The organism is Bradyrhizobium erythrophlei, assembly GCF_900142985.1.
Taxonomy (GTDB): domain Bacteria; phylum Pseudomonadota; class Alphaproteobacteria; order Rhizobiales; family Xanthobacteraceae; genus Bradyrhizobium; species Bradyrhizobium erythrophlei_B.
In genome coordinates, this window is sequence record NZ_LT670849.1 from 6,797,223 (window position 1) to 6,852,241 (window position 55,019).

The 55,019-nt window shown below is 60.9% G+C and carries 58 protein-coding genes and 2 pseudogenes (2 of these 60 cut by a window edge); 24 read left to right on the forward strand and 36 right to left on the reverse strand.

Annotated elements, in window-relative coordinates:
- Window positions 1–1,073 carry the 5' portion of an extracellular solute-binding protein gene (locus BUA38_RS32670; protein ID WP_083587861.1) on the reverse strand. It extends 709 nt beyond the left edge of the window, so only the first 1,073 of its 1,782 coding nucleotides appear in the window; it begins with the start codon at window positions 1,071–1,073; the stop codon falls past the left edge of the window.
- A gap of 296 nt (window positions 1,074–1,369) precedes the next feature.
- Here BUA38_RS32670 and BUA38_RS32675 point away from each other — a divergent pair, with 296 nt between their 5' ends.
- Entirely contained in the window at window positions 1,370–2,191 is an 822-nt protein-coding gene (locus tag BUA38_RS32675) for an invasion associated locus B family protein (RefSeq protein WP_072824584.1), read from the forward strand.
- Between the two features lie 70 nt (window positions 2,192–2,261).
- On the opposite strand, the gene hspQ is transcribed toward BUA38_RS32675, so the two are convergent.
- On the reverse strand, window positions 2,262–2,594 hold the full coding sequence (gene hspQ, locus BUA38_RS32680; protein WP_072824586.1) for a heat shock protein HspQ: 333 nt from the start codon (window positions 2,592–2,594) through the stop codon (window positions 2,262–2,264).
- 142 nt (window positions 2,595–2,736) lie between these two features.
- On the opposite strand from hspQ, the gene BUA38_RS32685 reads away from it, so the two are divergent.
- Window positions 2,737–3,690 carry an AEC family transporter gene (locus BUA38_RS32685; RefSeq protein WP_072824588.1) on the forward strand — a complete coding sequence of 318 codons (954 nt, stop codon included), beginning with the start codon at window positions 2,737–2,739 and terminating at the stop codon, window positions 3,688–3,690.
- Here the strand turns inward: BUA38_RS32685 and BUA38_RS32690 are convergent.
- Entirely contained in the window at window positions 3,659–4,894 is a 1,236-nt protein-coding gene (locus BUA38_RS32690; protein WP_072824590.1) for a UbiH/UbiF family hydroxylase, read from the reverse strand. The genes BUA38_RS32685 and BUA38_RS32690 overlap by 32 nt on opposite strands.
- Before the next feature lie 107 nt (window positions 4,895–5,001).
- Here BUA38_RS32690 and pcsA point away from each other — a divergent pair, with 107 nt between their 5' ends.
- The 3 genes from pcsA to BUA38_RS32705 all read left to right on the forward strand — a co-directional run bounded on the left by pcsA (window position 5,002) and on the right by BUA38_RS32705 (window position 7,508).
- Window positions 5,002–5,736, forward strand: a complete 735-nt coding sequence (gene pcsA / locus BUA38_RS32695) for a phosphatidylcholine synthase (protein ID WP_072824591.1) — start codon at window positions 5,002–5,004, stop codon at window positions 5,734–5,736.
- Window positions 5,733–6,449 carry a TerC family protein gene (locus BUA38_RS32700; RefSeq protein WP_072824593.1) on the forward strand — a complete coding sequence of 239 codons (717 nt, stop codon included), beginning with the start codon at window positions 5,733–5,735 and terminating at the stop codon, window positions 6,447–6,449. The genes pcsA and BUA38_RS32700 overlap by 4 nt, the downstream gene beginning before the upstream one ends.
- Before the next feature lie 84 nt (window positions 6,450–6,533).
- Window positions 6,534–7,508: a quinone oxidoreductase family protein gene (locus tag BUA38_RS32705; protein WP_072824596.1), complete on the forward strand. Its 975-nt coding sequence runs from the start codon at window positions 6,534–6,536 to the stop codon at window positions 7,506–7,508.
- 12 nt (window positions 7,509–7,520) lie between these two features.
- Here BUA38_RS32705 and BUA38_RS32710 read toward each other — a convergent pair.
- A pseudogene (locus tag BUA38_RS32710) lies at window positions 7,521–8,288 on the reverse strand (aminotransferase class III-fold pyridoxal phosphate-dependent enzyme); the annotation flags it as partial.
- A gap of 118 nt (window positions 8,289–8,406) precedes the next feature.
- On the opposite strand from BUA38_RS32710, the gene BUA38_RS32715 reads away from it, so the two are divergent.
- Window positions 8,407–9,438, forward strand: coding sequence for an IS110 family transposase (locus BUA38_RS32715; RefSeq protein WP_072824598.1), 1,032 nt, complete (start codon window positions 8,407–8,409; stop codon window positions 9,436–9,438).
- Window positions 9,439–9,717: 279 nt separating this feature from the next.
- Here BUA38_RS32715 and BUA38_RS32720 read toward each other — a convergent pair.
- Window positions 9,718–10,152 (reverse strand): annotated as a pseudogene (locus tag BUA38_RS32720) (aminotransferase class III-fold pyridoxal phosphate-dependent enzyme); the annotation flags it as partial.
- 232 nt (window positions 10,153–10,384) lie between these two features.
- Window positions 10,385–11,710 (reverse strand): 30S ribosomal protein S12 methylthiotransferase RimO, encoded by a 1,326-nt coding sequence (gene rimO, locus BUA38_RS32725; RefSeq protein WP_072824600.1) that lies wholly within the window; start codon window positions 11,708–11,710, stop codon window positions 10,385–10,387.
- A gap of 114 nt (window positions 11,711–11,824) precedes the next feature.
- On the opposite strand from rimO, the gene BUA38_RS32730 reads away from it, so the two are divergent.
- The 5 genes from BUA38_RS32730 to BUA38_RS37740 all read left to right on the forward strand — a co-directional run bounded on the left by BUA38_RS32730 (window position 11,825) and on the right by BUA38_RS37740 (window position 17,653).
- Window positions 11,825–12,415 carry an ANTAR domain-containing response regulator gene (locus tag BUA38_RS32730; RefSeq protein ID WP_072824602.1) on the forward strand — a complete coding sequence of 197 codons (591 nt, stop codon included), beginning with the start codon at window positions 11,825–11,827 and terminating at the stop codon, window positions 12,413–12,415.
- A complete protein-coding gene (locus BUA38_RS32735; protein WP_072824604.1) occupies window positions 12,412–13,572 on the forward strand; it encodes a CmpA/NrtA family ABC transporter substrate-binding protein in 1,161 nt (386 codons plus the stop codon). Before BUA38_RS32730 ends, BUA38_RS32735 begins: the two co-directional genes overlap by 4 nt.
- 355 nt (window positions 13,573–13,927) lie before the next feature.
- Complete coding sequence (locus BUA38_RS32740; protein WP_072824606.1) at window positions 13,928–15,712, forward strand: NirA family protein; 1,785 nt, start codon at window positions 13,928–13,930, stop codon at window positions 15,710–15,712.
- A complete protein-coding gene (locus BUA38_RS32745; RefSeq protein ID WP_072824608.1) occupies window positions 15,709–17,301 on the forward strand; it encodes a sulfite reductase subunit alpha in 1,593 nt (530 codons plus the stop codon). Before BUA38_RS32740 ends, BUA38_RS32745 begins: the two co-directional genes overlap by 4 nt.
- A 199-nt stretch (window positions 17,302–17,500) precedes the next feature.
- Window positions 17,501–17,653, forward strand: coding sequence for a hypothetical protein (locus tag BUA38_RS37740; RefSeq protein WP_172806128.1), 153 nt, complete (start codon window positions 17,501–17,503; stop codon window positions 17,651–17,653).
- Between the two features lie 33 nt (window positions 17,654–17,686).
- Here the strand turns inward: BUA38_RS37740 and BUA38_RS32750 are convergent, their stop codons facing one another.
- Entirely contained in the window at window positions 17,687–18,652 is a 966-nt protein-coding gene (locus BUA38_RS32750) for a hypothetical protein (RefSeq protein ID WP_072824610.1), read from the reverse strand.
- Window positions 18,653–18,813: 161 nt separating this feature from the next.
- Here BUA38_RS32750 and BUA38_RS32755 point away from each other — a divergent pair, with 161 nt between their 5' ends.
- Entirely contained in the window at window positions 18,814–20,259 is a 1,446-nt protein-coding gene (locus tag BUA38_RS32755; protein WP_072826616.1) for a PLP-dependent aminotransferase family protein, read from the forward strand.
- Between the two features lie 32 nt (window positions 20,260–20,291).
- Here the strand turns inward: BUA38_RS32755 and BUA38_RS32760 are convergent, their stop codons facing one another.
- From BUA38_RS32760 to pxpB, 3 genes are read right to left on the reverse strand one after another with little or no spacing between them, the layout of a single operon-like run.
- Complete coding sequence (locus tag BUA38_RS32760; RefSeq protein ID WP_072824612.1) at window positions 20,292–21,062, reverse strand: LamB/YcsF family protein; 771 nt, start codon at window positions 21,060–21,062, stop codon at window positions 20,292–20,294.
- Window positions 21,063–21,095: 33 nt separating this feature from the next.
- Window positions 21,096–22,133, reverse strand: a complete 1,038-nt coding sequence (locus BUA38_RS32765) for a biotin-dependent carboxyltransferase family protein (protein ID WP_072824614.1) — start codon at window positions 22,131–22,133, stop codon at window positions 21,096–21,098.
- On the reverse strand, window positions 22,130–22,861 hold the full coding sequence (gene pxpB, locus BUA38_RS32770) for a 5-oxoprolinase subunit PxpB (protein WP_072824615.1): 732 nt from the start codon (window positions 22,859–22,861) through the stop codon (window positions 22,130–22,132). The genes BUA38_RS32765 and pxpB overlap by 4 nt, the downstream gene beginning before the upstream one ends.
- Before the next feature lie 287 nt (window positions 22,862–23,148).
- On the opposite strand from pxpB, the gene BUA38_RS32775 reads away from it, so the two are divergent.
- Window positions 23,149–23,847 carry a ribonuclease activity regulator RraA gene (locus tag BUA38_RS32775; RefSeq protein WP_072826617.1) on the forward strand — a complete coding sequence of 233 codons (699 nt, stop codon included), beginning with the start codon at window positions 23,149–23,151 and terminating at the stop codon, window positions 23,845–23,847.
- A 36-nt stretch (window positions 23,848–23,883) separates the two neighbouring features.
- The gene (locus tag BUA38_RS32780; protein ID WP_072824617.1) at window positions 23,884–24,291 is read left to right on the forward strand and encodes a (R)-mandelonitrile lyase; all 408 of its coding nucleotides are present in this window, start codon (window positions 23,884–23,886) and stop codon (window positions 24,289–24,291) included.
- Window positions 24,292–24,303: 12 nt separating this feature from the next.
- On the opposite strand, the gene BUA38_RS32785 is transcribed toward BUA38_RS32780, so the two are convergent.
- Together BUA38_RS32785 and BUA38_RS32790 are read right to left on the reverse strand one after the other, a co-directional pair.
- A complete protein-coding gene (locus tag BUA38_RS32785; RefSeq protein ID WP_072824619.1) occupies window positions 24,304–24,714 on the reverse strand; it encodes a hypothetical protein in 411 nt (136 codons plus the stop codon).
- A 132-nt stretch (window positions 24,715–24,846) separates the two neighbouring features.
- Entirely contained in the window at window positions 24,847–25,836 is a 990-nt protein-coding gene (locus BUA38_RS32790) for a hydroxyacid dehydrogenase (protein ID WP_072824621.1), read from the reverse strand.
- A 175-nt stretch (window positions 25,837–26,011) separates the two neighbouring features.
- Between BUA38_RS32790 and BUA38_RS32795 the strand changes: the two genes are divergently transcribed.
- Window positions 26,012–26,755, forward strand: coding sequence for a Spy/CpxP family protein refolding chaperone (locus BUA38_RS32795; protein WP_072824623.1), 744 nt, complete (start codon window positions 26,012–26,014; stop codon window positions 26,753–26,755).
- Window positions 26,756–27,007: 252 nt separating this feature from the next.
- Here BUA38_RS32795 and BUA38_RS32800 read toward each other — a convergent pair whose 3' ends face one another.
- Together BUA38_RS32800 and BUA38_RS32805 are read right to left on the reverse strand one after the other, a co-directional pair.
- The gene (locus tag BUA38_RS32800; protein WP_072824625.1) at window positions 27,008–27,409 is read right to left on the reverse strand and encodes a VOC family protein; all 402 of its coding nucleotides are present in this window, start codon (window positions 27,407–27,409) and stop codon (window positions 27,008–27,010) included.
- Window positions 27,410–27,461: 52 nt separating this feature from the next.
- On the reverse strand, window positions 27,462–28,832 hold the full coding sequence (locus BUA38_RS32805; protein ID WP_072824627.1) for an MFS transporter: 1,371 nt from the start codon (window positions 28,830–28,832) through the stop codon (window positions 27,462–27,464).
- Window positions 28,833–29,074: 242 nt separating this feature from the next.
- On the opposite strand from BUA38_RS32805, the gene BUA38_RS32810 reads away from it, so the two are divergent.
- Complete coding sequence (locus BUA38_RS32810; RefSeq protein ID WP_244553120.1) at window positions 29,075–29,341, forward strand: PilZ domain-containing protein; 267 nt, start codon at window positions 29,075–29,077, stop codon at window positions 29,339–29,341.
- A gap of 119 nt (window positions 29,342–29,460) precedes the next feature.
- Here the strand turns inward: BUA38_RS32810 and BUA38_RS32815 are convergent, their stop codons facing one another.
- The 12 genes from BUA38_RS32815 to xoxF5 form a co-directional block, all read right to left on the reverse strand.
- Entirely contained in the window at window positions 29,461–30,897 is a 1,437-nt protein-coding gene (locus tag BUA38_RS32815) for an NAD-dependent succinate-semialdehyde dehydrogenase (protein ID WP_072824629.1), read from the reverse strand.
- Between the two features lie 122 nt (window positions 30,898–31,019).
- Entirely contained in the window at window positions 31,020–31,550 is a 531-nt protein-coding gene (locus BUA38_RS32820) for a c-type cytochrome (protein WP_244553121.1), read from the reverse strand.
- A complete protein-coding gene (gene soxC / locus BUA38_RS32825; protein WP_072824633.1) occupies window positions 31,537–32,811 on the reverse strand; it encodes a sulfite dehydrogenase in 1,275 nt (424 codons plus the stop codon). The genes BUA38_RS32820 and soxC overlap by 14 nt, the downstream gene beginning before the upstream one ends.
- Window positions 32,812–32,846: 35 nt before the next feature.
- Entirely contained in the window at window positions 32,847–33,482 is a 636-nt protein-coding gene (locus BUA38_RS32830) for an SCO family protein (RefSeq protein WP_244553122.1), read from the reverse strand.
- A gap of 79 nt (window positions 33,483–33,561) precedes the next feature.
- A complete protein-coding gene (locus BUA38_RS32835; protein WP_072824635.1) occupies window positions 33,562–35,625 on the reverse strand; it encodes a PQQ-binding-like beta-propeller repeat protein in 2,064 nt (687 codons plus the stop codon).
- Window positions 35,626–35,810: 185 nt separating this feature from the next.
- On the reverse strand, window positions 35,811–36,155 hold the full coding sequence (locus BUA38_RS32840; RefSeq protein ID WP_072824637.1) for a c-type cytochrome: 345 nt from the start codon (window positions 36,153–36,155) through the stop codon (window positions 35,811–35,813).
- A 120-nt stretch (window positions 36,156–36,275) separates the two neighbouring features.
- Entirely contained in the window at window positions 36,276–37,961 is a 1,686-nt protein-coding gene (locus BUA38_RS32845; RefSeq protein ID WP_072824639.1) for a PQQ-dependent dehydrogenase, methanol/ethanol family, read from the reverse strand.
- A 300-nt stretch (window positions 37,962–38,261) separates the two neighbouring features.
- Window positions 38,262–38,477: a hypothetical protein gene (locus BUA38_RS32850; protein WP_072824640.1), complete on the reverse strand. Its 216-nt coding sequence runs from the start codon at window positions 38,475–38,477 to the stop codon at window positions 38,262–38,264.
- Window positions 38,478–38,773: 296 nt separating this feature from the next.
- Entirely contained in the window at window positions 38,774–39,337 is a 564-nt protein-coding gene (gene gfa / locus BUA38_RS32855; RefSeq protein WP_072824642.1) for an S-(hydroxymethyl)glutathione synthase, read from the reverse strand.
- A gap of 34 nt (window positions 39,338–39,371) precedes the next feature.
- Window positions 39,372–40,481 carry an S-(hydroxymethyl)glutathione dehydrogenase/class III alcohol dehydrogenase gene (locus tag BUA38_RS32860; protein WP_072824644.1) on the reverse strand — a complete coding sequence of 370 codons (1,110 nt, stop codon included), beginning with the start codon at window positions 40,479–40,481 and terminating at the stop codon, window positions 39,372–39,374.
- 23 nt (window positions 40,482–40,504) lie between these two features.
- Window positions 40,505–41,023, reverse strand: coding sequence for a c-type cytochrome, methanol metabolism-related (locus tag BUA38_RS32865; RefSeq protein ID WP_197685889.1), 519 nt, complete (start codon window positions 41,021–41,023; stop codon window positions 40,505–40,507).
- Window positions 41,024–41,098: 75 nt separating this feature from the next.
- The gene (gene xoxF5 / locus BUA38_RS32870; protein ID WP_072824646.1) at window positions 41,099–42,904 is read right to left on the reverse strand and encodes a lanthanide-dependent methanol dehydrogenase XoxF5; all 1,806 of its coding nucleotides are present in this window, start codon (window positions 42,902–42,904) and stop codon (window positions 41,099–41,101) included.
- Between the two features lie 393 nt (window positions 42,905–43,297).
- Between xoxF5 and BUA38_RS32875 the strand changes: the two genes are divergently transcribed.
- Window positions 43,298–44,266 (forward strand): helix-turn-helix domain-containing protein, encoded by a 969-nt coding sequence (locus BUA38_RS32875; RefSeq protein WP_072824648.1) that lies wholly within the window; start codon window positions 43,298–43,300, stop codon window positions 44,264–44,266.
- 12 nt (window positions 44,267–44,278) lie between these two features.
- On the opposite strand, the gene BUA38_RS37745 is transcribed toward BUA38_RS32875, so the two are convergent.
- A complete protein-coding gene (locus BUA38_RS37745) occupies window positions 44,279–44,530 on the reverse strand; it encodes a hypothetical protein (protein WP_172806129.1) in 252 nt (83 codons plus the stop codon).
- A 125-nt stretch (window positions 44,531–44,655) separates the two neighbouring features.
- Between BUA38_RS37745 and BUA38_RS32885 the strand changes: the two genes are divergently transcribed.
- Complete coding sequence (locus BUA38_RS32885; protein WP_072824650.1) at window positions 44,656–45,057, forward strand: EF-hand domain-containing protein; 402 nt, start codon at window positions 44,656–44,658, stop codon at window positions 45,055–45,057.
- A 102-nt stretch (window positions 45,058–45,159) separates the two neighbouring features.
- A complete protein-coding gene (pqqA, locus tag BUA38_RS32890; protein WP_072824652.1) occupies window positions 45,160–45,240 on the forward strand; it encodes a pyrroloquinoline quinone precursor peptide PqqA in 81 nt (26 codons plus the stop codon).
- Window positions 45,241–45,314: 74 nt separating this feature from the next.
- On the opposite strand, the gene BUA38_RS38365 is transcribed toward pqqA, so the two are convergent.
- Entirely contained in the window at window positions 45,315–45,491 is a 177-nt protein-coding gene (locus BUA38_RS38365; protein ID WP_244553123.1) for a hypothetical protein, read from the reverse strand.
- Window positions 45,492–45,641: 150 nt separating this feature from the next.
- Between BUA38_RS38365 and BUA38_RS32895 the strand changes: the two genes are divergently transcribed.
- Together BUA38_RS32895 and BUA38_RS32900 are read left to right on the forward strand one after the other, a co-directional pair.
- A complete protein-coding gene (locus tag BUA38_RS32895) occupies window positions 45,642–46,205 on the forward strand; it encodes a hypothetical protein (RefSeq protein WP_244553124.1) in 564 nt (187 codons plus the stop codon).
- Between the two features lie 100 nt (window positions 46,206–46,305).
- Window positions 46,306–46,539 carry a hypothetical protein gene (locus BUA38_RS32900; protein ID WP_072824654.1) on the forward strand — a complete coding sequence of 78 codons (234 nt, stop codon included), beginning with the start codon at window positions 46,306–46,308 and terminating at the stop codon, window positions 46,537–46,539.
- Window positions 46,540–46,545: 6 nt separating this feature from the next.
- Here BUA38_RS32900 and BUA38_RS32905 read toward each other — a convergent pair whose 3' ends face one another.
- Window positions 46,546–46,899, reverse strand: coding sequence for a hypothetical protein (locus tag BUA38_RS32905; RefSeq protein ID WP_072824656.1), 354 nt, complete (start codon window positions 46,897–46,899; stop codon window positions 46,546–46,548).
- A 434-nt stretch (window positions 46,900–47,333) separates the two neighbouring features.
- Here BUA38_RS32905 and BUA38_RS32910 point away from each other — a divergent pair, with 434 nt between their 5' ends.
- On the forward strand, window positions 47,334–47,693 hold the full coding sequence (locus BUA38_RS32910; protein WP_072826623.1) for a hypothetical protein: 360 nt from the start codon (window positions 47,334–47,336) through the stop codon (window positions 47,691–47,693).
- A 31-nt stretch (window positions 47,694–47,724) separates the two neighbouring features.
- Here the strand turns inward: BUA38_RS32910 and BUA38_RS32915 are convergent, their stop codons facing one another.
- Both BUA38_RS32915 and BUA38_RS32920 read right to left on the reverse strand, forming a co-directional pair.
- Entirely contained in the window at window positions 47,725–48,549 is an 825-nt protein-coding gene (locus BUA38_RS32915; protein ID WP_072824658.1) for a quinoprotein dehydrogenase-associated SoxYZ-like carrier, read from the reverse strand.
- A 54-nt stretch (window positions 48,550–48,603) separates the two neighbouring features.
- Window positions 48,604–49,518, reverse strand: a complete 915-nt coding sequence (locus BUA38_RS32920; RefSeq protein WP_072826624.1) for a quinoprotein relay system zinc metallohydrolase 2 — start codon at window positions 49,516–49,518, stop codon at window positions 48,604–48,606.
- Window positions 49,519–49,667: 149 nt separating this feature from the next.
- Between BUA38_RS32920 and BUA38_RS32925 the strand changes: the two genes are divergently transcribed.
- Both BUA38_RS32925 and BUA38_RS32930 read left to right on the forward strand, forming a co-directional pair.
- Window positions 49,668–50,558, forward strand: coding sequence for a substrate-binding domain-containing protein (locus tag BUA38_RS32925; RefSeq protein WP_072824660.1), 891 nt, complete (start codon window positions 49,668–49,670; stop codon window positions 50,556–50,558).
- Window positions 50,555–51,130: a PQQ-dependent catabolism-associated CXXCW motif protein gene (locus tag BUA38_RS32930; protein ID WP_072824663.1), complete on the forward strand. Its 576-nt coding sequence runs from the start codon at window positions 50,555–50,557 to the stop codon at window positions 51,128–51,130. The genes BUA38_RS32925 and BUA38_RS32930 overlap by 4 nt, the downstream gene beginning before the upstream one ends.
- A gap of 7 nt (window positions 51,131–51,137) precedes the next feature.
- On the opposite strand, the gene BUA38_RS32935 is transcribed toward BUA38_RS32930, so the two are convergent.
- From BUA38_RS32935 to BUA38_RS32955, 5 genes are all read right to left on the reverse strand, one after another.
- Window positions 51,138–51,749, reverse strand: coding sequence for a hypothetical protein (locus BUA38_RS32935; RefSeq protein WP_072824665.1), 612 nt, complete (start codon window positions 51,747–51,749; stop codon window positions 51,138–51,140).
- Window positions 51,746–52,594, reverse strand: coding sequence for an ABC transporter permease (locus BUA38_RS32940; RefSeq protein WP_072824667.1), 849 nt, complete (start codon window positions 52,592–52,594; stop codon window positions 51,746–51,748). Before BUA38_RS32940 ends, BUA38_RS32935 begins: the two co-directional genes overlap by 4 nt.
- Window positions 52,591–53,277, reverse strand: a complete 687-nt coding sequence (locus BUA38_RS32945) for an ATP-binding cassette domain-containing protein (protein ID WP_244553344.1) — start codon at window positions 53,275–53,277, stop codon at window positions 52,591–52,593. The genes BUA38_RS32940 and BUA38_RS32945 overlap by 4 nt, the downstream gene beginning before the upstream one ends.
- 128 nt (window positions 53,278–53,405) lie before the next feature.
- Complete coding sequence (locus BUA38_RS32950) at window positions 53,406–54,407, reverse strand: YVTN family beta-propeller repeat protein (RefSeq protein ID WP_156898836.1); 1,002 nt, start codon at window positions 54,405–54,407, stop codon at window positions 53,406–53,408.
- On the reverse strand, window positions 54,392–55,019 hold the 3' portion of the coding sequence (locus BUA38_RS32955; protein ID WP_072824669.1) for an ABC transporter substrate-binding protein. Its footprint extends 554 nt past the window's final position; only the last 628 of its 1,182 coding nucleotides appear in the window; its start codon lies off the right edge, out of view; its stop codon occupies window positions 54,392–54,394. Before BUA38_RS32955 ends, BUA38_RS32950 begins: the two co-directional genes overlap by 16 nt.

Below are 55,019 nucleotides of genomic sequence, written 5' to 3' on the forward strand. Positions count from 1 at the left end.
TCGGCCGAAAGCTCGGAGCCTGCGAAGAAACCCGCGGCGCGGCCATAGAGCCCAAAGAAGTAATTCCGATTGATCCATTCGAAATCGAACAGAAGGGTGAGCGCCTGACGGACGCGAATGTCTGCGAAGACAGGCCGCCGGGTGTTGAAGATTAGAAATTCGGACGGCTGCGGTACTCCGGTCTTGATGGTGTCGCGGATCACCTCTCCGTTGCGCGCGGCCGGAAAATCATATCCGTCGTGCCAGCGCAGCGGCTCCCGCTCGACGCGGAAATCGTAGAGGCTGCGTTTGAAGGCTTCGAAATGGCCGTTGGCCTCGCGATAGAAATCGAGCCTGATCTCGTCGAAATTCCACAGGCCGCGATTGATCGGCAAATCACGTCCCCAATACTCCGGATTGCGTGTCAGCGTCACGCTGACGCCCGGATTGACCGTACTCACGCGATACGGCCCCGAGCCGAGCGGAGCTTTCATCGAGGTTTCCTCGAAGGTGGCGGAGTTGACGGCGTGCCGGGGCAGGATCGGCATCAAGCCGAGGATCAAGGGCAGTTCGCGATCTTGCGTCCCGCCAAAGTCGAACCGCACCGTCAGCGAATCCGGCGCCTCGGCCTTGGCAACTTTCGCATAGTACGAGCGGTAATTGGGGCGTCCCTTGTCGCGCAGCAGCGTCCAGGAGAACAGCACGTCGTCCGCGGTGACCGGCTTGCCATCGGAAAAGCGCGCCCGCGGATCGAGGCGAAAGGTGACATAGCTTCTCGCCTCATCGGTCTCGACGCTTCGGGCAAGCAGGCCATAGAGCGTGAAGGCCTCGTCATAGCCTCGCGCCATCAGGCTCTCGACCACGAATCCCCTGATCTGCGGGACGGCCAATCCCCGCACGATCAACGGATTGAGACTGTCGAAGGTCCCTACAAGCCCCTCGACCAGCCGTCCGCCCTTCGGCGCATCGGGATTGACGTAGGGCATATGGGCAAATGTCGCGGGCTGCGCCGGCTCGCCGTGCATGGCGATCGCATGACTTTCGGCGGCAAAGGCTCGGCCGTGACCGGACGGAGCAGCCCCAACCGCAACCATGCACAGTGCGGCTGCGATGCATCGATGCGCCGGAATCCACCCATTGGCGCGTCGATTTGATTGGGTCTGGCTCACACTTTCCTGTACCACAACGGCCCGGTTCCCACCGTGACACGCTCCGCGCGACCTCGGCATTGATCTTTTCGTCGGCCTCTGTATGAAGGCGTCCAATTGACCAATCGGGCAGGGGCTTGTCACGCATCCGCCTCAATTGGCAAGGAGACAGCCGCCAAAATGGCAGGGTTTCAGTGCCTTTAGCGGTTTTCGGCGCTTCCGTTCAGAAAGGGTTTTCCGCAATGAATTTCCGTATGTTGGCCGCGCCAGCCTGGCCGCATGGGCGCGTTTTCGCCTTGATGGCGGCGACAGCCCTGGGCGCCACGTTCCTTGCGACCGACGTGTGGGCCCAGGCACCGGCGCCGGCCCCCGCCGCTCCGGCGGCGCCCAAGGCCGCGCCCAAGGCGCCGGCCGCGCCGAAGGCCGCCCAGAAGGCCGCCCCGGCGGCGCCCGCTCCGGCCCCGCAGGGCGCCCCACCGGCTGCGGCCGGCCAACCGGCTGCCCCGCCCGCAGACCAGCAGGTCCAACTGATTTACGCACCGTGGACGAAGTTCTGTCTCAAGGGCCAGGACGCCGGCGCCAAGCAAGTCTGCTTCACCGGCAAGGACGGCCGGATCGAGTCCGGTCAGCCGGTCGTTGCCGCCGTCGTGATCGAACCGGAAGGCGAGCCGAAGAAGATTCTGCGCGTCACGCTGCCGCTCGGCATGCTGCTCGTTCACGGCACCCGCATCATCGTCGACAGCAATCAGCCGGCACAGAGCCCGTATGTGATCTGTTTCCAGAACGGCTGCATGTCCGACTATGACGTGACCCCCGAACTGCTCGGCAACATGAAGAAGGGGCAGAACCTCGTTGTTCAGGCGATCAGCTCCAACGGCCAGCCGGTGACGCTCGCGCTGCCGCTTTCCGATTTCGCCAAGGCCTATGACGGTCCTCCGACCGATCCGAAGGTGTTCGAGGAGAACCAGAAGAAGCTGCAAGAGGAATTGCAGAAGCGCGCCGAGGAAGCCCGCAAGAAGCTCGAAGCTGGCGGTGGTCAGGCCGCTGCTCCGGCCGCGAAGTAAGTTTTCTCACATCGTGAACAAAAAAAGGCGCTCGAACCGAGCGCCTTTTTCTTTTGCAGATTGCGCGAGGTCAGTTGAGCGACGGATTGCGCGGGCGATAACCGCCGGACTTGTCCTTCACGAAAATCTCGGAGACCTGCGAATGCCGGATCGGCTGGCCTGAGTCGTCGGGCAAAAGATTCTGCTCCGAGACATAGGCGACGTATTCGGATTCGGAATTTTCCGCGAGCAGATGGTAGAACGGCTGATCCTTGTGAGGGCGGACCTCTTCAGGGATCGACAGCCACCATTCCTCGGTGTTGTTGAATTCCGGATCGATATCGAAAATCACGCCACGGAACGAGAAGATCCGGTGGCGGACGATCTGCCCGATCTGGAACTTGGCGGTACGCGTTTTGATCATAGCTCGTCGATAGACCATGACGGGGTCCGATGCTAGAGGCTAGCCCGCGAATTAACGTTAGCCACTGATCCCACGCATAGCGGCAAGTCGGGGCGAACATGACGAAAAGACCCCGCTCAAAGCTCCGATTGACCGCACCTGCATGGCCGACGTTCTCAATCTTGCGCTTCCCTATTTCAGCCTGATCTTCATCGGCTTTGTCTGCGGCAGGCTTCGCCGGTTGCCAGAGCAGGGGCTGGCCTGGATGAATTTCTTTTTGCTGTATGTGTCTCTGCCGGCGCTGCTCTTTGGAATCACTTCAAGGACGCCGTTTGAAGAACTCAACAACCCGCCATTTCTGATTGCGACCACCTGTGGGACGGCGCTCGCGTTCTTTCTCGCCATGGGAACCGGGAGGCTGGTCGGAAAAATCTCGTTCCGCGACGCGACGCTCGCCGGACTGGCCGGCGGCTACGGCAATATCGGCTATATGGGTCCGGGGCTCGCACTGGCGGTTCTCGGCGCCAAGGCTTCCGCGCCGACCGCGCTGATTTTCTGCTGCGACAGCATCTTCCTGTTTTCGATCGTTCCCCTCCTGATCGCCCTGACCGACCACAGCGAGCACCATTGGCTGCATGCGCTCGGTCTCCTGGTCAAACAGATCGTCCTCAACCCTCTGATCATGTCGGCCTGTGCGGGCGCGCTCGCAGCCGCATTTCATTTCCATCCACCGGTCGCGATCGACAACACGTTGTCGTTCCTGCAAAACGCCGCCGCCCCGATGGCACTGTTTGTGCTGGGCGTTACCGTCGCGCTTCGCCCGTTCGGCCGCGTGCCATGGGAAGTACCTGCGGTGGTCGCGGTGAAGCTTCTCGTCCATCCGCTGATCGTGTTCGCGCTGATGCTGTTACTCGGCCCATTCCCGAATTCGTGGGCACTCACGGCGGTGCTGATGGCATCGCTGCCGCCCGCATTGAACGTCTTCGTCATCGCCCGTCAGAACGACGCCTGGATCGAACCCGCGTCGGTCGCGGTGATGATCGGAACATTTGCATCCGTCATCACACTGACGACGGCGATGTGGATCATTCAGAGCGGACGGCTGGTGTTTCCGTAGCGCCGCTGCGGTTGGGTTGAGGCGTGCGCCAGGACGGCGCCAACCCTTCGCGCATGGCGAGCCGCCGCAGCGGTCCGAACGAGCCGATCAGATGCAATCCGGCGGCGCGAAGCGACTGCATTGGCAGAAACGCGCTCAACAGCGAGCGGTTCGCCATGTCGACCACAAACGTACGGCTCACAACGTCGGGCCGCCGTGCGGCAGCATAGCGGCCGAGCGCCGCCGGTGAACCTGGATCTTCGCTTGCGGCCAAAGCATCGCGCACGATTTCAGCGATGTCGGCCGCATCACGCAACCCCATATTGAGGCCTTGCGCGCCAATCGGCGGCAGTACGTGCGCGGCTTCACCGACGAGCGCGATCCGGGCCTTGGCAAACGTCGCAGGCTGTTCGATCGCAAGCGGAAATTGGCTTCGGCCAGGCTCGACCTGCATCTTGCCGAGAACCGAATGCGCGCGCACCTCGGCTGCATCAGACAGCTCCTCGTCACTGAGCGCCATCAGACGATCGGCTTCCTTGGGCTCCGATACCCACACCACGCTGGAGCGGTTGCCGGGCAACGGGACAAAAACGCACGGGCCTTGCGGGGTATGAAATTCGGTTGAAATATTGTGGTGCGGGCGGGAATGGCTGGCATTGAGTGTCAGCGCCGCCTGATGAAGCTCGCGTCGTTTGACCGCAATGCCGGCGGCCTCGCGACATAGCGAATGCCGGCCGTCAGCGCCGACCACAAGGCGGGCCGAAATCGATCCGCCGCGAGCCAGGTCAATCGCAACGAAATCGTCCGAGGGGTTGATGGCGACCGCGTCATCGTCGAGCCGGGCGAGGTTGTCGATCGCAGCGGCGCGGGCTTCCAACGCTGCGACCAGCACACGATTCTCGATGTTGTATCCGAACACGTCGAGGCCAATTTCATCGCAGGTGAACTTGACCTCCGGCGCCCGTATCAACCTGCCCGTGTCGTCGACCAGCCGCATGGTTCTGAGTTCGGCCGCCATGTCCCGACAATGCGGCCACACCTCGAGCGCCTGCAAAAAGTCGATCGAACCCCCGAGAAGCGCCGTCGTCCGGTTGTCGCCGTAAGGCAGGTGCCGGGCGATCAATGCGGTACGTGTGCCCGATTGTGCGATAGCGATCGCGGCCGACAAGCCCGCCGGTCCCGCACCGACCACCGCAACGTCATAGACAGAAGAATTCCCGTTCATAGCCCTGACATTTGACATTCCCTGCGGCATTTTCAAGCCCGCGTTGGAGATGTGCAAACCGGGCGATTCCTGTTAGCAGTGTCCGCAAACGGGCGCGCTTTTCACCGATGGATCAAGAGATCGAACCTCCGCACACGGAAGCCCCGGCAGGCCGGCGCGCCGCCGCGTTTTCCGTGCATGTGTTCACGGCTCTAGGTGCAGGCGTGGCGCTGCTCGCGATGCTCGAAGCCGTTCGCGAACATTGGACGGCGATGTTCTGGTGGCTGGGCGCCGCGCTCGTCATCGACGGTGTCGACGGCCCGATGGCGCGGCGTCTCGACGTCGTACGGCTCCAGCCGAACTGGTCGGGTGAGGTGCTCGATCTGGTGGTCGATTTCGTCACCTATGTCTTCGTGCCGGCTTACGCCATCACCGCCAGCGGCCTGCTGTGGCCGATCGCCGCGCCTGTGCTCGGGGCAGGGATTGCGGTCTCGGGAGCGCTGTATTTTGCCGATCGCCGCATGAAATCGGACGACAATCATTTCCGCGGTTTTCCGGGCTTGTGGAACATTGCCGCGTTTTATCTGTTTCTGTTGCAGTGGCCGCCAACAGCATCCAGCCTTTCGGTCGCGGCCTTGATTGCTCTTACCTTCATGCCCTTCTACGTCGTTCATCCCGTCCGCGTCGTCCGCCTGCGCCGGCTCACATTGTCCCTCATCGGCGCCGGCACGGCGTTGGCCATCGTGACGCTGATCTACGACTTCAAACCCGGTACGACAGTGACGGTCGCGCTCTGCGCGATCGGTCTTTACGTCGTCGGGAGTGATAGCGCCATTCGCTTCGTCAGGTCGCTCAACGCATGATCGAACTTCTGACGAGCCCGGAAGCGTGGGCTGCCCTGTTGACCCTGACGGCGCTTGAGATCGTTCTCGGCATCGACAACGTCATCTTCATCTCGGTCGTCGTCTCGGGGATTCCGGACGAGCAGGCAAAGCGCGCCCGCCAGATCGGGCTCGCTTTGGCGCTGCTGTTTCGTATCCTGTTGCTCAGCCTTCTCGTATGGCTGATCGGGCTCACCCGCGACGTCTTCATGGTAAACAACGTCGCGTTTTCCTGGCGCGACATCATACTCATCGCCGGCGGGCTGTTTCTGATCGCAAAGGCCACCCACGAAATTCATCGTGAAGTCGAAGCCGATCCGGATATGCGGTCCAATTCCGGTGGATCGGCCTTTTTCAAGGTGATTGCCGAGATCACGGTGATCGACATCGTGTTTTCGCTTGATTCGATTATCACGGCGATCGGCATGGCGCAGGAACTTGCGATCATGATTTCGGCGGTCGTGATCGCGTGCGCGGTGATGTATGCGGCCTCGGGCCCGGTGTCGCGATTTGTCGCGGAGCATCCGACCACCAAGATGCTGGCGCTGGCGTTTCTGGTTTTGATCGGCGTCGCGCTGGTCGCTGACGGCTTCAAATTCCATATTCCGCGCGGCTACATCTACTTCGCGATTGCGTTTTCCGCGATGGTGGAGCTGTTCAACGTGCTGGCCAGGCGCAATCGCAGCAAAGGTTAAGATTTAGGGATTGGGACGTGCCGAGTTGACAACACGGCCTTGATGTCATTCGCTCGCGACAACGAAGCACAAAGGAGATGGGCGATGACCAAAGCCGTGCGGGTCCACAAGGTGGGAGGTCCCGAGGCCCTGGTCTATGAGGACACCGAACTGGCCCCGCCGGGCCCCGGCGAGATCCGCATTCGCCAGCACGCCGTCGGGCTGAACTTCATCGATACTTACTATCGCACCGGTCTCTACAAGGCGCCCGGCATGCCCTTCATCGTCGGCAACGAGGCCTCGGGCGAGGTTGTCGCGGTCGGTCCGGGCGTAACCAATTTTCATCCGGGCGATCGCGTCGCCTATTACGTCAACCTCGGCGCTTATGCCGCCGAACGCAACATTCCCTGGGAAAGGCTGGTCAAGCTCCCCGATCACATCACCTACGAGCAGGGCGCGGTGCTGATGCTGAAGGGGCTGACCGTCTGGTACCTGCTGCACAAGACGTTCAAGGTCGAGCCGCACCACCGCGTCTTGATTCACGCGGCGGCCGGCGGCATCGGTCTGTTGGCCTGCCAATGGGCGAGGGCGCTCGGCGCGCACGTCATCGGCACGGTCGGCTCCAAGGCCAAGGCGGATCTTGCGCTCGCCAACGGCTGCGACCACGTCATCCTCTATAATGAGGAAGATTTCGTCGCGCGCGTCAAACAAATCAGCCGCAACGAGTTGTGCGACGTGGTCTATGACGGCGTCGGCAAAACGACGTTTCCGGGTTCGCTGTCGTGCCTGAAGCCGCGCGGCCTGTTCGTGAGCTTCGGTAGCGCGTCGGGGCCGGTGCCGCCGTTTGCGATCGCCGAACTCAATAATCACGGCTCGCTGTTTGCGACCCGGCCGAAGCTCAACGATTATATCGGCAAACGCTACGAACTGCTCGAAGGCGCCGACACGCTGTTTGCCGCCGTCATCAACGGCAAACTGCACGTGCCGATCAACCACGCCTACGCGCTGAAGGATGCCGCCAAGGCCCATGCCGACCTCGAAAGCCGCGCCACCACCGGGGCGTCGATCCTCAAGCCGTAACTAGGCTCGGGCTCAAGCGACCCTACGGGCCGCGCCCGCTTTGGTCAGTAGTCCGTCCAGAGAATCGATCATCAGATCAATCTCTTGACGCCTGACATTGAGGGCCGGCATGAATCGCAAACTGTCGGGCCGCGGCGCGTTGAGAAGCACACCGGCGTCCAGCGCATCGGCCACGATCGAGGGGGCGATCGGCATCCGCAGATCGAGCGCTAGCAGCAAGCCCCGGCCGCGAACTTCACCGAGACCGTGACGCGCCGAGAGCCGTTGAAGTTCGCTCTCCAGATAAAGCCCGGTTTCCGTTACGCACTTCAGGAAGGCCGGCGCCGCGACTTGTTCGAGCACGGCAAGACCGGCCGCGCACATCAGTGCGTTGCCATTGAACGTTCCGCCCTGATCGCCATGCTCGAAGCAGGACACGGCCTCGGTCGCGAGCAGCGCTGCGAGCGGCACGCCGCCACCGAGCCCCTTGCCGAGCGTCATGATATCAGGCGCTATTCCCGTATGCTCGTAATGGAAGAGCTTGCCGGTGCGGGCGATGCCGGTCTGGATTTCATCGAAGATCAGAAGCAGGCCGTGCGCGGAGGTCAGCGCGCGCAACTCGCGCAAGAACTCGTCGCTCGCCGGCCAGACGCCGGCCTCGCCCTGGATCGGCTCCAGCATCACTGCCACCGTGTTGGCGTTGATCAGTTTTTCGACGGAGGCGAGATCGTGCCAGCGTGCTTTACGAAATCCGGACACCTTGGGCTCGAACAGAGGTTCAAAAGCCTTCTTGCCGGAAGATGGGGTTATCGGCCGGCCCAGCTTGTGGATAGCTGAAGATTTTGGGTGCTGCGCTTCAGGCTGATGGTGAAACGAGGTCCGTGGTAACGGCCTCAAGCATCAGAAGGAGAAGCGCAGCATGGACCATTTTGCTGGATTGGACGTATCGGTCAAGGAGACAAGTGTCTGCATTGTGGATGACACGGGCAGGATCGCGAAGGAATTAAGGGTAGCAAGCGAGCCAGACGCTCTGCTGCGGGTTCTGGGGAACCCGGCCTACCGTTTCAAGCGGATCGGATTGGAGGCTGGGCCGCTGTCGCAATGGCTTTTCGGTGCGCTTGCCGAAGCAGGCTTGCCTGTCATCTGTGTCGAGACGCGGCACATGCGGGCGGTTCTGAAGGCGCAGATCAACAAGACGGATCGCAACGATGCGCGCGGTATGGCCCAGATGATGCGGGCGGGGCTTTATCGCCCGGTGCATGTGAAGACGCTACGCAGTCAGAAACTGCGAGTGCTGTTGACCCATCGCAAACTGCTGCAGTCCAAGGCCATCGCCATCGATAACGACCTGCGAGGTACTTTGCGCAACTTCGGCCTCAAGGTGGGCGTGGTAGGAACGGTGAAGTTCGAGGCGCGCATCAAGGAGCTTGTCGAAAGCTTCCCGGATCTTGCTGAGTTAGTCGAACCGCTGCTGATTGTCCGGCGGACGCTTCGTGAGCAGATCGGCATTCTTCATCGTCACTTGCTGGCTATCGTTCGGAATGATGATGTGTGTCGGCGCCTGATGACCATCCCGGGTGTTGGTCCCGTTGTGGCACTGACCTATCGCGCAACTGTCGACGTGCCCGCCCGCTTCCGAAACTCCAAGGCGGTCGGGGCGGTGTTTGGGCTCACGCCTTCCAGGTATCAATCTGGCGAGATTGACCGACCCGGCGCCATATCAAGGTGCGGTGACGAGATGATGCGGGCAATGCTCTACGAAGCGGCTCATATCATGCTGGTGCGTTTGGCAAAGTGGTCCTGGCTCAAGGCCTGGGCCATGAAGATCGCCAGGCACCGCGGGATGAAGAAGGCGATCGTGGCGCTGGCGCGCCGGTTGGCGGTGATCATGCACCGCATCTGGGTTGACGGTACCGAGTTCCGATGGAGCCGGGAAGTTACAGCGGCGTGAGGACTAGCAGGATTAAACGCGATAGGAGGACACTCGAGTTCCACCGAGCGGTGGAATGATGTCCCTCACGGGACGATGGATGAGGTGAGTTCGTATGTCCGCTTGGACCCACTGTCTGTAAGACGGCAAGGCCGCCCCAAAGATTGTTCCGCCTCGTCTTCGAATCCCATACTGGAAGGGCCTTGGTGCCGATTCCGAAGAGAAGCACGAGCCCGTGGGCGACACCAACACCGCAAACATGGATAGTCTGAAAGTGCTTGACCCCTAACGGCCGATTAGAGAAGCGGACATCGTCGCTAGCGTCCGCCCATGAAAGCCGCCTTCGAAGGTGATGATCTCATACGCGCCATTTTTACGTAGAGAACCATATTTGCGCGCGAGCTTGATCGCGCCTTCGTTGGCTTCGGCGCCGGAATTGGCGAAGAACACCCGATCGAAGCGGCTCAGATCCGTGAGCGCTGTCGCGAGCTTTACGCTGGTGTCGTTATGATAGGCCGGGCTTGGCGTGATCAGGCGCTTGGCCTGCTCCGCAATCGCTTCAATGAGCGCGGGCGGTGAGTGGCCGAGGCAGTTGACCGCCCAGCCCTGGATGAAATCGAGATAACGCCTGCCGCTGTCGTCCCAGAGATAGGAACCCTTGCCGCGCACGAAGGCGATCGGCGGGCGGGCGGTGATCTCCATCAGCGCGTCGAACGAATGCGTGGCGTAAGTCATGTCGAACTCTCCTTAGCGTGGGTAAGAGGGCAGCCGAAAAGAAAGAAGGCCGCTCCTTTTGGGGTGCGGCCTTCTCGAAACGCTGCTGATTTGGTTATTTCAGCTTGATCGTCGGACATGGCGCACCCCATCGTCGTCACAGGAGTGACGGCGGCAGCGGGCGCGGGCGATGGTCCGGTTCGAAATCATGAGGCGCGCTGATACAGCCGAACGGCAGGAACTGTCAAGGGCATTAAAATCCGGCGACCGTTCCGTGCAGGTCATATTCGTCGGAGCGTTCGATCTTCGCCGTGACGATCTCGCCGACTTTTAGCGGCCTGCGGCTCGTGACGTAAACCGACCCGTCGATCTCCGGCGCGTCCGCCTTTGAACGACCCTTGGCAACGGTTGGGCCGACTTCGTCGATCATCACCTGCTGGCGGGTGCCGATTTTTCGTTTGAGACGCCGTGCGGAAATCTTCTGCTGCCGCGCCATCAGCGCATTCCAGCGCTCCTGTTTGACTTCGTCAGGCACGACGGGGCCAAGCGCATTCGCCGGTGCGCCGGCGACGGGCTCGTATTTGAAGCAACCGAGGCGGTCGATCTCCGCTCCCTCGAGCCAATCGAGCAGTTCGGCAAAATCCGAATCGGTCTCGCCGGGAAAGCCGACGATGAAGGTTGAGCGCAGCGCCAACTCTGGACATTGCGCACGCCAGCTCTTGATCCGCGACAGCGTCTTCTCCTGCGCGGCCGGACGCTTCATGGCTTTGAGAACTTCCGGGCTTGCGTGCTGAAAGGGGATATCGAGGTAGGGCAACACCTTGCCGTCGTTCATCAGGCCGATGACCTCGTCGACATGCGGGTAGGGGTAGACATATTGCAGCCGTATCCACACGCCGAATTCGCCGAGCGCCTGCGCCAGATCGAAGAACTTCGCGCGGACCTCGCGGTCCTTCCATGGCGTGGCGGCATATTTGATGTCGACCCCATACGCCGAGGTGTCCTGCGAGATGACAAGCAATTCTTTCACGCCGGCAGCCACCAGCCGCTCGGCCTCGCGCAGCACGTCGTTGGCCGGACGCGACACCAGATCGCCGCGCAGTTTCGGGATGATGCAGAACGAGCAGCGGTTGTTGCAGCCTTCGGAAATCTTCAAGTAAGCGTAGTGCCGCGGCGTCAGCTTGACGCCCTGCGGCGGCACCAGATCAAGATGCGGATTGTGCGCGGGCGGCAGGGCGCGATGCACGGCTTCGAGCACGCTCTCATATTGCTGGGGTCCGGTGATCGAGAGTACACCCGGATAGGCCTTCTCGATCTGCTCGGGTTCGGCGCCCATGCAGCCGGTGACGATGACCTTGCCATTTTCGGCCATGGCGTCGCCGATCGCGGAAAGCGATTCCTGCTTGGCGCTGTCGAGAAAACCGCAGGTGTTGACGATGACGATATCGGCACCGTCATGCTTGCGCGCGAGCTCATAGCCTTCGGCGCGCAGCCGCGTGATGATGCGCTCGGAATCCACCAAGGCCTTGGGGCATCCAAGCGAAACGAAACTGACTTTAGGCGCGGCGGCCTGCGACATCTTTGAACTGTCCAGATAATTCGGCACGAGCTAATCCCAATCGTGCACAAATACAAGGCTTTGAGCCGGACCATTTCGACGTGCTATCAATACACTGCCGGAAGCTGGTGAACGATGGGCGCCGAGTCGTCTCCCAAGATTGCAATTGTCGACGAAAGCCCGATCCGCGCCGCTATCCTCGAGGAAGGGTTGCGGGAGGCGGGCTTTACCGACGTCGTGCGCATCGAGGAAATGCAAAGCCTTTTGAGCCGCATCTATGCGCTCGATCCCGATGTCATCGTCATCGATCTCGAAAATCCCAGCCGCGATATCCTGGAACAGATGTTCCAGGTCAGCCGCGCGGTGCGCCGGCCGATCGCGATGTTCGTGGACCAAAGCGACGCCGCTTCGATCCAGGCCTCCGTCGACGCCGGAGTTTCCGCCTATATCGTCGACGGCCTGAAGAAAGAGCGCCTCAAGCCGATCCTTGATCTCTGCATCTCCCGCTTCAACGCCTTCTCGAAGCTCCAGGACGAACTCGACCGCGCCAAATCGGCGCTGGAGGACCGCAAGATCATCGAGCGGGCCAAGGGCATCCTGATGAAACTGAAAGGCCTGACCGAAGACGAGGCCTATGTGCTGCTGCGATCGACGGCCATGCGTGAGAAGAAAAAAATCGGCGAAATCGCCCAGTCGATCCTGACGGCGTCGGAGCTCCTGAAATGACAACCCCGCTCCAAATCGGCTTTATCCCCCTGATCGATGCCGCAGCAGTGATCACCGCCGTCGAGAAGGGCTTTACCAGGTCCGAAGGCCTCGACGTGAAGCTCGTTCGCGAGGTGTCGTGGTCGAACGTTCGCGACAAGCTTAATATCGGCCTGTTCGACGCCGCGCATATTCTGGCCCCGCTTCCAATCGCCTCCAGCCTTGGGCTTGGACATATCAAAGTGCCGATGGTCGTGCCGCTGACGCTAAACCTCAACGGCAATGCGATTACGGTGTCGCCGGCGCTGCATGCGGCGATCATGGCGGAGATCGACGGCGATCCCTTTGATCCGATGGCGACCGCAAAAGCGCTGTCGCGGGTCGTGGCCGCGCGGCGGCGAAGCGGCGGCGAACCGCCAACCTTCGGCATGACCTTTCCGTTTTCGACGCATAACTATCAGCTTCGGTTCTGGATGGCCGCCGGTGGCGTCGATCCCGACGAGGATGTGCGTCTGGTTGTGCTGCCGCCGCCGTTCATGGTCGAGAGCATCGCCAGCGGCCAGATCGACGGATTCTGTGTCGGCGCACCGTGGAACTCGATTGCGGTCGACCGTGGTGTGGGCCGAATCCTGCACTTTGGTTCGGACATCCTCCAGCGCGCGGCGGAGAAGGTGCTGGCCGTTCGCCAGCAATGGGCCGAGAAAAATCCGCAAACGATGTCAGCGCTGGTTCGCGCGGTGTTTCGTGCCGCCGAATTTGCGGAAGCGCCCGACAACCGGCGCGAAGTCGCGCAGATTCTGGCGAGGAGCGAATATATCGGCGTCGATGCCAGCGTGATCCTGCGAACGCTGGAGGGGCGGTTGAAGATTGCCCCTGACGGCACTATCCGCGAAGGCGATCGATATATTCTGTTCGCGCGCGAGGAAGCGTCCGTGCCTGATCCGGTTCAGGCGGCCTGGCTCTACGCGCAGATGGTGCGTTGGCGTCAGACGGCGATGAGCCCGGAGGCGCTCAAAGCCGCCCAGGACACGTTCCGGCCGGACCTCTATGGCGCTGCACTCGGAAGTACCGGTCTGCCGCAACCGGGCTCCAAAGCCCTCGGCGCCTTTGCTGGGCCGCGCTTCGACGCGGGCAACATCGAAGCCTATTTCGCGTCGTTAGCGGCCGGGCAGGGATAGCATCGAAGCTCCGCGTTGAGACAAAAACGGGCAGGCCCGTGAATCGGCTAGTTTTTAGGCTTGGTGCCCAAGATTCGCAGAACGCCTAGGCGAACGGAACTTCATTTCTTCTATATAACCTATTGAAATAACTATATTTCGATCAAGGAATCATCATGGCACGCAACTTGAATGTTGCAGTGCAGCCAGCACGCTGACGCCCGCTGGCTTTCGTCCAATGGACTTTCACAGCAACGAAGCTGGTCGGGCCGGATGAAGCAGAGGTCGGCGGTTTCCGCCGGGCCGATGCTTGCTCCGCCAAGTGCCTTTTCCCCGAAGGCCGCGAGTCTGCGGCACAGGAGCTTCGTTGCGCGCCATGAAGATTGACACTCTCCCGGTCGAGTTTACCGACGAGCAGAAGCGTTACCTCGAGGGTTTCACGACGGGCTTGCAGATCAGCCGGGTCGGGCGCGGCCTCGGTGGCGGCGCGGCCAAGGCCAACGCGGAGCCGGCCGGACCGGATGCTGCACACGTCAAGGCGCAGGACCTCGCTCTCGCCTCCGGCAAAAAGCTCGCCGACCAGGAGAAGTTCAAGCGCGACGAACATCCCTTTGATGCCTATCCGCGACTGAAGCAGCAGGCGCTGACGAACGCGCCACCGTCGCCGGCCGATAATTTTCGCTGGCGCTATTACGGCCTGTTCTACGTCGCGCCTGCGCAAGACTCCTACATGTGCCGCCTGCGCATTCCGAACGGCATTCTCAAGCACTGGCAGCTTGCCGGCCTCGCCGATCTCATCGAACCGCTGTGCGGTCCCTTCAGCCACGTGACGACCCGCGCCAATCTTCAGGTGCGCGAAATTCCGCCGAAAAACGCGGTCGCTCTGATCGAAGGCATTCAGGACCTCGGCCTGTGCTCGCGCGGCTCCGGCGCCGACAACATCCGCAACGTCACGGGCACGCCGACCGCCGGCATCGATCCGCAGGAACTGATCGATACCCGTGAATATGCCCGGGAGTGGCACTTTCACATTCTCAACGACCGCTCGCTTTATGGATTGCCGCGCAAATTCAACGTCGCCTTCGACGGCGCGGGCCGGATCGCGGTGCTGGAAGACACCAACGACATCGCCTTCGCAGGCGTCGAAGTGAAGGACGGCTTTGGTGTCGAACCCGGAGTGTGGTTTCGTTTAGGGATCGGCGGCATCACCGGCCACAAGGACTTTGCCAAGGAAACCGGCATCATCGTCAAACCGGCGGACGCCACCAAGGTGGCGGACGCGATCGTGCGCGCCTTCATCGATACCGGCGACCGCACCAATCGCCTGAAGGCGCGCCTGAAATATGTCATCGACAACATCGGCATGGAGAAATTCCTTGGACTGGTCGAAGCAAAACTTGGCCATGCCCTGCCGCGTGTTCCGCCGGAAGCGATGGCGCCGCGGCCCGCCTTCGACCGGATGGCTCATATTGGCGTTCACAAGCAGAAGCAGGACGGCCTGAACTGGATCGGGGTCGCGTTGCCGCTCGGCAAGGCGACCTGCGAGCAGATGCGCGGTCTCGCCAGAATCGCTGCCGATTTCGGCGACGGAGAGATCCGGCTGACCGTCTGGCAGAACCTGCTCATTTCAGGCGTAAGCGACACCAACGTCGAACTGGCGGTCAAGGCCATCGAGGCGATCGGGCTTTCGATCACGGCCTCGAACATTCGCGCCGGGCTCATCGCCTGCACCGGCAACGCCGGCTGCAAGTTTGCCGCCTCCGACACCAAGGCGCATGCGGCCGCGATCGGCGACTGGTGCGACGGCCGCATCGAGGTCGATACGCCGCTGAACATCCATCTGACCGGCTGCCACCATTCCTGCGCACAACATTACATCAGCGATATCGGCCTGATCGCCGCCAAAGTGCCGGTCGGCGATAGCGACGATACGGTCGAGGGCTATCATCTGTTCGCAGGCGGAGGATTCGGGCCCGACGCCGACATCGGCCACGAGGTCTATCACGACCTCAAGGCCGAGGACGCGCCGCAGACAGTCGAGAAGCTGCTCAAGGCCTATCTCGCACATCGCGCCAATCCATCCGAAACCTTCCTGACATTCGCTCGCCGCCACGACGGCGAGAGCCTGCGTAAGCTCGCGGACGCGGAGACCTCCTCATGAACCAGATCACGCCGCCGCCGAAAATCGAGATCATCCCGTCGAGCGCACCCTTCTCGGAGGCGCAACGCTCCTGGCTCAATGGCTTCTTCGCCGGCCTTTTGAGCGACGCACCAACGCCACTTTCGGCCGAACAGGGCGCTGCCGTGATGCAAGGGGCGGACGCCGATGACGGCGAGGCCCCCTGGCACGACCAGACAATTCCGATCGCCGAGCGCATGAAGCTCGCCGAGGGACGTCCACTGCGGCGGCGCATGATGGCAGCGATGGCGCAACAGGATTGCGGCCAGTGCGGCTACAACTGCCACGACTATTCGGAGGCCATCTCGAGCAAGGCGGAAGGGCGGTTGAATTTGTGCGTCCCCGGCGGCAAGGAAACCGCGCGGATGCTGAAGTCGCTCTATGAGGAGATCGACAAGGTTCCGGCCGCAGCATCGACGCCTTCCACAACCCCTACGGCGCCCGCACCCGTCGCCGAACCCGGCCGTTCCCGCGATAACCCTGCGCCGGCAACCTTCGTCTCGCGAAGGCTGCTCAACAAGGGCGGCTCCGAGAAAGAAACCTGGCACATCGAGTTCGATCTTTCCGGCTGTGGCCTCGACTACGAGGTCGGCGACTCCTTCGGCATTTTCGCCAAGAACGAACTCGGCCATGTCGATCAGATCATCGCGCTGCTCGGCGCTTCCCATACGACGCAGGTGCGGGGCCGGACGCTGCGCGAGGTGCTGACCGATGAAGTCTCGCTCGCCCCCGCGCCGGATTCCCTGTTCGAACTGATCTCCTTCATCACCGGCGGCGCGCAGCGCGAGAAGGCAAGGGCGCTGGCGCAAGGCGACGACCCCGATGGCGATGCCGCGACGCTCGACGTGATGGCGGTCCTGCAAAAATTCTCCGGCGTTCGTCCGCACCCGGAAGCGTTTGTCGAAGCGCTCGAGCCGCTACAACCGCGGCTTTATTCGATCTCCTCGTCGCATAACGCGACACCCGGAAAATTGTCGCTGACGGTTGACTGCGTGCGTTACGTGATCGGCAAGCGCAAACGGCTCGGGCTCGCCTCCACGTTTCTTGCCGAGCGGGTCCAGCCCGGCGACGAGGTGAAGGTGTATGTGCAGAAAGCGCACGGGTTTGGCCTGCCGCAGGATTCGAAGATACCGATCATCATGATCGGACCCGGTACCGGCATTGCGCCGTTCCGCGCCTTCCTGCTCGACCGCAGGGCCACCGGCTCGGTGGGGCGCAACTGGCTGTTCTTCGGTCATCAGCGGTCGAGCTGCGACTTCTTTTATTCCGATGAACTCAACGCCATGAAGACCTCGGGTCTGCTGACGCGACTGTCGCTCGCCTGGTCGCGCGACGGCGACAAGAAGTTCTATGTGCAGGATCGCATGCGCGAGGTTGGCCGCGAATTGTGGAGCTGGCTCGCCGAAGGCGCGCATGTCTATGTCTGTGGCGACGCCAAGCGGATGGCCAAGGACGTCGAGCGCGCGCTCGTCGATATCGTGGCGCAGCATGGCGCACGGTCCACCGATGAGGCCGTCAGCTTTATCGGGGAATTGAAGAAGAAGGGCCGCTTCCAGCAAGACGTCTACTGATAGCGAAACGCACGCAATGCTGGAACCGGTTCCGGTTACTGAAAAATTGAACGAATAAAATTCCTGGAAGACTCCACGTCAGAGAAATTCCATCTGAAGTTGAGGCTCGCCGGGCAACGATATCGCTATTTTCGGCATCGTCTTGTTTCCGCCCGTAATGGCCGCTCCACTACAACGCATGTCACGTTGGAGATCGGCCATGCGCGAATTATCGGCGGAAGCCCGATTACATCTGTATGCGCGTTCGCTGTCCCGCAAAACCGGCAACGGATTTCATGCGGCCGCGCTTTATGGCGCCTTTGCCTTGATCGCGGGCGTCCTGTTCGGGACGTTGTCCGTCCATCCCTTCTAGACCCACACTGTACCGCTGTTAGGAATTGGACCACTAGACGAACTGCACGCGCATTCCGCACATTCCCAGCATGATCGCGGTCGCGATCAGCGCGCCAACGATAGCACCTCCAATCATTACCCGGTCGGCAATCGGCTTTGACACGCCGTGTCCGAGCAGCACGAGGCGCAAGCCGCTCGACAGGTGCGCGAGCACGAAGAAAACGCCGAGCCCATAATGCGGCAACAGGCGAATGTTGCGGGCGCCGCGGATCAGACCGACCGGCGCGCCGGTCGCAAAATCCCAACCGGTTTCGATCCCAAGGAAAGTTCGTCCGAGGATGAACACCGAGTCCATATGGCCGACCACGTAGAAGACAAGGTACATGCCTGAGGCGACCTGGAATGCGCGAAACGCATCCATCGGCTTCGCCATATACCGCATCGCGAAATAGAGACCGGTTCCGACCTGAAAGAACAATAAAAGCACCAGCACCGGCTCAATCAGTTTTGCCCGATAGACGGCGCGAACCGATTTCATATGGTTGGTGAGATGTAGTCCGAGAAAGATCGTGACGATCGCAAGCGCGGAAAACCCGTGCGCGACGCGGATCGCAGGCCACACCGGTTTGGCGTCGGAGGGGACTGGCCGTTCGTTGTCGGCAAGCAGGACAAACATCAGCGCGCCGATCCAGAACAGCGTCCATAGCGCAACGTCGGGAACGGGATTGCCCGCCATGAAGACGAGCACACCGAGGAAGACCAGGATCGTCGGCGCGGCGACTGATAGCGTGGCAATCCGTCTCGCCCGCAACTGGGCAAGTGTCGGATTTTCGATCGCGCCCAAACGCTGCGACATGACAAGCGCCGCCGCGGGTACCGCGAATGACAGCATCAAGGAAATGACCGCCGCAAGTATCGAAAGATAGGAGCTGTGTCCGACCTCAACAGAGGTGACCGCGTCGTTGAAGGATTTCAGCGTAAGCGGATAGACCAGCGCGGCGGCGGGGGCGATAATCATCCCCAAGCGATTGCCGATGGAGCGTGGTCGGGGCAGCGTTGCAGAAATCGTCACTGGTGACCTCTATTCTTGAATTCGCGAGCCGCCGCGATGAGGGTGTCTCGCCAGCGGTTGACATGACCTCCTATCTCCTGAAATTGGTTTCGGGGAGGTCCAATTTGATGGCCATTTCACCGACCACTTTGAAGCGGCGGCGGCAAACGCTGCTCGACCTTCCGTTACGGCTCGATCCCGCACGTGGCAGCCAGTCGCTTCAAGTCCATGCCAGCTTGCGCAGCGCCATCCTCGAAGGCCGGTTGACGGCAGGACTTCGTCTGCCATCGAGCCGTGACCTCGCCAGGCAGTTCCGGGTACGGCGCAACGTCGTCGTAGCGGCGTATGAGCACCTGCTCAGCGACGGGCTTGTCGAAGCCCATATCGGCGCCGGCACCTATGTTGCTGCAGAACTGCCGCCGCGCGCCCGTCCGGCAAAGGCTGTTTCATTGGCTTCCGCCGCAGGTCCGGGGGCGCGGGGACCGTTCGCGCTCGGGCGAACGTATGCGGCGCCCGACTTGCTCCAACGGCTCGGCATTGCCGTTCGCCGGCACATATCGGCTGGCGCCGGCATCGATCGCGGCTATGGCGATCCGCGAGGCAGCGAGGCGCTGCGCGAGCAGATTGCGCTCCATCTGGCGGCAACACGGGGCATTCGATGCGACCCGGCCTGCGTCGTCATTCTCGGCAGCACGCAGCAAGCATTGCGGCTGTGTGCGGAGGCGTTGCTCAAGCCGGGCGATGCCGTCTGGTTTGAGGATCCCGGTTATCCCTTCTCCCGGCAGGCTCTCGAAGCCGCGCGCGTGAAAATCGTACCGGTACCGGTCGACAGTCAGGGCCTGGATGTGCCGCAGGCGCTAAAGCAACGCCCGTCTGCAAAGGCGGTCTACATCACGCCGTCGCACCAGTTTCCGCTAGGTGTGACCATGAGCATGTCGCGCAGGGTCGCGTTGCTCGACTGGGCGCGCGCGTCGCAGGGATGGATTTTCGAGGACGATTATGACAGCGAATTTCGTTATGCGGGTCCGCCGCTGACGGCGCTGGCCGGCATCGACGGCCATGACCGCGTCATCTATCTCGGCACCTTCTCGAAAATGATGTTTTCTTCGCTGCGCCTGTCGTTCGCCGTGCTGCCATCCACCATCCTCACCGAGGTGACAAAAGCCAGGCTCGCCTATGACCGGTTTCCGCCAAGCTTCGTGGAGACGGCGGTGGCGGACCTGATGTCCGACGGCTTTCTCTCCGCTCATGCGCGTCGGATGCGGGCGCGTTACCGCGCCGCGCGCGACGTCGTCACGCAAACCATCGCCGAGGCGTCCCACGGTATCTTGCAGGTGCAGTCGCCGGAACAGGGCATGCACATGGTGGCGCATCTTCCGGAGCGGACGACAGCAGAAACCGCCGGCAGCATACGCGCAGCCGCCAACGTGGAATCCCGGCTGCTGTCGGAAATGCGTATGACCAAAGGAAAAGGCGACGGCTTTGTGCTCGGCTTCGCTGGCCACGGCATCGGTGCGCTGGAAACAGCCGCGCGGCGGCTCGGCCGCGCGGCGCGCGATCATTTCAAGGCGTGAACTTCAATCGCGTACCGGACGTGACGTCTCCGTCAGGAGGCCTTCTTGAACGGTGCCACGTCGATGCCGGCCTCTTTCAGCGCCTGGCGAACGCCGCGCGCGATATCGACGGCGCCGGGCGTGTCACCATGGATGCAAATGGTATCGGTTCGCATCTTGATGACCTTGCCGGTGACCGACACGACCGCGCCGTCCTGCACCATTCGCACCACGCGTTCAGCAATCTGCTTGGGATCATGCAGGACCGAACCCGGCTTCTTGCGTGAAACCAGGTTACCGTTGTCCTCATAGGCTCGGTCGGCGAAGACTTCGTGCGCCATCGACAAATTTGCGGCTTCGCCAGCCTGAACCAGCTTGGAATTGGCGAGCACGACGAACACCAGATTCGGGTCGACAGCCTTGATCCCGGCAGCAATGGCGCGTGCGGTGCTGTCTTCTTCACAGGCGACGTTCGACAGCGCGCCATGCGCCTTGACGTGAGTGACCTTGTAGTTGGACAGCGCGGCGACGCCTTGCAGCGCGCCAATCTGGTAGGCGACGAGATTTTCGATTTCGCGCGCCGGCATGCCGTAGAACGGCCGGCGGCCGAAGCCGTGAATGTCGCGATAGCCCGGATGGGCGCCGATGCTGACACCGCGCGCCTTTGCCAGTTCCACCGTTTGGCGCATCACATCGTAGTCGCCGCCATGAAAGCCACATGCGACGTTTACGGAACTGGCGACGTCGATCATCGCGGCATCATTACCCATCTGCCATGCGCCGAAGGACTCGCCGAGATCGCTGTTCAGGTCGACCGTTTTCATGTTGTTATCCGTTTGCTGGTTGGTCTTTCGAAATTATTCCGCGCCGGCAACTTGCCAGGTCCGGGCGTCCATCGCACTGACGGCGACGCCGGCGACATTGGCATCTTGCAGCGCTTCGACATTGAGATCAAAGCTCTCGATCGATCCAAGCCGGTCGGGCAGGGTGCGCAGCAGCTCTGCGAATTTGCGCGCCTCGGCTTGCGCCTCCTCCATGCTGACGACCTTGAACCGAAAGGCCGTTCCGGCGGGGATCTGGGCAAACCGGCCGTAGTCGGCCGTAATCACGGTCGCGATCTTGGGGTAGCCGCCGCTGGTTCCGCGATCGGACATCAGCACGATCGGCTGTCCGTTGCCGGGGACCTGGATGCTGCCGTTGACCGTGCCGTCGGAGACGATGTTGTGGCCATGCAGGTGTTTGATGACGGGGCCTTCGAGGCGATAGCCCATACGGTCGCTGGTCGCCGATATCTTCCATTCGCTGTCGAGGAACAGCTTGACCGCCCCCTCGCTGAACTCGTCGTTCTGCGGTCCCGGCACAATCCGGATCGGCCCGCTAGCGGCTGCCGGCAGATCGATGCGGCGCTCCGGGATGGCGTTTGCCGCAGCGACGTCCAGCTCATCACCGGACTGCAACGGACGTGGGTAGGGGCTGCCGAGGCCGGCCCGCGCATTGACCGAAAGACTGCCGAACACCGGCTCGCCCTTGATGCCGCCTTCGATCGCGAGATAACTGAACGAACCGCCGCGCGCCATGCCGAGCTTCAGCGTTTCGCCGTCGGCGATCGTGACAGATGTATCCCACGCCACCGACCGGCTGCCGATATCGGCGCTGCGGGGAGCGCCCGAAAGCGCCACGCGAACGGCACCTCCGCGCGCTTTCAGTGATGCGCCGTAAGGGCCGATTTCGATCGCCGCCGTCAACAGCGGATTCCCGGCCAGACAATTGGCGACCGCGAGCGCCAGGCGGTCCATTGCCCCGCTTGGCGTCAAGCCGTAGCGCTGGGCGCCGAAGCGGCCGCCGTCCTGCACCGAACTCGCCGGGCCAATCGATAATATGGCAAGGTTGGTCATGCGGCGATCAATTCAGCAATGATCTCGCCACCCTCAACCGCGCGCTCCTGCTCGGCATAGGTCTTGGCATCGATCTGATAGAATTTCACGTGATCGCCGGGTTCGAGCAGGAAAGTCGGCTCACGGTGTAATTGATAGGTGCGCACCGGCGTGCACCCCAACAGATGCCAGCCGCTCGGACCCGCGATACATTGAACCCCGGTCTGCACACCACCGATCGAAACTGTACCCGCGGGCGTCAGCAGACGCGGATCTTTCCGCCGCGACATGTGCAGGAACTCGTGCAGGCCGCTGAGATAGGACCAGCCCGGCGTGAACCCGATCATGGCGACGCGATATTCGCTGGCGATGTGTCGCGCAACAATGTCGTCGGGCGTCGTGTTGAGCGTTTTGGCGACATCTTCGAGATCGATGCCGTACTCGCCACCATAGGCAACCGGAATTCGCCACAGCCGGGCCTTTTCCGAAGCCGGCAGCTGCCGCAGCGCCAGTTCAAGGAGCTTTTGGCCAAGCGTTGCGAAGTCGATTTGGGCCGGATCGTAATGAACCAGAAGCGACCGGTAGGTCGGAATGGATTCGCTCACGCCCGCAATCGGCTCCTGTGCCAGGAGGCGGTCCAGCGCCAGCACGCGGCGATTGGCTTCGTCATCGATCTTGCGGCTGAATTCCACCGTGACTGCACTGTCGCCGCTGGGCAGGAGGCGAGGAGGAGAAAGTGGCGCAGCCATCGTCTGATAACTCGGAGTCTGACGACCAGCCAGGAATTCGCTGGTCGAGGCATCTTTACCCAAGGCGGGATTTTGACGGATCTTATCATCGGCGGGGCGGCGAGGCGACCCTTGCGATGTAAAAAATCAAGTTACTTCAATAAACTAATCCGGCAACCTCTGATAAGACGTGATGATCGAGCGGAGGCGCCGCGGCCTGTGGGCGGCTGCAATGCCCAAGAGCCCTTGACGCGATGCTTGCACCTTGGAAGATGCGCGCCATCCATCTTACCGGAGAATATTTTTCGATGTCCCTGAGCCCCGAAGCCGTCAAAACGCTGTCGAACGTCACGACCGCCACCATCACCACCGTCCTGCTCAAGAAGGGCTTGCGCAATGTCTGGCTGCGGGGAACGAAGCCGTTGCGGCCGGGACAGAAGCGACTGGTGGGGCCGGCCTTCACGCTGCGCTTCGTGCCGGCCCGCGAAGACCTCGCGACGCCGGAATCCTGGTCGTCCCCGATTTCGACGCGCACCGCGATCGAGGCCATGCCGGATGGCTGCATCGCTGTGGTCGACGCCATGGGCGTGACCGATGCGGGCATTTTCGGCGACATTCTCTGCGCGCGTATGGTCAAGCGCGGCGTCGCGGCGCTGATCACCGATGGCGTGGTTCGCGACCTCGAGGGCGTGCTCGGCACCGGCCTGCCGGTATGGTGCGATGGTTATGCCGCGCCGCCTTCGGTCGCTGGACTGACATTCGTCGGCTGGGGTGAACCGATCGGCTGCGGCGGCGTTGCCATTTTCCCGGATGACGTGATCGTGGCCGACCAGGACGGCGCGGTTGTCATTCCCAAGGCGTTCCTCGAGCATGTCCTGGCTGAAGGCGCCGAGCAGGAGCGCATGGAGGCCTGGATCGTCAACGAAGTGAATAACGGCGCGGTGTTACCCGGCCTTTATCCGATGAATGCCGAGACCAAGGCACGCTACGCGGCTTCAAAGAAATAAGCCCGCCAAAAAACTTTATCAAAAAGGAGAAACCCCATGGATTTGCATTTGGCCGGTTCACGGCCCACCCGCCGCGGGCCGAAAGAGAGCTTTACCGGCACCGTGTGGCAGGATCCGATTGTTGACGCGCCTGCGCCGGCGCGCATTCGCGCCAGCCGCGTGTCGTTCGAGCCGGGCGCACGAACCAATTGGCACACGCACCCGCTCGGGCAAACGCTCTACGTCATTTCGGGCGTCGGACGTTTCCAGACCAAAGGCGGGCCGGTGCGAGAACTTCGACCGGGCGATGTCGTCTGGATTCCGCCGGGTGAGAAGCACTGGCACGGGGCCTCGGCGACCAATGCGATGACCCATGTCGCCATGCAGGAATCGCTCGACGGCAATCACATCACCTGGATGGAGCCCGTCACCGATGAAGAATACGCGGTGAAGGTTAGCGGATAGACGTTCGACGTCTCAGCTTCCGCCGCTCATTTTGCGAAGAACGTCGGCCGCGGCGGCTCGCCCGGCCATTTCGTTGCGCAGCGCCTCAAACCGCTGTCGCGCTTCGCTTGCCTGATCGTCGACGAACCGAACGGCCGCATCGGCCGACATCGGTCCGTTGGTGATCGAACGCGAATTCTCGCCGATGGTCTCGTCCACGAAGTATCGATCATCGGTCTCGCGACGGACGGTCCATTTGAAGCGGATCGCCTCCATCGGGCCGGGGCCCGATTTCGAGTAGCCTTCGACCCCGGCCACCTGCGACGCGGGGCCTTCCAGTGTTCCGCCGCCATCCGCCTTTGCAGCCTCCGGCGGGGAGGCCGGCTGATCGAGAATGCTCGCAATGGTCGCGAGCGCATGATCGGTCGGGTCGCCTTCGGTCAATGGTTTAGCCCTCGAAACACAGATATCGCGGCCCTTTCCGCGAATCTCCGAAATACCTTCTCGTCGGATTGAGGCTGAGTTTTGTCGGGCAAAGCCGGGAAAATCCGGAGCAGAGGTATATTCTTCCGCGGGTCAATCGAGGACATCCTGATTGATCACGTTATCCCGGATCGGCGCCCCATCCAGTACGCTCAGGATATTGCGCGCGGTCTGCTCGCTCATCCGGTCCACGGCCTCCCAGGTCACACCGGCCACATGGGGGGCGACGATCACGTTGGGCAGTTCGAACAGCGGATTTGGAACCGGCGGCGGTTCCTGCGCAAACACATCGAGACCCGCGCCCGCCAGTCTGCCTGAGGTCAGCGCGTCGTGGAGCGCGGTCTCATCGATGATGCCGCCGCGCGCTGTGTTGATGAGGTAGGCGGACGGCTTCATGCGCTTCAGGCGCGCAGCATTGAACATCCCGATCGTTTCCGGCGTCTTCGGGCAGTGAATGCTGACAAAATCGGCGCGCTGCAGCGTGGTGTCGAGATCGACGACCGCTTCGTATCCGGCGCTCCTGATCTCCGCGGCCGGCTTGTAGGGGTCATAGACCAGCACGTTCATTTCCATGGCGTGACAGCGTCTGGCGGTACGCGTGCCGATTCGGCCGAAGCCGATAATCAAGACCGTCTTGCCAAACAGGTCGTAGGGCAGTTTGCCAAGCCGCGTGCTCCATTGCCCGTTCCTCACCAGCGCGTGCAGTTCATTGGCGCGCTTGGCGAGCATCAGCATCATGAACAGGGCCTGTTCCGCCACCGACGGCGAATTGGCGATTCCCACCACCATCAGCGGAACCTTGCGGCGGCTGAGGGCGGGGACGTCGACCGCGTCGAAGCCTACTCCGATCCGGGTAACGACTTTCATGTCCTGCGCGGCTTCGAGTTCGGTCTCGCCAAACCGGGTGGCGCCGAGCGCGACCCCCTGCACGGGCGCGTGTTGCTTCAAAAGCGCCTCGAAATCGGGTGCGGAAATCAGATTGGGAAACTCGATGAGTTCGATATCGTCCCGCGCGGTGAGCAGCGCGCGGCCGCCGGCGGCCATCGTCTGCGTGATGAAGATTTTCTTCTTGTTGCTGGCCATTGCCGGATCCTCGCCGCTCTCGTTTTTTGTTCATTCAGGGGGGACAAGGATCGTTTAGCAGGTGGAACTTGCTGCGGTCCACTGCCGCGCCCGGTAGACTTGCGGGCCGGTGATACGGATAATCCCCGGATTCGTTGCCGCATCGCCGTCAGAGACTGGCCAAGGAGTTCAGACCATGTTCAGCCCGCAACCAGCCACGCGCCTTTCAGGGTTGGGCCTTGCCTTGATGTTGTTTTTCTCGATCGGGGGAGCGGCCCAGGCCCAGGGGCTGGTCAAGGGCATGCAGGAGGGCGCGGAGGCAGGCAACAAGGCGGCCGGCCCTGTCGGCGGCGTATTGGGAGGCGCGATCGGCGCGATCGGCGGGGTCTTTGGCGGCGCATTGGGCGTCGGCAATGAAAAGCCGCAGGGACAGCCTCAGCAGCAGCAACCCACCGCCAATGCCGCCAAGCCGGCTACAGCGACCAAATCGAAGGCCACCAAGACGGCCAAGGCTTCCCCGGTACCGACGACAACCGCATCGACAAAGCCAATCGAGGTTCTGACCCAGCCGGGCGAGCCTGAATTGACCGCCGAGCAGATTGTGGCCAACAGCGATGCCTATATCGACCGGATCAAGGGCTCCCTCAATCTGACGCCCGAACAGGAAAAGAACTGGTCGGCCTTCAACAGCGCCATGCACTATCTCGGCCACAATGGGGCCGAGCGCCTCAATCTGCGGATTGCGCGCGCCAAGCGCGATCCGCCGGACGATATCGTGGAGCAGATGCGCAACGAGGCGCAGTTTCTGGTTGATCGCGCCGCCGACCAGCGCGCAGTGGCCGACGCCGCCGAACCGCTGTTCATGAGCCTCAACGACAAGCAAAAGACGACGTTTATTGAGGAAATGGTGCGGCTGAGCCACGAGCGCGGGCTCGATTAGGCCAACAAGAAACCCGGCGGCGGCAGAGACGTCTGCCGTCGTTTCCATTTCAACCGCCGGCGAATAGCCGGGTACTCCGGCCCTGGGGTAGGTGGAAGGCAAGGCACCCGGCTATCCTGCCGCAGCGGCGGCGAAGTCCAAATCGTCATGCAAAATTGAGGAAAAGCTGACCGCTTCGCGCCCGAGATATGGCCGCGGTATGACCTTGTCTGGATTCGTGGAAAGGACACCGAATAGCGCCCAAGGTCGTCGTCAGCCCTTCGGAAAATTCAGTTCCACACCGACGCCGTCCGGGTCGTAGAGAAAGAACTGTGTGTCGCCCGTGCGCGGCACGATGCTTTCGCGAAACTTGACGTTTCTGGATTGCAGACGCTTGCGCATGCCCTCGGCGTCGGATGCTGCAAACGCAATGTGATCGAGACGGCCGGTGTCTTCATATTTCTTCTCTGTGCCGCGCACGACGATGCCCACGCGCGGTTTGCGCGTGCCCATCAAATGGACCGTCGCCACCCCACCGGAGTAAAGCCAGTAGCCGGGAAAATCGAGCGGTGGACGATCGCCGTTCTCGAGCCCCAGCACATCGCAATAAAAATCCTTGGTGCGTTCGAGATCCGCAGGTTCGATCGTGTAATGCTGCAATCCGCCGAGCGGCATGGTTGTTCTCCTTCGATCACTGTTCTTGTTGGCTCGCGTCGGCGAGCGCGTATCAGGCTTTCGCCAATTCCTGGTCGATCTGCTCGATCGACTTGCCACGGGTTTCGATGCCGAAGAAATAGTACACTGTCCCCGCCATCAAGAACCAGCATCCGAGATAAAGGAACGCCAGAGGAATCTGCGGTAAGGGCACGTCAGGCTTGAGATAATTGCCGCTACCGACGATCAGGGCCAGACCGAGCGGTCCGATGATCTTGCCGATCCCGCCGAAACCGTAGGCCGACCCCATGCCCGAGGTGCGCAAATGCGAGGGCCAGACCTCGGCGGCATAGGGTCCGACGATCGCAAAACCGCCGTCCGCAAAGAAAAAGCCGACGGCGAGCAGCAGCCAGAACACCGAGGTTCCCATCACCATGACGTCGTAATTGTAGCCGGCGAGGATCGTGAGCAGTCCGCCGCCGAAGCCGAGCAGACCACCGGCTTTGCGCCGGCCGAACCATTCCGAGAAGAACGCAAAAGAAACCCGTCCGATGAAGCCGAACGCGCTCAACAGGATCATCATCCTGGCGGCTTGTTGGGGCGAGACCTTCAACAACAGCACGAACAGCGCGGGCGCCCACAGCGTGATGCCGTAAACCCCGGTCTGCGCGCCGGCATTACCGAGCCACGACACCAACAGGCTTCGCGGATAGTTGAAAAGATCAAGCCAGTTGCTCTGCCTGATCGGCCCGGCATCGGCCGCGGTTGGCAGGGGCAAGGATTGAGGCTCCACTTGCAGCGCCCAGGCCAGCGACTGGCGGGCTTCTTCGTAACGCCCTTGCCGGCAGAGCCAACGCGGTGACTCCGGCACCCAAATGCGAACGAGCAGTACGAGCAGCGCCGGCAACACTCCGACCGCAAACAAGATCCGCCACTCGCCGCTGCCGACCACCGAACCAAGAATGGCGCCAAGGCCGACGCCGAGCGGAATCACGCAGGTGACAAGTCCGCCGGTCCATCCGCGTTTCGATGACGGCATGAACTCCTGCACCAGTGGCAGGTCGACGCAGTAGAGCCCACCGACGCCAAGGCCGACGAAAAACCGCATCACCGAGAGATAGATCCACCCCTGGTCCGGCGTGAAATATAGAAGGCCTGTCGCGAGCGAGAAGTTCAGCACGGTGCTGATAAAGACCTTGCGCCGCCCGATGCGGTCGGCCAACCAGCCCCAGCCATAAGCGCCGATGATGGCGCCGATCCCGGAGCTCATGAGCACGGTTGCCGATTGGCCGAAGGTCAGTTGCCACGGTCCAATCAGGAAGGCGAGCACAAAGCCGATCAGGAAGTAGTCGAAAAATTCGAGCGCATCGCCAAAAATCGCGGCGACGAGAATCCTGACCTGATTACCGGTCAGTCGCGTCTGCCGGTCGAGAATCTCGAACATGGCATCTCCTTGGGGAGCAGCGTTTCCGTGGCGCTTGTATTTTTTGCCAAACCGGCCTTGCGCCTGAGCCGATTGGATAGGGAAGGCTAGCGTGCTGCCCCCCGGAGCGGAAGCTGGCTCTCGCTCTGGCAGTGCTCCAAAACTGCAATGTTCGGCAATAATCCGCACCGCGCTTCAGGGCGGCCGGCTGCCCTTGCCGGCAATTTCTTTAGATTTGGGCGCTAGGCTCGCCGGTTATGGGGATGCCGGCACGATTGATGGAAGAGAAGCGAAAGCATCCGCGCACCGAGATCAACGAACCCGCCTTCGTTTCGGCGGGTGGATCGGTCATGCGTTGCGTGGTGCGGAATATCTCACCCGACGGGGCCGCGATCGACGTCGACAATCCCGCCTTCGTCCCGGACCAATTTCGCCTGGTCATGGCAAAAGACTCGTCGACCCACGACTGCCGGGTGATCTGGATTCGCGAGAAGCGGATTGGGCTGGCGTTTCTAAAGTCGCCAGACTAGGGACGGCCCGCGGCTGACGCCGCGACAGCATCGTCATTTGCAGCATTTCAAATAAACAAGGAGCAAGCCACCTGCCGGCGGCTTGCTCCTGCATTTCAGTTTACGCGCTGATCTCTGTCTTACACACCGGTCTGGGTGATGAACTTGGTGCTGAGATAGGCGTCGATCCCTTCGGTGCCGCCTTCCGAACCATAGCCGGAATCCCTGACGCCGCCGAACGGCGTCTCGGGCAATGCCAACGCGAAATGGTTGATCGACATCATGCCAGCGTCCACCGCCGCGCCGATCGCGGTCGCGGTCTTGGCGGATTTGGTGAAGGCGTAGGAGGCGAGACCAAACGGCAGACGGTTGGCTTCTTCGGCGGCATCATCGAACTTCGAGAACGACGAGATGAGTGCCAGCGGCGAGAACGGCTCCTCGTTCATCGCGCGCGCCGATTTTGGCACGTCGGTGACAACGGTGGGTTCGAAGAAGTAACCCTTGTTGCCGACGCGATTGCCGCCGGTCGCAACCTTGGCGCCTTTGCCGACGGCGTCCTGCACCATGGTTTCGATCGCGGTAATGCGGCGGTCGTTGGCGAGCGCGCCCATCGTGGAGCTGGTGTCGAGGCCGTTGCCGACCTTGAGCGATTTGGCGCCATCAACGAACTGCTTGATGAACTTGTCGTAGACGCCTTCCTGCACCAGGAAACGGGTCGGCGAGATACAGACCTGACCGGCGTTGCGGTACTTCGCGGCAACCATGATCTTCGCTGCGGATTCCACATCCGCATCGTCGAACACGATGACCGGCGCATGACCGCCGAGTTCCATGGTCACGCGCTTCATATGCTGACCCGCCATGGCCGCCAGATGCTTGCCGACGATGGTCGAGCCGGTGAAGGAGATTTTTCGGATGGTCGGGTGCGGGATCAGATATTCGGAAATTTCCGACGGCACGCCGTAGACCAGATTGATGACGCCGGCCGGCACGCCGGCATCGGCGAACGCCCTGATCAATTCCGCAGGCGAAGCCGGGGTTTCCTCTGGCGCCTTGACGATGATCGAGCAACCGGCAGCGATTGCCGCGCTCAGCTTTTTCACCACCTGGTTGATCGGGAAATTCCACGGCGTGAAGGCGGCAACCGGACCGACCGGATCCTTGATCGCCATCTGGTAGACGCCGGGCAGCCGCGCCGGAATCAGCCGGCCGTAGGTCCGGCGGCCTTCCTCGGCGAACCATTCGATGGTGTCGGCGGCCGACAGTGTTTCGATCTTGGCCTCGGCGAGGATCTTGCCTTGCTCGATCGTCATGATGGCCGCGATCTTTTCGGCGCGTTCGCGGATCAGATCGGCGGCCTTGCGCATCACCTTGGAGCGCTCAAGGGAAGAGACCGCGCGCCAGGTCTTGAAGCCTTTTTCCGCGGCTGCCAGCGCCTCGTCGAGATCAGCCTTTGCGGCATGCGCAACCGTGCCAACCACCTCTTCGGTCGCCGGGTTGAGGACGGGGATAGTCTTTCCGGAGGCGGCGGGACGCCATTTGCCGTCGATATACAACTGCACGTTCGGGTAGGTCATTCTGCTGTCTCCGGGTTCTTGGGGCGCGCGGAGAACAACACGTTCAGAGGCCCCTTTTCAAGGGCCGGAACCGCCTTCCTGCTACCATCCTTAAACAGAGGTACGCAGGCCCCGCGCAGAGCTCATTGCCCTCGGGAGAAGCGGACAAATCCTTCCCGGTTCGGCATGCGCAGCGCCGGCAGCGTCTTGGCGTCGATCGTATCGTTCTCTGCGATCACGCCGTTGAGCCACAACAGGTAGGCGACCACGGCATAGACTTCGTCGTCCCTGAGCGATTTGGGTTCGTTCAACGGCATCGCACGCCGAACATAATCAAAGACGGTGGTCGCGTAGGGCCAGAAATTGCCGACAGTTTTGACGGGCGCTTGCCCGGGCGCAAGCAATTCCGGACCGCCGACCAGCCGATCGTTCGGCTTGCCGGCGCCTTTCTCGCCGTGACATCCAAGGCACTTGGCCACATAGACCTGTTCGCCCTGCTGCGGTGTTCCACTGCCTGGCGGCAGACCTGCGCCGTCAGGGCCGATGCTGACGTCCCATGAAGCGATCTCCTCGGGGCTCGCGGCTTTTCCGAGATTGGGCCCTTCCGCGAGCGCGACACCGTGCCAGACCAGGAGAGCCGAGCAGGCTGCAAACATCATGTTATGCGTAGACAAGTTTGACCTCGCCGCCTTGTGCGACGCCCCAGCTCGTAATTCCGTTGAAGTGGTAAGCGCCCCGTGCGCCACGGTCGGCAATCAGCTTCGAGCGCGACGGCTGCACGTATCCGGAATCGTCTGTCGCGCGGCTTTGAAGCACAGCCGGGCCACCGTCCCAGCGCCACGGTGAGCGGAAACGCGTGACTGACATCGGCAGTGCCGGATCCTGGAGCGCGGCCGCGGCCCAGCTCGTACCGCCATCTGCGGAGACCTCGACCTTCGTGATCCGGCCATAACCGGACCAGGCAAGGCCCGTGATCTCGTAGAGACCCGGCGCGCCCATCGTCAGGCCGGGCGAGGGGCGCGTGATGACCGACTTGGCTTCCTGCGCGAAGCAAAATTGCAGCGATTTTCCGTCGTTGAGCAGGATCGTGTATTTCGAGGTTTCATCCTTGGTCATCGTCGGCCCCTCGGTCAGCTTGATGCGTCGAAGCCATTTAACATTCATGTTGCCTTCGTACCCGGGCAACAAGAGCCGCATCGGATAGCCGTTCGACGGCCGTACCGGTTCGCCGTTCTGATAGATCGCGATCAGCGCGTCAGCCATTGCCTTTGCAAGCGGCACACTGCGGCTCATGCCCGACGCATCGGCGCCCTCGGCAAGGATCCATTGCGCGCTTGGGTCAACACCGGCTTCTTCGAGAAGGGTCGCAAGCCTCACTCCGGTCCATTCGGCGCAGGACAACAGGCCATGAATCGGCTGCACGCCAACCTGGGCCGGTTCTTTCTGGTAGAGCAGGGCGCTGTTGCCCGCACACTCGATGAAAGCCACGCGCGATTCCATCGGGTAGCGCATCAGCGCATCGAGGGTGAAAACAAGCGGGCGTTTGACGAGGCCGTGGATCAGCAGCCGATGTGCTTCCGGGTTGATGTCGGGAATACCGGCGTGGTGTCGCTCGAAATGAAGTCCGTTGGGCGTGATCGTACCGTCGAGCAGATGGTGCGGCGTGCGCGAGGTGCCCGTGCCCGTCGTGCCGGGCGCGCTCGCAACAGCACGCACAACCTTGCTGGCGTATTTTGACGGCTGCCCGTAGGGCGTAAAAGGCGCACCGGGCGCTTTCATCCACGGTTCGACCGGCAGCGCCTCGGCCACAGCGGCGCGGTCCGGCACAGCAGCGCTTCCGATCGCGGCCGCACCGGCCGTAAGGAAAAGGCGGCGGTCGAGAAGTCCATTTCCGGCGGCTTGCTCTGGCTCGCTCGCACGCTTGTTCTTGCGCATCGTCTCCTCCGAATTGGCAAAGGATTTATCTGAAATTATTCCGCCCCTAGCCGCGCGCGGATGGCGTCGGCAATTTCGTCTGGCGAGACGCCGGGCGGCAGGAAGCCGAGGTATCGCCCGTCCTTGCCGATCAGATAGATGAATCCGGTGTGGTCGACTGAATATTCGCCGGATGCCGCCGCAGCATTTTTGACAAAGAACGTCCGGTAGGCGATCGCCGTTTTTTTGATGTCGGCAGCAGAACCGGTCAGGCCGATCAGTCGCGGATGAAACGACGAGACAAACTCGGCAAGCCGCGCCGGCGTGTCGCGCTCCGGATCGACCGTGATGAACAGGGGCTGCACCGCCCCCGCATTCGCACCGAGATTATCAAGCGCCAGCGTGATCGACTGAAGCTCGGTGGGGCATACGTCGGGACAATAGGTGTAACCGAAATAAAGAACGACGAGCTTGCCGCGAAAATCCGCATCGGTCCGCCGGTGCCCGGTTTGATCGGTGAGCTCGAACGGACCGCCTACCGGCGCGCGGCCTGATACAAGGCCTTCGATCAATTCAGCAGGTGAGGGCTCGGCGGCTTCGTTTGCGATAACCGGCGCGGAGAGAAGAGTGCATGCAAGCGCCAGCCAAATCTTCGGCGCAACCGTCTTGCACGTCATTTTGCCGAACAGCATCACGCACAGAACTCCCGAAAAGAAACGCCTTCCCGCGAGAGCCGCGAGAAGGCGTGTTGTCGCATTCAATTTTGGTCGATCACTCGACGATGACCTGACCGTACATCCACGGGTGCGGCGAGCAGATGTAGTAGTAGGTGCCGGGCTTGTCGAACTTGACTGTCTTCGTTTCGCCCTTGGTCAGCACGCCGGTGCTCCAACCGTCCGTTTGCACCAATGACGTCGAGTCGTGCGGTATGTCGCCGACGTTGGTAAAACTCACCGTCGTGCCGGCCTTGATCCGGGTGCGCGCCGGAGCAAAGCTGTACTCGGTGTTGTTGGCGCCGATCTTGACCGCATCGACACCAGCCGCAATCGGTCCGGTCGGGCCGGCGACTGTCGCCGGCGCAGGAGGCGCCCACAGCGGACCGAGTTGGCCTTTCAGCGAGAAGGTCCAGATGGCATCTCCGTAGGCACTGCCCTGCATCGAGTTGCCGCCGGCTGCGATCGCGATGAATTCCTCGCCATCGACCTCATAGACAACAGGCGGAGCGTCTGCGCCAAATCCAGTCTGGAAGCGGAACAGTTCCTGACCGGTCTTGGCGTCGAGCGCGAGAAAGTTGCCGTCGGGTTCACCACGAAGGACCAGCCCGCCTGCGGTTACCGTCGAGCCGCCGCCACCACCGACGCGATAGGGCGTCTTGGTTTGCCAGGCGATCTTATTGGTCTTGGCATCGATCGCTGTAAACGTGCCGGTCATCGGCGAGCCGATGGGTGCAGCCTGTCCGCCACCGGTATAGCGTTGTCCGGTAGTGTACTGGCTGCTGTTACGGACGAACGCGCTGGTTCGCACGGTGCCTGGCACATAGAGATAGCCGGTATCCGGGCTGTACGGCATTGGCGACCAATTGGTGCCGCCGATACCGGACGGCTGGATCAGAACCGGAGATTCCCAGAACGGCGTATAGAGACAGCCAGCTTCATCATAGCCGGGAATTTTCTCGGCGCATTGCGGCACAACGGGATCGCCGACCGGAATCGGTTGCGTCGCCGCCGTCTTCTGTCGCGGCTCCTGTGGCACCGGCTTTTCGTTGATGCCGATCAGCGGTTTGCCGTTGGTGCGATCGAGGATATAAACCCAGCCGGTGCGCCCGGCCTCGGCGATGCCCTTTCGCGGCTGGCCGTCGATGACGGTATCGAACAGGACAACCGGGCTCGCGGCGTCGTAGTCCCATATGTCGTGATGCACCTGCTGGAAGTGCCAGGCATATTCCCCGGTCTTGGCCTTCAGCGCGACCATGGACGTACAGAACAGGTTGTCGCCTTCTCGCATCGAGCCGTCGTAGTCGGGCCCGCAATTGCCAACTGCGAAATAGAGCAAGCCGAGTTCGGGATCGACGGCCGGCGTATTCCAGATCGCAGCGCCGCCGCGCATCGAATGATCGGTGCCAGCCGGCCAGGTCTCGCTGCCTTTCTCACCCGGAGCGGGCAGCGTGAACCAGCGCCACTTGATCTCGCCGGTCTTTGCATCGAGCGCCGTCAACCGCCCGCGAACACCGAATTCGCCACCGGTGATCCCGCTATAGATCATGCCGTCATAATAGAGCGGGGCGCTGGTGACGCCGTAACCATTCTGCCATTTTTCGATGGGCGTCTTCCAGGCAACCTTGCCGGTCTTCATGTCCAGCGCGACGACGTTCGCGTCGAGTTGCCCGAGGTAAATCAGTCCATCACCCATCGCGAGGCCGCGATTGACCCAGCCGCAGCAGACCGTGGAAATGTTCTGCTCGATGCCGGACCAGTACTCCCAGATCATCTCGCCTGTCTTGGCGTTCATTGCAAAGACGTCATCGTTGCCGGTGACGACATACATGATGCCGTCCTTCACCAGCGGCGAAGCCTCGAGAGAATATTTGCCGCCAACGCCCGAACCCTTCAGGCGGGTCATCCATGCACCTTTGAGCTTGCCGACGTTGGTGGTGTCGATCTGCTTCAGCGTGGAATAGCGATTGTTGGTGAGATTGCCGCCGTTGGTGACCCAGTCCTTGCCGACCGGGCTTCGAAGCAGCTTGTCGATCTCGGGATCGGCGGCGCGTGCCGGCGTGACGAATAACAGACCGAAAACGATGAGCGTCGATATCGCTCGCCACAGCCGACGATACATTGTCGCCTCCCCATTTTTCATGCTGGCGTTCGGCCAGTTGGGGTCAGCGTATAGCGGGCTTTTCGATTTAGCTATGCTCTTTGAAGAAGTCTGAGCTGCGCAAGATCTTGAGAAATTTCTTCGCTCAAAGCGTGCGGTCTTGAGACACAAACAATCTCTCGGGACATCCAAACAGACCAGTGCGACTATTTTTGGTACGCATTGGCGCGAATGTAGTGCCAAAGCTGATCGATTTCCTCGTCGGTCAGCTTGCCCTTCCACGGCGGCATCTGATTCTTGCCGTTGCGCACCGAGTTGTCAAAGCGCGCACGCTCGTTCTCCTTTAGCCGGCGCAGGTCGAACGTCTGGCCCGTGTTGACCAGTTGCTCGCCGTGACAGATTTGACAATTGGTGTTGTAGACGTTCTCACCCGCCTCGATCTTGGCTGCGTCCTGTGCCGATACCGTTCCAACAGCCGACAACGCGACATCGAGCGCGACGATGGCGCCGATGCGGGCTAGTGCACCCCAGGTGATATTTTTAGCCCTCATTGGCATTTTGTATATTGCCCACACGTTGCTTTCGGTCTGCCCGCCCGGTCGAGCGGGTGACGAAAACGGAGGTCAGCGCGGCTGGCCTCCGTTTTCGGTTCGTTATTCGGGATGGCGGATTTACTTGTCGAAAAGAGCGAACGTCCAGAGCGACACACCCGTCGGCAGGTTGTTGAGGTTCGGGTCGCCCGCACGTAGCGCATAGACGCCGCCGATGCCGCTCATGACGGTGACGTATTGCTTGCCGTTGCGTTCCCACGTGACGGGCTGACCGATAATTCCCGACGGTGTCTGGAAGCTCCACAGGATCTTGCCGGTATCGGCGTCGAGAGCCTGGAATTCGCCGGTCATGACGCCGGTGAAAACGAGATTGCTCGCCGTGACCATGGTCGAAGAATAGTTTGGACTCCGATACGGCGTCTCCCATTTCGATTTGCCGGTCATGGGGTCGACCGCTTTGAGATAACCACGAATATTGGGATCGTCCGTGACGGTCGTCCGCTTGACGGTCGGCACGCCGGACGGGCGTCCGGGCGTCAGCTTCGGCGGATCGGGCGCCTCATAGGTCATCCCGACATGCAATGTGTTGATGTAGAGCATCCCGGTACGCGGACTGAACGACAGGTGTTGCCAGTTCGTCACGCCGGAGATCGACGGCCAAACCGTAACTTTCTTGCCTTCGAGAGCGTCGGTGAAGACATCGGTTACCATGGGGCGTCCGGTCTTCATGTCGATCCCGCTCGCCCAGTTCAACTTGCCGTAGGGGTTGGCAGTAATCAGCTTTCCGTCCTTGGCATCCAGCACATAGAGGAAGCCGCCGCGATTGGCTTGAATGACGACCTTGCGCGGAGCGCCGTCGACATTGATCGTGGCAATGACCGGCGTCTGCACCGCGTCGTAATCGAATGGATCCTGCGGTGTCGTCTGGAAGTACCATACACGTTCCCCGGTCTTCGGACGGATAGCGAAAACGGAGTCGGTGAAGAGGTTGTCACCTTTGCGAGCGCGCGGATTCCACGGCGCCGGATTGCCAATGCCCCAATAGACCAGATCGAGCTCTGGATCGTAGGTACCGGTGATCCAGCTGCTGCCGCCACCCGTCAGCTGGGAATCGCCTTCCCAGGTCTCGGAGCCAGGCTCACCCTTGGCCGGAACCGTGTAGAGCCGCCACAGGTGCTTGCCGGTCTTGGCGTCGTAGCCTTCCAGAAAGCCGCGATGGCTGAACTCCGCGCCTGCCACACCCATGATGACAACGCCGTTGACGATCAGCGGCGCACCCGTCATCGCGTAGCCGTTTTCGGATGTCGCGGGTTCGGGTGAATTCACCATCCAGAGCTCTTTGCCCGTCTTGGCGTCCAGCGCGACGAGCCGGTCGTCCATGAGAGCCCGGATTACCATGCCTTCGTAGATAGCGACGCCGCGGTTGACTATACCGCAGCAGACGACACGCAAGCTTTCAGGCGGATAGTCGTGAAGGACCCGCCATATCTGCTTGCCCGTCAACGCATCGACCGCCGTCGTCGCGTTGTGGGTCGTCGCGTAGATGACGCCATCCTTGACGACGGGAAAGCTTTCTCCTCCTTGCAGATCGGCAAGCGAGTAGGCCCAAACAGGAACCAGCTTGCTCACATTATCCTTGTTGATCTGGGTGAGGGGGCTGAACCGGTTGGCCGAGTAACCCATGCCGTAGACGAGTACGTCGCCCGGCGTGTTCTCATCGTTCTTTAGATCATCGGCGGTCTGGGCGAATACCGCAAACGGCATAACGGCACCCAGCACGACAGCAACAAGCATCGATCGCTTCATGATATCCAGCCCTCCCTGTTTTATTTTATTGATCGATTATTATTCGAATTTTCGGGACAGCACCAATGCCGCGTTAAACGAGCGGCTCCGCGTGCGGGGACGAGCCGGAAAATAAAGCGGTAAGTTTATGGGCGCGGTTTGCGAATGCGGAGCCGGTCGCCTGACGGGCCGCTCGGAGGTTAGCCAACCTTGCGCGAAAAACGCGCGACGAGGACCCACGGTAAAACCGTGGGTGGCGACCATTCATTCTACAATACGCGACAGGGTGCCCGCGCCCTGGTCAGGACGCGGTGGATTCGTTCAAGCCTGATTTTTGGGAATATATTTGCCCAACACGCACTTATAGCTCTGGACCCGCCACTCTCGATAGGGGCCATTCTGAAGCCACTCGGCGATGCCGAACTGGGCGTGAACCGCGCAATCCATCATCGAGATGCTGGACTGCTCGCTGTTGGTAACGACCTTTTCCAGGCAGACTTGGCCGTTGCACAAAAGCGCCACAAGCGTAACGAGCATGGAATCTCCATCCGAAGAAGTACCCGGCTGGTTCTACCATGCAGCGTTCATGCCAATTGGCGAATCCACAGGAATCGCGCCCCGCACAAACACGGAGCACGGCCTGATTCGCCAAAAGGGCGGCCTCGCTGCAATCTGCGAGCGAGGCCTTGAGTGGCGGGTCCGGGAGGAGGCTTACGTCTAGACCCGATTTGCCGGTTGGAGAGCGCCGGCTTCGTTAAACCGATCCAGGTCGTGTCTGACGTCTCACCTCGAGATGCCGCCACGAGATTTCGATCGTTCTCCCTGCGTTAGGACTAAGCGGCTTTGGATTTCGCCACATGAGTGGCGATGGCATCCATCAACGCCGGAGACAGGCAGTCATAGGGCTCTAGTCCGAGTTCTTTCAGCCGGGCCCGAATGCCATCCATTTGCTCCGGTTTGACGCCGGACTCGATGACCGAAGATACGAACGCCGCAAACCCCGGCGCCGCCGATCCGGATTCCTGGAACAGCTCGGGATGGATGAAGTCGAGCCCGTAGAACGGATGCGCCTTGTTTTCGATGCGACCATACATATGGGTGCCGCATGCCTTGCAGGCGTGTCGCTGAATTGTCTTCGAGGGATCGACGATGTGCAGCTTGTCGCCGTTCTCGAGCACGGTCACGTTCTGGCGCGGTACGACGGCAACGACCGAGAAAACCGCTCCATCCGGTTTCCAGCACTGGGTGCAGCCGCAGGCGTGGTTGTGCGCGACGTCGCCCTTCACGCCGACCTTGACCGGCCTGTCCTTGCATTTGCAGACCAGTGTGCCGCCGGCAAAGCTGCCGGAGCCTTTCTTCACACCGTTGTCGACCGAGGGATGGATATGAACGTTCATGGGCCTATCCTCCTTGCGTTTGTAATTATCTCCGTCAGTACACGACGACCGAACGGATCGACTTGCCTTCGTGCATCAGATCGAAGCCCTTGTTGATCTCCTCAAGCTTGAGCGTGTGGGTGATCATCGGATCGATCTGAATCTTTCCATCCATGTACCAGTCGACGATCTTCGGTACATCGGTGCGGCCGCGCGCTCCGCCAAACGCCGTGCCCTTCCAGACACGGCCGGTGACGAGCTGGAACGGTCGCGTGGCAATCTCCTTGCCGGACTCTGCTACGCCGATGATGACAGACACGCCCCAGCCGCGGTGGCAGGCCTCAAGCGCCTGGCGCATCACGTTGGTGTTGCCGGTGCAATCGAAGGTAAAGTCCGCGCCGCCATCGGTGAGGGCGACGAGATGCTGGACGATATCGCCCGATATCTTTGTCGGGTTGACAAAGTCGGTCATGCCGAACCGGCGGCCCCAATCCGCCTTGGAGTCGTTGATGTCGACGCCGACGATCTTGTTGGCTCCGACCATCTTGGCGCCTTGAATGACGTTCAGCCCGATGCCGCCGAGACCGAATACGACAACATTGGAGCCCGGCGTGACCTTGGCGGTGTTGGTCACCGCGCCAACGCCGGTCGTGACGCCGCAGCCGATGTAGCAGCTCTTGTCGAACGGTGCGTCCTCGCGAATTTTCGCGACCGCGATCTCGGGCAGCACGGTGAAGTTCGAGAACGTCGAACATCCCATGTAATGATAGATGGTTTTACCCTTGTAGCTGAAGCGCGACGTGCCGTCCGGCATCACGCCTTTGCCCTGAGTGGCGCGGATCGCCGTGCACAGGTTGGTCTTCTGGCTGAGACAGCTTTTGCACTGCCGGCATTCGGGCGTGTACAGCGGGATGACGTGATCGCCGGGCTTCACCGATGTGACGCCGGCGCCGACTTCGCGCACGATACCTGCGCCCTCGTGGCCGAGGATGGATGGGAAGAGTCCTTCGCTGTCGAACCCGTCGAGCGTGTAAGCGTCCGTGTGGCAGATGCCGGTGGCCTTGATCTCGACGAGGACTTCGCCGGCCCTCGGTCCTTCCAGATCGAGTTCGACGATTTCCAGCGGCTTCTTGGCTTCGAATGCGACGGCAGCGCGTGTCTTCATGGTCTGATCCTGTTTGCTCGGCTTCAGTGCTTGGTGCCCATACAGGAATTCTCCGCCTGGGTGTAGGCTAGCGTTTTATCTTCGTGCTTGGCCGGGCGCACCCGCGCCACCGCGTCATTGGCGCGGGCCCGCAAATAAACGAAGATGTCGTCCAGGTAGCAGGTCACGTTCGGATTATCGCCAAACGCCGGCATCACGTTTTCCTGCGCCGTACTGACGTTCTTGCGGCCACTCGCGACTATCGCGAGGAATTCGCCGTAGTTCATCGTCTTCAGCGAGTCCTTCAGAGCCGGCGCGTAACTCGATCCCATGCCATCGGGTCCGTGGCAAACGTGGCATTCCGAATGATATCGGCGGTATCCCGAGTACGTGTACCAATCGACCGTGCCGTCCGGTTGGATCTTGTAGGTCGGGTTTCCCTGGCTATCGAGGTATTTGCCGTTCTCTGATTTCACCGCAGCAGGGTCGCCCGAGCCATCGGCGAAGGCAGTCCCGCCTGCAGCGATCAGCAAAACCGCTGCGGTTATTAGGTAGATACGCAAGAGCTTGTCCTCGGCTGTCGATGTGACGTCATCCGGCGCGTGAGTAGACCCACGCGCCGGAACGAGGTCCTCAGCTCATTGCTGCGGCAGTGTGAACACGGTCAGTGTTCCGCCAAGCGCCGTGTAATTGCTCAGCGCAGCGTAGCCACCGACCGCACCCAGACCTGCGGTCGGATCGGTCAGACCGGCCGCAAGGCCAATGCCCGCCCAACCACCGACGCCGGACAACACAGCGACATACTGTCTGCCATTGTGCTCATAGGTCGTGACGTTGCCGATGATGCCGGACGGGGTCTTGAACTTGTAGAGTTCCTTGCCCGACTTGGCGTCGACCGCCTTCAGATAGCCTTCCAGCGTGCCGTAGAACACGACGCCGCCTGCGGTCGCGAGCGCGCCTGACCAGACCGAGAACTGCTCCTTGTTCGACCAGACAATCTTGCCCGTCCTGCCGTCCCACGCGATGAAGTTACCCATATGGGTTTCGCCGGGAGGCGGATACATCGACAGCGTCGCACCCACATAGGGCTGACCCGCGGTGTAGCTCACCTTGAACGGTTCGTAGTCCATGCAGACGTGGTTGGTCGGCACATAGAACAACTGCGTGTCCGGCGAGTAGGCCGCCGGCTGCTCGTCCTTGGAGCCGAGCGCGGCCGGGCAAATACCCTTGTTGTTGTGGTCTTCGCCCTGCTTGTCGGTCGAGTATTCGTCGAGCACCTTGGGCCTGCCGTAGGTCGGCGAGCTCTTGTTCATGTCGACGCCGGAAGTCCAGTTGACTTTCGGATCGTACTTCTGGGCAACCAGCAATTCGCCATTGGCGCGATCGAGCGTATAGCCGAGGCCGTTGCGGTCGAAATGGGTCAACAGCTTGCGGGCTTTTCCGTCGATCGATTGATCGGTGAGGATCATCTCGTTGACGCCGTCATAGTCCCACTCGTCGTGGGGCGTCATCTGATAGACCCACTTCGCTGCGCCGTTATCCGGATTGCGGGCGAAGATCGTCATCGACCACTTGTTGTCGCCGGGTCGCTGCTTCGGATTCCAGGTCGAGGGATTGCCCGATCCGTAATAGACGAGATCAAGCGTCGGGTCATAGGCGAGCCAACCCCATGTGCAGCCGCCGCCGATTTTCCACTGATCGCCTTCCCAGGTCTTCAGGCTCGAATCCTTACCGACCGGTTTGCCGAGCGCGGTGGTCTTGTCGTCGAACAGGATCTGATCGTCCGGACCTTCGGAGTAAGCTTTCCAGACCTGCTTGCCGTCCTTGATGTTGTAGGCAGTCATGCTGCACTGGACGCCGAACTCGCCACCAGACGTTCCGACGAGAACCTTGTCCTTGACCACCATCGGCGCCGAGGTGCCGGTTTGGCCCTTGGTCGGATCGCCATTGGCGATGCTCCATTCGACATTGCCGTTCTTGGCGTTGAGCGCCACCAGCTTGTCGTCGGCTTGATGCAGGAAGATCTTGCCGTCGCCATAAGCGACACCGCGGTTGACGGTGTCGCAGCACATCACCGGAATGACGTTTGGATCCTGCTTGGGCTCATAGCTCCAGACGATCTTGTTCTCGTTGGAAAGGTCAAGAGCATAGACCTTGTTCGGGAAGGGCGTGTGGACGTACATCATGTTGTCGACGATGAGCGGACCGCCTTCGTGACCGCGCAACACGCCGGTCGAGAAGGTCCAGGCGACCTGCAATTTACCGACGTTGGAGGCGTTGATCTGCTTCAGCTTGGAGTAACGCGTGTTGGCGTAATCGCCCGTTGGCATGACCCAACCGGCCGGATTCTGCGACATCCGGTTCAGTCCGTCATTGGCGCCGGCGCTTCCTGCGGCCACAGCCGCCATAGCACCAAGACCAGTCGCGAGTAGTACTTTTCGCATCGTGGTTCCTCCCAGGTTTGAACTTCGGGTTCCGCGGGCGCGGCCCAGTTTTTGAGTTCTCGTTAGCATGCATCCGTATCCTCTTCGAAAGACTGAAACTTGCCCGAGAGAGAATCCCGTTTGCTTGAAAGCGAAGCGCGATCAACTTTTTCGCCTCGCTCATGACGATTGTGGAGGTCCGGCAGTGGGATGTTGCAGGGCGTCAAATGCCCCCGCCGGCAGCCCTTCGGAGGTTTATCTTGACGGCGTCGAAACTTAGACCGAGGATTGAACAACGATAGCGTGAGGAACGTCCCGCGATTCCAAATTCGGCTGCCTCAACTTGGCCTTGGAAATCGCTTATCCGTGATTGTCTGCGAGGGGTCGCGGTTGATCTGAAACCGGTGGCAGGAAATGCCTGACACAGTTCATTCGCTCAGTACTGCGGGACTGGGGCCAAAGAGGCAGATTCAGTATTGGTCAGATGCACTGACCGATCTGTGCGGGCAATTTTCTGTCGACCCGCTCGAAGCATCGACGCTGGAAGCACGGATCAATTTCACCACGGTTTCGAAACTGAAGCTGTGCCAGATCGAAGCAAGTCAGCATCGGATCGCGCACACCAACTCGCCGAGCCACAACAGCGAACATCCCTACGTCAAGATTCTGTTCCAGACTTACGGCATCTCGTATTTCGAGCAGAATGGCTGCCAGATCCAGATCAGGCCCGGCGATTGTCTCGCCTATGACGTTTCCTCGCCGCACACCATCATCAGCCCGGCTTTGACGCGGCACGAGGTCGTTATCGTGCCAAAGGAATTGCTGCGGGAACGGGGATTTAATTTCGACAAGATGTCGGCATGCAAACTCTCGGCGCTGACCGGCACGGGCCGCATTGCACGCGACTTCGTGCACGCGGCGTTTGGCGAGGCCGCCAAGTTGTCAGCTGCCGGTGCCGCAGGCGTCGCCGAAACGCTGATCGACCTGCTGCTGCTGCCGCTGCGAGAGGCCGATACGACCTTCGATCGTTCCGGCCCGGAGGCGATGTATGTGCGGGCGCAGGCCTTCATTCGCGAGCATTTGCGTGACCCGGACCTTTGCATCGATCAGATTTCAGCCTCTCTCGGCTGCACCAAGCGCTACCTGCACATGCTGTTCAGCGAGAGGGGCATAACCGTCAGCGACTACATCTGGCGCGCGCGGTTACAGCACTGCCGTCAAGAGCTTGAGAACTACGGCGGCAAGACGATCACCGACGTTGCGTTCTCCTGGGGATTCTCGAGCTCGTCGCACTTCAGCCGCGTATTCCGGAAAAACTTTGGCGTCTCGCCCTCCACCATTCACAAAGGGCAGGGCGTCAGCATCGTACCGGACGAGACCTGACCGCATTTTGGTTCAGCTTGAGGGCGCGCTCGGACAGTTGGCTGGGCGAGGCTTTCTGCCACGCTTGTCGAACGGAACATGGCAGTTGTCGATTCTTTGTTCGTCGCTCCATTTCGGGCCTAACCGTTCCTTACCGGTCAATCCCGGCCCGGGTATCTCCGTCGCGATGTTGTTTGCCGCGTTGGCTTTTCCGTCCTGGGCCAACGCGCCCGGCGCAAGGCCGAGGAGCAGCGCGGCAAAAAGCGGGGCTCGCAACATCGACATGGAAACCTCCCGTCAACAGACCCGCGACCTCTAACCGAAAAGGGATTTCTGCCGCCACCCGAAACCTGAAAACCAGCGATCCAGTTCAACCGATTGCAGGAATATGCTTACACCGGAGATCAACGATGATATCGCGCCGATCCATCCTTCTGATACCGACCGTTTTGCTGGCAGGGACATCGTCGTCCGTCCTGGTTGCCGCCGCTGCCGATCCGATCAAGACATTCGACCTGGATGCTGACGGAACGCTCGACCTCGGCGAGGTGAAGAAAGCCGCGGCCGAACTGTTCGCGCGGCTTGACCCGGATCACGATGGGACCCTCGACAAGCGCGAACTGCGCGGACGTTTGACGGCCCGTGAATTGGCCGCTGCCGATCCCGATCATGACGGCACCTTGTCGCTGGACGAATACCTGGCCATCGTCGAGAAGCGCTTCAATGCAGCCAATCGCGACAACGATGGAACATTGGATGCCAGGGAATTGCGAACGCCGGCGGGGCGCGCGCTGCTGCGATTGCTAAGATAGCAACTGGTTTTTGAAGTGCGACCGCTCGACTCTTGCGCCAAACGGCAAGCGGTTTTAGGTTCGCGTCGGTGCAATGTTTGCACCAATACCTAGGAGACCCAAATGTCTTGGAAGACTCCGAAGATCGTTGAAGTGCCGGTTGGCATGGAGATCAACATGTACGCTTGCGCAGCCCGCAAGTAGTTACACGGCGTTCTGCCCGGTTCCGGCAGTCACCTGCCGCGAGCCGTGGCAGGCGTTGCGTCCGAGCGCTTCACTCACACGCGCTGATGATCTTCAACATAGCAATCAATCCAGGAAGAGCCTGCCGGGCAGCGACGCTCTGCTTTTTTCTGCAACCCGCTTGCAGTCTTGCCGAGGGGATCGATACCGAGCACATCTATGGATTTATGATCGGTTCGGACGTCGGCGACGCCGGCGAACGGGAATTCCAAACCACGTCCACTGGTCGATTCTCGAAGCAAGCTGGAGGTTACCAGGCAGCAGATCAGCAGCTTGAACTGGAATTTGTGCCGTTCAGGAATTTTCGAGTCGAAGTCGGAACGACGTTCGCTGCCTACGATATCGCGTCCGTTCCGGGGCTAATGGACCGCAGTCTGGCCGGCTGGCAGGGAGCAGCGCTGGATTTGCGCTACCGGTTGCTCGATCGCGCAACCTCGCCGTTCGGCCTGACCCTGGCGCTTGAAAGCCATGGAAACCGATTCGATGAACTCACGGGATCCAGCGCGCGAAGCTACGGTACTGAACTGACGCTTGCGATCGAGCGGGATGTGATCCCCGGGCTTGCGGTCGCCACACTCAACGTCGGTTACCAGCCGGAATGGACGCATTTCGCAGGAGTAGCAACGCAGGAGCGCGAGTCAACCCTTGCCGTAGCGTTCGGGCTCATGGCGCAGGTGCGGCCGGATCTGTTGCTCGGAGGCGAGGCGCGCTACTTCCGCAAATACGGGGGCATCGGCCTTGAGGAGCTTTCAGGCGAGGCTTTCCTTGTCGGCCCGACCGCTTATTTCAAGCTGTCGGAGCGCGCTCGTTTGACAGCGAACTGGAGCTTCCAGGCGTGGGGCCGCCCCGCGGGCACGGGCGCTGCGCTTGATCTCGTAAATTTCGAGCGCCAGCAGGCGCGGCTGGTGTTTGGGTTGAATTTCTAGGCGGCCGGGACGGGGATCACCCCGCGGGTGAAACTTCTTGTCGGACGGTTCGTAGCTTGTTCACGTTATCGCCAGCCGAGCGGCGCCAGAGGACATCGGCATGAATGCAATCGAGCTGATTATCACAGTTTGTGCCGTGTTCTCGCCAAACACCTGCGAGGAACGGCATTTGGCGTTCTCTTCGGAGTTTTCCCTTCAGCAATGCACCATGAACGCACAGCCATACATCGCACAATGGGTGGGCGAGCATCCGAAATGGACCGCGATCAAATGGCGCTGCGAATATCCTCATAGCCGCGAAAAAGCGGATCGGGACCAAGTTTCTGTCGGCTGATTGCGATCACTTGTTGCAGTCCTTCAGGTCCTTGTCGGCGATCGAAAACACGGCGTCCGCCCGGATTTCGATATTGCGCACGACGCATTGCTTGTTGTCGCGATAGCCGACCCTGACGTCGTAACGGCCGGGTTCGACGCCCGTGATGCGCAGGCGTTCGTCGTGGTCGACTTCCTTGTCTTTGTCGTTCAGCGTCTGGTTCGGGCCCCATTCATTCTTGCCCGCCGGTGACAGCTGGAAGTCCGAGATGGTCGATGTCGTCAGGTTCCAGAATCGGATGCCTTTGCCCTTACTCTGCGCCACAGCCGAGGCCGGCAGGATCATCGAACACAGACAGATCGCAATCAGCACACGCAACATATGATCTCCCCCAATTTTCTCATCGCCGGCGGCATCGTGACCAATTCCGGTGATGGTCGGCTTTTCAAGATACTAGTGTCCCGATTCCGAAGTTCGTAGCATTTTCGGAGCCACGGTTCGAACTTCGGAATCGAAAGGACACTAGCAAACCTATTGATCTAGTGTGGCTTTGGATCAGAAGTCCGCATGACAAACTCGCGGCAGCAATGATGCGGACTTCTGATCCGCCACGCTAGTGGAGTGGATTTGACATTCGCTCCCCGCCTAGCCGAGAGTTCGTCAAGCGAATGTCAAATCCAAAACTCCACTAGAAACCCGTTATTTGCTAGTGGTCCTTTGATTCTAGCATTTGCAAAAGTGCCTGCCTCATCGGGACACAAATGTTAGAATCGGACACTAGCGATAGCATAGCTTTTGCTTTCGGGAGAAATGCCATGGCGTTCGTCAGGAGTACTAGGCCGATTGTCGCTGCATTATGTGGACTGGCGGCAATGGCCGCGATCGCGCATGCCGATGACAGCAACGACTACCCGACGTCAGCGCGTTCCGAATATGTCTTCGGCTGCATGAAGGCCAATAGCGAAACGCGCCAATCGATCGAACAGTGTTCGTGTTCGATCGATATCATTGCCTCGCTATTGCCTTACGACCGCTACGTGACCGCTGAGACAGTGTTGAGCATGTCGCAGGTTCGCGGCAATCTCGGCACCCAGTTCCGCTCGTCCGAGCAGGCCAAAGGAGCCCTGGACGACCTCAGGCGCGCCCAGGCTGAGGCCGAGGTCAGGTGCTTCTAGCAGGCCTTGGAAAAGGCCTTGTCCCGAAGGCTCAGGTGCCGGAATCCTCGATCTTCCATTCCTTCTGAAAGACGTGGCCAGATGTGTCCTTGGCCTCGGCGCGGAACGTCCTGGCTCCGTTCGAGACGTAGGTGAACCGGATATTGGGATCTTCCGAGATGGAGATGCCGCCTTCCATCGACAGCACGGGGCTGTTGTCCTGCCACAGATGCAGCTGGTCGACGAAGAAGGCCGGGATGTAGAGATGCGTGACCTGGTCCATCTGCAATCCGGAATTGTTGGGATGACCGATCATGATCTGGGCTTCGCGCGGGCCGCTGGTCGGGCCCTGGTCGGCTCGGGCGAATTGCCGGTATTTCATCTGCCCGAGGCGATTGCGCGCTTCTTCCACATTTTTGCCGGCAGGTGCCGAACAGCCGCCGGATGCCTTGACGAAGGTCTTGACCATATAGAGCTGGCCATCGCTAAGCTCGGCCACGGCATGAACATTGGTGTAGCTGTTCACGCGAACGCGCGTTGAAATTTCCGATACCCGCGCGTCGGACCCAAGTTCGAATTTTGCCGCCATCGGCGCCGGATTTTGATCAATCACCAGCGTGATCGTCTTCAGGCGTCTCACGTCATCAGGCGCGAGCTTTGATCGCAGCGTCACGGGCACGATCGCCGCATCTTCGGCACGGTATGGCATCTCGATGGCCAGGATGTCGTTGCCGTCGTTGATTGCACGATTATTGAAGATGTCCTGGACCAGGCCCGGCCAGGGATCAACGGGCTCGGCGGCACCCGAAGGCGAACCGCGCATTAGCAGCGCGACGCCACACAGCATCAACAGACAGAGCAAGCGAGGACTCTTCATGCCGCGCTCCTTGCGGGGTCGAAGCAACGAACTCTCGACAGGTTACCCCTTACGCTACTCCCACTCAATCTCGGAAAATGCTGCGGTTGCGTTCCGGGCGTTATAGTCATCGAACAGTTGCCACCGCGACCGTTCCGAGGTGGCCGCGGTGTCAGCGGCCGATTTGATTGTGGCGCCCTTCGCCACCATTGCCTTGATGTCGGTGGCGAGGGTGTCGAGGTAGCGGCGTTGATCGGACAGCGCTTCTGGCCATTCGCTCACGCGGCCGTGACCGGGAACCACGCGTGTCGCAGGCAGCCGCCTGAGATCGTCGATGATGCGCAGCCAACCGCGAATGCTGCCGTCGACGACCGGGATATGCTCGAGGAAGACGAGGTCGCCGGCGAATAACGTTTTCGACGTTTCGTCGAGCACGGTGAGATCGTTGTCGCTGTGCGCCGCCGGCCAGGCCTGCAAGAGGAGTTTACGCGCGCCGAGATCAAGCTCGAGCGTTCCATCAACCAGCAATGTCGGGAGGACGATGCGGACCTCGCCGATCAAGCCATCGCCCATGATCTTGCGGAAGGCGTCGAGATAAAATGGACCACGCGTGCGCAGGGCTTCCGGCAAATTCTTGTGCCCGACAAAAACGGCTCCTGAACCCGCAAAAGCGGCATTGCCGAATATGTGATCGGGATGGCCGTGCGTGTTGACGACGTAACGGATCGGCTTGTCGGTCCGCGCCCGAATAGCAGCAACGAGCTGCCGCCCTTCGCGAACGCTGCCACCGGTATCGATGACTGCGACGGCGTCGCTTCCGACGATAAAACCGACATTGGCGATCGCGCCTTCGTTCTCGCGCGTCATCAGCTCAATCGTCCCGATGTGAACGAAAACGCCGGGCGCGACTTCGCTGACGTTCAATGCGGGCTGTTGCGCCTGTGCTCGCGGCAAAACGAAGAACGCCGCAAGCGCGAGGCCGACAAGCATCTTTTTTCGTTCAAAACGGCTACGCATGGTTCCGTTTGCGTCGCAACAGGCGCTGCGAATTAGTCTTATGGATTATCCTGTTGCACGCCTTCAGGGAGCAGCATAGCATTTTGGTGGGAGAGTGGCGCACAAGCTGAGGACAGCAATCGATGACCTATGCCCCACTCAAACCTTACCTGTTCGCTCCGCTTCTAGCGCTCGCCGCAACGCTTGCCGGCGCGCATTGGGCCGGCGCGCAGACCGACAATGATGGCGGGCTGGATCTCTCGATAGAACTCGTCGATCCCAAGGTGTTGAGGGTCTGTGCCGATCCGCGCAACCTTCCGTTCTCCAACGAGCAAGGGGAGGGGTTCGAGAACAAGCTCGCCGAATTCCTCGCGGCGAAGTTACAAAAGAAGATCGACTACATGTATTTCCCGCAGGCGACGGGCTTCGTGCGCATGACACTTGGCGCGCATCGTTGCGACGTCATCATGGGGTTTCCGCAAGGTGACGATCTCGTCCAGGGAACCAATCCCTATTACCGAACGGCCTATGCGTTGGTCGCAAAACGGGGTTCCGGCCTTGAAGATGTCGCAGCATTGGATGACGCCCGTCTGAAGGGTAAGCACATTGGCATCGTCGCCGGCACGCCACCAGCAACCGACATGGCGGTGAACGGCCTGATGTCGAATGCAAAGCCCTATCCGCTGATGATCGATACCCGCTTTGATTCCTCGGCCGGAGCCATGATTGACGATCTGAACAAGAACGTCATCGACGCCGCCATTCTCTGGGGACCGATGGCGGGATTCTATGCCAAGAAGTCCAACCCGCCGCTTCACGTGACACCGCTGGTACACGAGAAGAGCGGTCCCCAACTGGTTTATCGGATTGGCATGGGCGTGCGGCGCGCCGACCAGAACTGGAAACGGATGCTCAACCGCCTGATCCAGGAGAACCAGAGCGAGATCAACAAAATCCTGGTCGAATACGGTGTTCCGCTGCTCGACGAGAACAATCAGCCGATCACCGTGGAGGCGTCGACGAGGTCGCCATGACCGTCTCCATCGCGCGTTCGATGCTTGCGTTGATGGTGCTGGCCGGCGCAGCGCGTGCAGACGAACTCGTGCCGGAGCCTCAGAACTATCGCACCGAGGATTACCGCGCGCCCGTTCCGGATACGCTCGCCGGCGCGCGCGTGCTTTCGACGCGGGAAGCAGAGGCGATCTGGCGCGACAAGGCTGCTGTGTTTGTCGATGTACTGCCGCGTCCACCAAAACCGCCGAACCTTCCAGCGGGGACGGTTTGGCGGGACAAACCCCGCTTCAATATACCCGGCAGCGTCTGGCTGCCGGATACCGGTTATGGCGAGCTCGCCGCAACCACCGAAGAATATCTGCGGCACGGGTTAATGCGCGCCACAGGCGGCAACCGGGCCGCGTTGATCGTCGTGTATTGCCAGGCCGATTGCTGGATGTCGTGGAACGCGGCGAGGCGAACCTTGTCACTTGGTTACAGCAACGTCGCCTGGTACCCCGATGGCACGGACGGATGGGAGCGCGCCAACCTGCCGACGGCCGAGGCGCAGCCGGAACCGAGGCCGACGGAGCAACGCCCGAAAGAACCGTGATCCAGGGTTATTCGATTTCCTGCTGAATGGTGCGGCCAAGCGCGAACAGGCGTTGGTCGATCGTGGTCGGCACCTCGCACACGAATTTGACGACGCGGCGGCGATCTTCGAAAATCCGCGTTTCCCAGACGAGCGAGTTGCCGAGTTCATCGATCTTCGCCTGGTCGCGCGGTGTGGCGTCCTGGAGCGCCTGCAATTCGATCGTATCGGAGCGAACCTTGTCCGCCGCCTGGCGCTGCTTACGCGTTACCCGCTCGAGCCCGTTCATGACCGAAGCGCGCTCAGCGTTGAGTTGCTCGAAAAGACCGGCAAATAGCAATTTTCCTGCCGCCACCTTGTCGGTTCCAGGCGCCGCCAGAAAGTCCGTGATCGCCTTTTGCGCGTCTTCAAGCGGAAGCTTTCTGGCCGCCGCCTTTTCAACCAGAGCACTGATCTTTGGATCGTTTTTCCATTTCTGTTCGGCGTCGTCGAGCGATGGGCCAGCCCACACCGCAGCAAGCGAGATTTCCGGCACCTTGGCCTGCGCGCAGGGCCAATCCGGATAGCGCGGATCTGCGGCGTCAGAAATCTGCGTCGAGGCGACGACTGCAATCAACACGAGTCCAATGCGCGAAATCATGTCTCACCTCCCGCGGGGCCGCGCCGGGCGAGACCCCGCGACGGATCATAGGCGAAAATGGCGCCGATCATGAAGACCGCCGTGCAACCGCCAACCACGGCAAGCGAAACCCAGTTCATTTGGCCATACAGCGCAAAACGGATCAGCTCGACCGCGTGCGTAAACGGATTGAACTGACACACATAATACAGCATGGGACTGCCCTCCTGGACCCGCCAGAGCGGATAAAGGGCGGATGATGCAAAGAACATCGGAAAGATCACGAAGTTCATGACGCCCGCGAAATTCTCAAGTTGCTTGATCCCGGAGGAGATCAGCATGCCAAGCGAACCGAGCATCAAGCCGGACAGAACCAAAGCCGGCAGCACGGTGAGATAGCCGGTCGGCGGTGGTGTGATGTCCCAGAACCAGGCGATCAACAGGAACGCGTAGACCTGGAGCAGCGATACCGCCGTACCCGCAAGCAACTTGCAGAACAGCAGATACCCGCGCGGTAGAGGGCCCACCAGCAACGTGCGCATGTTGCCCATTTCCCGGTCGTAGACCATCGACAGAGAGGACTGCATGCCGTTGAAGAGCTGAATCATCGCCATCAAGCCCGGTGCGATATAAACCTCGTAGAGGATGTAGGTCTCATAGGGCGGGATGATCGAGATGCCCAGCACCTGCCGAAATCCGGCAGCGAAGATAAAGAGCCAAACCAGCGGCCTGACCAGCGCCGAGATGAACCTTTCGCGCTGGTGCAGGAAACGCAGCGCTTCGCGCCACACGATGCCGTTGAGACAGGTGATATATTCGGCAAAAGAAAAGCCGCGACGGGACCGATCGAGGGTCGTGGAGCTCATTGTGTAAGGCTCCCCGATTGAACGCCGGTCAGGCGCATGAAAGCGGAATTGATGTCGGGCGCGCCAATTTCTTTCAAAACGCGATCGACCTCGCCGCAGGCCAGGACACGGCCTTGATGCAGGACGACAAGGTTGTCGCTTGAGACGATTTCGTCGAACAGATGGGTGGCCCACAACACGCCGATGCCCTGTTCGACGACGAGCTGGCGGACGTGGCTCAGAATGTCGGCGCGCGCCTTCACATCGAGGCCGACGGTCGCCTCGTCGAGCAAAAGTAGCCTCGGCCGGTGCAGCAAAGCACGTGCAATCTCCAGCCGGCGCATCTGGCCACCCGAGAGATCGCGAACTTTACTGCCTGATCGGTCAGAGAGGCCAATCCGCGCCAAAACCTCGTCGCCTCTCAAGCGCGCATCGCGGCGGCCAATGCCATGCAGGGCGGCGTGATAGAGCAGGTTTTGCATCACCGAGAGATCGAGATCGAGCGTGCGCGGCTGAAACACCACGCCCATGAGGCGCAGCGCCTCACCTGGGGCGCGCCCGATATCGTGGCCGAAAATGCTGATGTGTCCTGCCTGAATCCCGAACAGCCGCGTGACCAGCGAGAACAGCGTACTCTTTCCGGCGCCGTTGAGGCCGAGCAGGGCTGTAAAGCTCGCCGGCGGCACGTCGAAGGCAACATCCATCAGCGCGCGCCGCGCACCGTAGGAATGGCTGACGTTGCGGATCGACAGGGCAGGCGTCGCCGGGACGTCGTGCCCGGCCGGATCGGTCGGAGTCCGCGCAGCAGCCTCGTTATAGGTATCGGCCGTTGTCATGGCGAGATCGTCACGCCCCACGGAAGTTCGCCGACCTGAATGGTCTTGATCACCTTTTGCGCTCCCACATCGATCACCGAGACATCGTTGGAGACGCCGTTGGTAACGAGCAGAAACTTTTCGTCCGGCGTAAACGCCATGTGCCAGACCCGCTGTCCGACCAAAAGATACTTGGTCACGGCGTGGGTCGCGGTATCGACGATCGCCACCCGGTTCGCCGGACCAAGCGCCACGAAAGCGGTCTTGTCGTCCCTGGTAATGCCAATTCCGACCGCCTGAATGGCCTCGCTCCGCAGCCCCGGAATGTTGAAGGTGATCTTGCCGGTCACGACGTGCTTGACAGGATCGATGATCGATACCGTGCCACCGATCTCCGATGAGACCCACAACTCGGAACCGTCGTGTTTGAATTCGGCAAAGCGCGGCCGCGAGTCGACCAGCACATTGGCGACCACCTGACGCGTCGATGTGTCGATAAAGTGCGCCATGTTGGTCGTCTCGGAGGTATTGATCAGGATCTTGCCGTCCGGACTGATGGTCATGCCTTCGGGCTCGACGCCCACCTGAATGTCGCCAAGCCGGCTCCGCTTCTCGAGGTCGATGATGGTGACGGTGTTGTCGTTCTCATTGGCGACGTAAAGGACTTTTCCGGCCGCATCCTGGGTGAATAGTTCAGGGTCGGGGCCGGAGGGCAGCGTGTCCACGACTTTCAGGGTTTTGGTGTCGATCATCTGGATCGTGTCGTCGTCACCGACGGCAACCATCACGAACTTGCCGTCGTGGGTGAACTCGATGCCCCTGGGCCGTTGGCCGACCTTGATCGTCGCCGTGACGGCCCATTTGTCGGTGTCGATGACCGAGACGGTGTTTCCTTTCTCGTTCGACACATAGGCGGTGTAGGCGAAAGCGGGGCTCGCCGCCGTAACGCATGCGACCGACAAGGAAAGCAGGCAACAACGCCACATGAACGAACTCTCCGCCGTCATTGTAATTTGCATTTGGTCTCGGGCCGATCGACGCCAAGCGTATCGAGTTCGGAGACCTGGTGCAGGAAACCTTCCTGCGGCGATACCGACACCACCATGCGGCCGTCGGCGAGCAGGATCGGCTGCCGGAGTTGCAGATTCCAGTCCCGCAGGGTCAGTCGCGTCCCTTTGAAGGCGGCAACTGAAAAATCTTTTCCCTTGATAAAACTGAACACGGTCTTGGGGTCGGCGGAATTGGTGCGCGAGATCGCTTCACCGATCACGCGGGTGGCCGTCCAGGCCTGCATGTCGAGCGCCGTCATGCGCCGCGAATTCTGTTTCAGGAACCGATTCTGAATTTGTACCGCCCCCCATTGGTCGTGCGAGGCGTCCCAACTGGTCGGCACCAGCCCCGCTGAGCCCGCCACGGGCCGCGGATCCCAGGTGCGGTATGGCAGATAGGCGGCAAATACCTCGCTCTCGTCGGCCGCGACAAGAACGTCATAGGCGGGCGCCTCCTGCGTAAACACCGGCATCTGCCGCTGGATCAGCGTCACGCCGCTGTCGGTGCGGCGGGCACCGCCGGTGTCCTGAAAGGTCCGCTCCTGCACGATTTTCGCACCAAAGCGCGAAGCCGCCCGGCGC

Coding starts and splice junctions, on each gene's coding strand:
- BUA38_RS32675 (WP_072824584.1), top strand. CDS start 1,370: ATGAATTTCCGTATGTTGGCCGCGCCAGCCTGGCCGCATGGGCGCGTT.
- hspQ (WP_072824586.1), bottom strand. CDS start 2,594: ATGATCAAAACGCGTACCGCCAAGTTCCAGATCGGGCAGATCGTCCGC.
- BUA38_RS32685 (WP_072824588.1), top strand. CDS start 2,737: ATGGCCGACGTTCTCAATCTTGCGCTTCCCTATTTCAGCCTGATCTTC.
- BUA38_RS32690 (WP_072824590.1), bottom strand. CDS start 4,894: ATGAACGGGAATTCTTCTGTCTATGACGTTGCGGTGGTCGGTGCGGGA.
- pcsA (WP_072824591.1), top strand. CDS start 5,002: ATGGATCAAGAGATCGAACCTCCGCACACGGAAGCCCCGGCAGGCCGG.
- BUA38_RS32700 (WP_072824593.1), top strand. CDS start 5,733: ATGATCGAACTTCTGACGAGCCCGGAAGCGTGGGCTGCCCTGTTGACC.
- BUA38_RS32705 (WP_072824596.1), top strand. CDS start 6,534: ATGACCAAAGCCGTGCGGGTCCACAAGGTGGGAGGTCCCGAGGCCCTG.
- BUA38_RS32715 (WP_072824598.1), top strand. CDS start 8,407: ATGGACCATTTTGCTGGATTGGACGTATCGGTCAAGGAGACAAGTGTC.
- rimO (WP_072824600.1), bottom strand. CDS start 11,710: ATGTCGCAGGCCGCCGCGCCTAAAGTCAGTTTCGTTTCGCTTGGATGC.
- BUA38_RS32730 (WP_072824602.1), top strand. CDS start 11,825: ATGGGCGCCGAGTCGTCTCCCAAGATTGCAATTGTCGACGAAAGCCCG.
- BUA38_RS32735 (WP_072824604.1), top strand. CDS start 12,412: ATGACAACCCCGCTCCAAATCGGCTTTATCCCCCTGATCGATGCCGCA.
- BUA38_RS32740 (WP_072824606.1), top strand. CDS start 13,928: ATGAAGATTGACACTCTCCCGGTCGAGTTTACCGACGAGCAGAAGCGT.
- BUA38_RS32745 (WP_072824608.1), top strand. CDS start 15,709: ATGAACCAGATCACGCCGCCGCCGAAAATCGAGATCATCCCGTCGAGC.
- BUA38_RS37740 (WP_172806128.1), top strand. CDS start 17,501: ATGCGCGAATTATCGGCGGAAGCCCGATTACATCTGTATGCGCGTTCG.
- BUA38_RS32750 (WP_072824610.1), bottom strand. CDS start 18,652: ATGATTATCGCCCCCGCCGCCGCGCTGGTCTATCCGCTTACGCTGAAA.
- BUA38_RS32755 (WP_072826616.1), top strand. CDS start 18,814: ATGGCCATTTCACCGACCACTTTGAAGCGGCGGCGGCAAACGCTGCTC.
- BUA38_RS32760 (WP_072824612.1), bottom strand. CDS start 21,062: ATGAAAACGGTCGACCTGAACAGCGATCTCGGCGAGTCCTTCGGCGCA.
- BUA38_RS32765 (WP_072824614.1), bottom strand. CDS start 22,133: ATGACCAACCTTGCCATATTATCGATTGGCCCGGCGAGTTCGGTGCAG.
- pxpB (WP_072824615.1), bottom strand. CDS start 22,861: ATGGCTGCGCCACTTTCTCCTCCTCGCCTCCTGCCCAGCGGCGACAGT.
- BUA38_RS32775 (WP_072826617.1), top strand. CDS start 23,149: ATGTCCCTGAGCCCCGAAGCCGTCAAAACGCTGTCGAACGTCACGACC.
- BUA38_RS32780 (WP_072824617.1), top strand. CDS start 23,884: ATGGATTTGCATTTGGCCGGTTCACGGCCCACCCGCCGCGGGCCGAAA.
- BUA38_RS32790 (WP_072824621.1), bottom strand. CDS start 25,836: ATGGCCAGCAACAAGAAGAAAATCTTCATCACGCAGACGATGGCCGCC.
- BUA38_RS32795 (WP_072824623.1), top strand. CDS start 26,012: ATGTTCAGCCCGCAACCAGCCACGCGCCTTTCAGGGTTGGGCCTTGCC.
- BUA38_RS32800 (WP_072824625.1), bottom strand. CDS start 27,409: ATGCCGCTCGGCGGATTGCAGCATTACACGATCGAACCTGCGGATCTC.
- BUA38_RS32805 (WP_072824627.1), bottom strand. CDS start 28,832: ATGTTCGAGATTCTCGACCGGCAGACGCGACTGACCGGTAATCAGGTC.
- BUA38_RS32810 (WP_244553120.1), top strand. CDS start 29,075: ATGCCGGCACGATTGATGGAAGAGAAGCGAAAGCATCCGCGCACCGAG.
- BUA38_RS32815 (WP_072824629.1), bottom strand. CDS start 30,897: ATGACCTACCCGAACGTGCAGTTGTATATCGACGGCAAATGGCGTCCC.
- soxC (WP_072824633.1), bottom strand. CDS start 32,811: ATGCGCAAGAACAAGCGTGCGAGCGAGCCAGAGCAAGCCGCCGGAAAT.
- BUA38_RS32830 (WP_244553122.1), bottom strand. CDS start 33,482: ATGCTGTTCGGCAAAATGACGTGCAAGACGGTTGCGCCGAAGATTTGG.
- BUA38_RS32835 (WP_072824635.1), bottom strand. CDS start 35,625: ATGTATCGTCGGCTGTGGCGAGCGATATCGACGCTCATCGTTTTCGGT.
- BUA38_RS32840 (WP_072824637.1), bottom strand. CDS start 36,155: ATGAGGGCTAAAAATATCACCTGGGGTGCACTAGCCCGCATCGGCGCC.
- BUA38_RS32845 (WP_072824639.1), bottom strand. CDS start 37,961: ATGAAGCGATCGATGCTTGTTGCTGTCGTGCTGGGTGCCGTTATGCCG.
- BUA38_RS32850 (WP_072824640.1), bottom strand. CDS start 38,477: ATGCTCGTTACGCTTGTGGCGCTTTTGTGCAACGGCCAAGTCTGCCTG.
- gfa (WP_072824642.1), bottom strand. CDS start 39,337: ATGAACGTTCATATCCATCCCTCGGTCGACAACGGTGTGAAGAAAGGC.
- BUA38_RS32860 (WP_072824644.1), bottom strand. CDS start 40,481: ATGAAGACACGCGCTGCCGTCGCATTCGAAGCCAAGAAGCCGCTGGAA.
- xoxF5 (WP_072824646.1), bottom strand. CDS start 42,904: ATGCGAAAAGTACTACTCGCGACTGGTCTTGGTGCTATGGCGGCTGTG.
- BUA38_RS32875 (WP_072824648.1), top strand. CDS start 43,298: ATGCCTGACACAGTTCATTCGCTCAGTACTGCGGGACTGGGGCCAAAG.
- BUA38_RS37745 (WP_172806129.1), bottom strand. CDS start 44,530: ATGTCGATGTTGCGAGCCCCGCTTTTTGCCGCGCTGCTCCTCGGCCTT.
- BUA38_RS32885 (WP_072824650.1), top strand. CDS start 44,656: ATGATATCGCGCCGATCCATCCTTCTGATACCGACCGTTTTGCTGGCA.
- pqqA (WP_072824652.1), top strand. CDS start 45,160: ATGTCTTGGAAGACTCCGAAGATCGTTGAAGTGCCGGTTGGCATGGAG.
- BUA38_RS32895 (WP_244553124.1), top strand. CDS start 45,642: ATGGACCGCAGTCTGGCCGGCTGGCAGGGAGCAGCGCTGGATTTGCGC.
- BUA38_RS32900 (WP_072824654.1), top strand. CDS start 46,306: ATGAATGCAATCGAGCTGATTATCACAGTTTGTGCCGTGTTCTCGCCA.
- BUA38_RS32905 (WP_072824656.1), bottom strand. CDS start 46,899: ATGTTGCGTGTGCTGATTGCGATCTGTCTGTGTTCGATGATCCTGCCG.
- BUA38_RS32910 (WP_072826623.1), top strand. CDS start 47,334: ATGGCGTTCGTCAGGAGTACTAGGCCGATTGTCGCTGCATTATGTGGA.
- BUA38_RS32915 (WP_072824658.1), bottom strand. CDS start 48,549: ATGAAGAGTCCTCGCTTGCTCTGTCTGTTGATGCTGTGTGGCGTCGCG.
- BUA38_RS32920 (WP_072826624.1), bottom strand. CDS start 49,518: ATGCTTGTCGGCCTCGCGCTTGCGGCGTTCTTCGTTTTGCCGCGAGCA.
- BUA38_RS32925 (WP_072824660.1), top strand. CDS start 49,668: ATGACCTATGCCCCACTCAAACCTTACCTGTTCGCTCCGCTTCTAGCG.
- BUA38_RS32930 (WP_072824663.1), top strand. CDS start 50,555: ATGACCGTCTCCATCGCGCGTTCGATGCTTGCGTTGATGGTGCTGGCC.
- BUA38_RS32935 (WP_072824665.1), bottom strand. CDS start 51,749: ATGATTTCGCGCATTGGACTCGTGTTGATTGCAGTCGTCGCCTCGACG.
- BUA38_RS32940 (WP_072824667.1), bottom strand. CDS start 52,594: ATGAGCTCCACGACCCTCGATCGGTCCCGTCGCGGCTTTTCTTTTGCC.
- BUA38_RS32945 (WP_244553344.1), bottom strand. CDS start 53,277: ATGGATGTTGCCTTCGACGTGCCGCCGGCGAGCTTTACAGCCCTGCTC.
- BUA38_RS32950 (WP_156898836.1), bottom strand. CDS start 54,407: ATGCAAATTACAATGACGGCGGAGAGTTCGTTCATGTGGCGTTGTTGC.